A 57,671-nucleotide genomic window follows, 5' to 3' on the forward strand; every position below is an offset into this window, starting at 1 on the left:
AACGTGCAAGACACCATGCAAGATAACATGCAAGATAACATGCAAGACACCATGCAAAATAACGTGAAAGACAACGTGCAAGATAGCATTCATGATACCATGCAAGATAACGTGCAAGACACCATGCAGGATAACGTGCAAGATAACGTGCAAGACACCATGCAAGACACCATGCAAGACACCATGCAAGATAATATGCAAGATAGCATTCATGATACCATGCAAGATAGCATTCATGATACCATGCAAGATAGTCCACAAGTTATAGAGCTTTTAAAAGCTTTTATTGATATACACAGTAGAGAAGAATTACAAGAGAAATTAGGGCTACTAAATAGAGATAATTTTAGAAGAAATTACTTGCAAGCAGCACTTGAAAGAGAATATATTGCTTTGACAATACCTGATAAACCTACGAGCCGTAACCAGAAGTACTATTTAACTGAAAAAGGGAAAGCAACAGCAAAGAGTTTACTTAAAAAGAAACCGTAGTAGAATGCTATGAGTTGATTTTCTTCTTTAGTAGTGATTATAGGATATTTGATTTTCTTTAGAAACATGTATTAGTATTGTGGTGTATTTAGCAAGAATGATTACTTCTTTAGGGTTTCAGTATTATTATTTTGGATTAAAACAATGCCGTCGACAACTTCTTAGATGTCTATTGTTGTACAAGGATAGTAGGGGTGTGTTTTACAGGGAAGTTTACTGAGTTAGCAATGAAGCAATATTCATTGGCTTTATGATGTAGTTCTTTTGCTTTTTCGACCATATCTTTATTAGTTACAACTATCGTAGGATGGAGTGTTACTTCAATAAATCTACCTTTGCCATCTACTTCTTCTATCATTACACCAGTCACATGATCTGTATATGTTACTACAATAATATTATTTACAGAGCAGAAGTGTAAGTACCACAACATATGGCAAGAAGATAGAGAAGAAATAAGCATATCTTCAGGGTTGTGTTTGGTCTTATCTCCTCTAAAAGCAGGGTCAGATGAACCTAATATAGCAGGTTTATAATCAATTGTAATAGTATGATCTCTTTCATAGTTCTTGTAGTTATCAGTTCCAGTTCCTTTGTTACCTGTCCACTCTATGGTAGCTTGATAGTTATGTGTTTTCATTGTTGTGTGTTTTGTGTTCATAAAGATAAGGACAAGTTTAACGATTTATGTTCTCAATTGCCTATTTTATGGTAGTATAGTCAAGATTTGTGCTATTAGATGGAGTATATAGATTTTATCTTTGTGGCATAATTAAGAACAAGGTATTTAACGCTGTTATGAAAGCATTATCTCGAATTATCGTTTTGTGTTTTTTTCTCTTTCATTTTGGATTTGCAAGCCAACGTGTAGAGACAGGGAAGAATTATGCCGTATCAGGTAAGGTTTTGTTATCTGATCAAGTTAGCAAGAAAGATGCATCTAAAGTTTTTTGTCAAATAGAAGTGGAGTATTTAAACTCGTTAGATACTAATGACTTTTCTAGTGATAAAATAGATTTAGGTGATGTACTACACTTTCTGCATACATACGTTTTTAATGAGCGTTTTACTACATCCGTTTTAAGTGAGGACAATGTATCAGCTTATCTGCAACAGCATAGAGCAAAGTACTTATTATACCAGACACTTAAGATTCCTCATGGGATAGTTTAAAAAATAATGGCTACAGGGTAATTGTGGTCAAATCTTTGCTACTTAGTTAATCAATCAATATGTAGCCAATGTAGTTAAATCTATGTTGGAGTGTTATTCTATTTTTTCAATTTTAATTAAAAATATATATGCATTTATTACCGAGAGAAACGGAAAAGTTGCTTTTGCACTTGGCTGGTGAATTAGCCAAAAAACGCAAGGCTAGAGGGGTAAAACTAAATTATCCTGAATCTATAGCCTATATCAGTAGTGAGCTTCTAGAGGCGGCACGAGATGGAAAAACAGTAGCAGAGTTAATGCAGTATGGAGCTACACTATTAACACGTGAAGATGTAATGGACGGAATTGCCGAGATGATTCACGATGTACAGATAGAAGCTACTTTCCCTGATGGAACAAAGCTAGTGACAGTACACAACCCTATTAGATAATTTAATACGTCAACAAATGGTTCCAGGAGAATATTTTATTAAAGAGGAAGATATTATCTGTAATGAAGGTAGAGAGATTACTACCATTACAGTGGTTAATAAAGGAGATAGACCTATCCAAGTGGGGTCTCACTATCATTTTTTTGAAGTAAATAAAATGATGGAGTTCGACCGTGCTGCGGCATTTGGTAAACGATTAAATATTATTGCCAGTACAGCTGTTCGTTTTGAGCCAGGAGAAGAAAAAGAGGTAGACTTAGTACCTTATGCAGGTGCACGAAAGATATATGGACATAACGATTTAGCCAATGGAGAAACAATCTCTGAAGAAGCTAAAGCTATAGCGATGAAAAAAGTAGAGAAACAGTACTTTAAAAACAAATCATTATGAGTTTAAAAGTTGGTAGAGCAAACTACAGTGCGATCTTTGGTCCTACAGTAGGAGATAGAGTGCGTCTAGGAGATACAGAAATCATCATTGAGGTAGAGAAAGACTTTGCAAGTTATGGTGATGAGAGCAAGTTCGGTGGAGGTAAAACTGTACGCGATGGAATGATGCAATCATCTAATCACCTTAGTCATGAAGGGGTGCTAGATATGGTAATTACAGGAGCAATTATTATTGATCACTGGGGTATCGTAAAGGGAGATATTGGTATTAAAGATGGTAAGATAGTAGGTGTAGGTAGAGCAGGTAATCCTGATACGATGGATGATGTAAGCCTTAATATGATTATCGGCGCTTCTACAGAAGTACATGGAGGAGCAGGGTATATCGTTACAGCAGGAGGAATAGATACTCATATTCACTACATCAGCCCTACACAGATAGAGACAGCCCTATACAGTGGAGTGACAACCATGATAGGTGGAGGTACTGGACCTGCAGATGGGACAAATGCGACAACTGTGACTCCTGGTAAATGGTATATGAAGCGCATGATGCAAGCTGTGGATCACTTACCAATGAACTTCGGGTTCTTCGGAAAGGGAAATGTAGGGACAGAACAGCCTATTATTGAACAGATCGAAGCAGGTGCTTTAGGAGTAAAGATACACGAGGATTGGGGAGCTACTCCAGCTACTATCGATAGAGCGTTATCTGTAGCAGATCAATATGATGTGCAGGTAGCGATACATACAGATACGTTAAATGAAGGAGGATTCTTAGAAGACACAATGCAAGCAATTAATGGACGTGTAATCCATACATTTCACACAGAAGGAGCTGGAGGAGGACACGCACCTGATATTATTAAATCGGCTATGTATCCTAATGTATTGCCAGCGTCAACTAACCCAACGAGACCATTTACAAAGAATACAATCGATGAGCACTTAGATATGCTGATGGTGTGTCACCACTTGAGTAAAGATATTCCAGAAGATGTGGCTTTTGCAGATTCGCGTATTCGTCCTGAGACTATTGCGGCTGAAGATATCTTGCAAGATCAAGGAGTATTTAGTATTATGAGTTCTGATTCTCAAGCTATGGGACGTGTAGGTGAAGTAGTCACTAGAACATGGCAGACAGCAGATAAGATGAAGAAACAAATCGGTAGCCTAGCAGAGGATGAGGGAACAGGTAATGATAACTTCCGTGCAAAAAGATATGTAGCGAAGTATACAATCAACCCTGCTATTGCTCATGGGGTATCTAACTATATCGGTTCTATAGAGCCAGGTAAGATAGCTGATTTAGTAATATGGAAACCAGCTTTATTTGGGGCAAAACCAGAGATGATTATTAAAGGAGGAATGATAGCTGCGTCTAAGATGGGGGATGCGAATGCGTCTATTCCAACGCCTCAACCTATTATCTTGAGAACGATGTATGGGGGACTAGGAAAAGCAGTAACTAACACTTGTTTTAACTTCGTCTCTAAGATATCTCTAGAAAAAGGTATTCAAGAAGAATATGGGGTAGCTAGAACGTTACTTCCAGTGACTAACTGTCGTAATATCTCTAAAGCAGATATGATTCACAATCATGCTACACCAGAGATTATTGTGAATCCAGAGAACTATGAGGTAAGTATAGATGGTAAGAAAATCACTTGTAAACCAATAGATGAGGTAGCACTAGGACAGCGATATTTCTTGTTTTAAAACTATAGAAACAACAAACAAATAAACCAACAACAAGAGAATACAAGGGCTTTTTAGCCCTGTATTCTCATTTTTAAGTAAACGTAAGAATGCTAGTAACTCAAGCGATAAGAAATTGTAAGTCAGAAGAGATAGAGAAGCATATCGATTATTTATACATCGAATGGTATCAAGTAGACAAGCGTATCCAGCGTCTAGTGACAGCTGATGGACTATCTATTGCTATTCGTTTTTTAGGTAAAGGGCAGAGTTTAAAAGATGGAGATATCCTATATGAAGATCAGCAAAAAGTAATCATGGTATCTATTTTGCCTTGTGAGGCTATTGCTTTTACTTCATCTGATATGATAACATTAGGTTTAGTGGCTTATGAAATAGGAAATAAACATATCCCACTCTTTGCTGAAGATAATAGTTTATACATGCCTTATGAGCGTTCTATGCAAGAGTGGTTTGATAAAAATGGATATACAACAGAGGTTATAGAAAAGAAGTTGAGATGTCCACTAAATGCAAATGTTGATTTTGAACAACATAAGAAGTTTACGTTTACACTGCCTAAAGGTAGTTTATCATTAAAATTATAGAATATGCAAGAGTCATTTTTAGGAAGGTTATTGCATTTAGCAGATCCAGCATTACCCATAGGGGGATATACGCATTCTAATGGGTTAGAGACCTATGTACAAAATGGGATGGTATGTGATAAGATATCAGCAGATCAGTATATAAGACATAATCTATGGTATAATATTAAGTATAATGATGCAGCACTGATGAAGCTGGCCTATGATGCTACTGTGTTAGGAGATGTCAAAGAATTAATCGCATTGGATCAAGAATGTAATGCACTAAAGGGGCCAATGGAAATAAGACAAGGTAGTCAGAAGTTAGGATTGCGTTTATATAAGATATTTAATAGATACAGTGGAGAGCATACTGTAGTACAACAATGGGAACAATTGATTAAGGCAAAAGAAACCTATAATCACTATTGTATTATGTATGGAGTCTTTGCAGCAGTAATGCAAATCCCTTTAGTAGAAGCTATGCATGCATATTACTACAATGCAGCTATAGGTATGGTCACTAATGCGGTAAAGCTAGTACCACTAGGACAACTAGATGGACAAGATATCCTGTATTACTTACACGATGATTTATTGAAACTAAGTGAAGAGTCGTTAGTAATGGATAGAAACCTTATCGGTCTGTGTAATATTGGTTTTGATATCAGATGTATGCAACACGAACGCCTTTATTCAAGACTTTATTTATCATAAGCAAATAACAATATGGAAAATAGAAAATATATTAAAATAGGAGTAGGAGGGCCTGTAGGATCAGGTAAAACAGCTCTACTGGAACGATTGAGTCGTCGATTATTAAATGAATATGATCTAGCTGTAATTACAAATGATATTTACACTCGTGTAGATGCAGAGTTTATGGCTAAGAATAGTCTATTGCCAAAAGATAGAATTATAGGTGTAGAGACAGGAGGATGTCCTCATACTGCAATACGCGAAGATGCGAGTATGAATCTGGAAGCTGTAGATGAGTTAGCTAGTCGTTTTCCTGATTTAGAGTTGATCTTTATTGAGAGTGGAGGAGATAACCTATCATCTACCTTTAGCCCTGACTTAGCCGACATTACTATTTTCGTATTAGATGTAGCAGAGGGAGAAAAGATGCCAAGTAAAGGAGGACCAGCCATTACACGTTCTGACCTGTTGTTAATCAATAAGAAAGACTTAGCCCCTTACGTAGGAGCCGATCTTAATGTGATGGAGACAGATGCAAGACGAGTGAGAAAAGGAGCTCCATTTTTATTTTCTAATTTAAAAACAGGAGATGGACTAGAAGAAATAGTAGGTTGGATTAAAAAATATGCCTTGTTAGAGGATATTGAAGAACCAAATTTATTGAGATAATATGATTTCATCATTAGATATAAAAGTTGAGCAACGTGAGGGAGCTTCTTATTTAAAAGACGCTTACGTTACTCAACCTTTTCGAATTGTACCAGTAGGGCAATATAAGAGAGATAAGGCAGCTTATCTGATGATTATGAGTTCTTCTCCAGGACTCTTAGATAACGATGATCATCGCATCTCTATTCACCTTGCTAAGTACACTAAACTTCAATTACAGACACAAGCGTATCAACGTCTTTTTCACATGAAGAATAAGTCGATGCAAACCACTGTAATAGATATGAAAAAGGGAAGTGCCTTTGCCTATATTCCTCATCCGGTAGTACCCCAGAGTTCATCAACTTTTATCAGTCGTAATAAAGTAGAAATGAAGGAAGATTGTCATTTTTTACTTTCTGATATTATTACTTGTGGAAGGAAATTATCAGGAGAAGAGTTTGAGTATAATCATTTTCAGAATTTGACTGAGATTTATGTAGAAGGTAAGCTTAAAGTAAAGGATAATGTACTGTTACAACCTGACTTAATGCCTATTAAAGAGATAGGTATTCTAGAGGGGTATACTCATCAGGGAACTCTGATTTACTATAATACCGCCAATGTGTCTGTACTAGAATACATAGAGTACTTCTATGGACAGTATAGAGAGAAAGAGGGAATAGAATTTGGTATCAGTTTATTAGAGGGAGATGGATTTATGATTCGAGTTTTAGGACAAGGAGCAGAAAAGCTATTCAATATATTTCAAACAATTCAACAGAAGCTATGGGATGAGTTGTTTTTATAACAGCCTAAGTAGATTTTAATTAAAAACTCAAAAATAAAACCATGAAAGAACTTATAGTTCATTGTTTTAAGGCCTTTTTTAGAGGTTTTGGACAGATTATGTTACAAGCCAATGCAATAACAGGAATACTGTTCTTAGCAGCGATATATTACGACTCTACAGATATGGCTTTAGCGGCATCTCTGAGTAATATTGTCGCTATTATAACAGCGAAGTTGTTGAGATTTGATAGGCAGGACATAGAGAATGGACTATATGGGTTTAATGCATGTCTAATAGGGGTAGCTTTAATATTCTATTTTGAACCTAGTATTTGGGTATATGCGATGATGATTATTTCATCTGTTTTATCAACCATTATAATGGGATGGGCAATAAAAAAGGAATTACCAGCTTATACATTTCCTTTTATTCTTTTTACTTGGATTTCACTGTTTATTCTAAGTATCCCTGATTTAGCTATTCGTTCTGTACCTGAGCACTTTGTAGATATAGAAGAGTTAGATGACTTTTTAATTCAAGGCCATGCTTTTGGACAAGTATTATTTCAAGGGAGCTTTGTAGCAGGAGTTGTATTCTTTTTGGGAGTGTTTATCAGCCGACCTATACAGGCATTATATGGTTTTGTAGCAGTGATTGTCAGTGTGTATATTTCGCATAGTAGTCATGCCTCTAATGCTTTAATTAGTGAAGGAGTATTTAGTTTTAATGCGGTATTATGCGGTATTGCTATGGGAGAGGATAAAGTACGTGCAGGAATGTATGTGTTAATCAGTGTAATTATCTCTACCTATTTCGATATTTTTATGATTAAGTATGGATGGACTACTTTGACATTCCCTTTTGTATTTGCGATGTGGGTGATGTATCCTATCAAGCAGTTAGACAAATGGATAGTGAAGAAATTAGAAGAACTAGGAATTACTAATCTTATTGATAGAATATCTAAGTAATATTGGCAAAATATTAGCTATAGACTATTGATAATGATTTATTTATTTTATAAAATTTGCCTTAATTATTTGGTTGAAATATGTCGAAGCCGTCTATTGAAATATTGAACAACTATCAGTATAAGAAGTTGTTTTTGCCTCATTTGGATAATAGTTACTTAGAGAATGATAGCAAGATTCAAGTTTATCGTTTAGAAGACTATTTAAGGGGCATTTTAATGCCTGTTATCCCTTATCGTACCACATTTAATTTTATGATTATGTTGACTATGGGGGAGATGACACAGTATTTAGATAGTGGAGCTTATACTTTGTCTAAACATGAGATTATCAATGTCAAGAATGGAAATATAACTGCTACTCTTTCTATATCAGAGGATATCAAGGGGTATTTTGTTGTATATGAGAATGATGTAGTTACAGATATATCATTAGGAGCAACTGATTTAAAGTTTTTTGCCATGAATCCTCATGTGAAACTTAATGAGATGAATGCGAGATGGGTAAGTAGAATACTGAATTTGCTAGAAGAAGAATCTTTAAGTGAAAATAGAGATGTAGAGATTTGTGTTACCTTATTAGAGGCTATATTAATGAAGGTAATTCGTGCAGATATGGAAAAGAAGACTCCGATGAGTAGACAACTAGATATTGCTTTTCGCTTTAGAGAGTTGGTACAGAAATTTCATATTGATCATAAGAATGTTCTGTTTTATGCTAACCTTCTTCACATCTCAGAGAATTATCTGAATAAATGTGTCAAAGAAGCTACTAATAAACCGCCTAAACAATGGATTAATGAAATCAGTATCTTACATAGTCAAATACTCTTACAAGATAAAACAAGAGATATCGCAGGTATTGCTTTTGAATTAAAGTATAATTCACCTTCTTATTTTACAAGGTTATTTAAAAAGGTGACAGGATATTCACCTAGTGATTATCGCAAACATAAGTTTATATTATAACTTGTCTAGTATTGACAATGTTTAAAACAAGAAAGAGAATAGATATAAGTTATACTATTCTCTTTCTTGTTTTTTACTTTTCGTAAGCCTTGTCTATAATAGAGTTCATTGCTTCTTTTATCTTTTGTCTTCCTTCATCACTGTGGAGGTCTATACCACAGAAATACCTTCCATTGTGTTCAGCGTATAAGTTGAGGTAATAAGCCCCAGATACAAGAATAGCCATTAAAGCGCGATAATTATCTGCTTTATCACCAAAGTGATGATCAGATACATTCTTGAATAGAACTTCTCCTATATCTTCTTGTTTAGTTATAATTCTTTTTAAAGAATCTCTGTCTTCGGATAATTGCCAAAGCATTAGTTTTTGAAACTCCTTGTTTTGTTGAACAAAGTCGTATTGTTCAGCTAATAATGCTTTACCCATTTCTTTTCCGCCATCTTTAGTGGCTTCGTCTAACAATAAATCAGGATCTATATTGTTCCAAAAATATTGGGAGTTGATATACTCATCAAGTAATTGATCTACACCTCCAAAGTAATTATAGATAAGTTTTTTGTCTAAGCCTGCCGTTGCAGCGATATCATTTACTTTAAGAGCAGAATAGCCTTTTTCCTTTAAGATTATTCCTACTGCTTGAAGTAATGTTTCTTTACTTTTTTCTTTATTTCTCTCTCTTGGTTTTTCCTTTTTCTCTGACATAATGAAGTAAAAAAAATATTTTATCAAAAGTACTAATTATTAAGTCACCATTAAGTGATTTGTTATATATTTGCTCTTCATAAGAGACTCTCTAGGTATTGAAATCTTAGTATTAATGAAGGATACTTAATGTTTTCTGTTAAGAATATTTCTTTTAATAAGAAGTATTGATTTGGTTAGAGGCTTTGTTGAAAATAGAATTAGAGTCAATATTCTTGTTTATAGACTGTAAAGAAGTAATTGTAAAAAATAGGTATAACGCCATAAATAGAAGTATTATGATAAAATGGATATTAAGTGCTGTTGTCGTGATTTATTCTCTTGTAAGAGAGTTTATAACACATTTCTTGTAATACTGCGCTTTATAGTTATACGATAAAATATAGTTCTGGCCGAATTATAGATACGTTGTTTGTAGTAGGTTTCTAGTTAGTGTATTATCTAACTAGAACCTATGTTTTTTAATCAGTCATCTATTAAATTTTTTAGCATCCTGTATAATTGCTAGATAATGTATAATATTAATGAAAAAGAAAAGTAATAATGAGAGTCAAGTATCTTAGGGTATTTGGCTCTTATTTTTTTTAAATATAGTTTTAATGATTGCATAGACAGGGAGAGGAGCTGAATAAATGGTAAAAGCACTAAAAAATAAAATATTCACAATTAGCGATTGTTTGTTGTGAAATAAGAATGTAATTTAACAATTAATCACTAGAGGTATAAAAGAGGAGTCTATATACTATAGGGAGTCACCTATGGTGACTAGTGGCGTTTTATAAATTAGGTTTTATAATTGTTATTTTATGAGTTTTAATCGTGTATTTGTATAATATTTTTATTTATTGTGTATAAATGTTTGTGTAGTATTAAATATTGTTGGTTAAGTTCTATTTTTGTATTGCTAGTAATTATGATAAAATAATAAATAGTGTGTTCGTTTTATAGGTGTTTGAGACTAGTGAAATTGCTGAAAAGATCTAATAGAAGAATGATTAGGTACAAAATTTTATACAAAATAGATTAATTGGTGCGATTTTTGGTTTTATTGTAAAACGACCTCGTAGGGATAAGGTTAAAAAAACCAGAGATTGAAAGCTAATATTGCTTTTAAAGCTGGGGATAAAATGAATAAAAAGAGTAGTTATGAAAAAGAAGAATATCAGTTTAATAATTCTTGGGCTAGTGCCATGTATTGTTTCTGCACAAACTGTAAATGAAGGAATATTATCCGTTATGCCAGGTACAGAAATGGGTACTGTAGCGGAGTTTATTAACGAAAAGAAAGGTGACTTTACTAATGATGGTACTGTTTATTTCTTTAATGATTTTACCAATGAAGGTATCTATAGCATTAGTAAAAATGCGAAGACAGGTAAAGTCGTGTTTAGTAGATATGAGAACGAAACAGGTGTACAAACTATTTCGGGTAACTCATTTACTGAATTTTATGATGTAGTTCTAAACAATCCCCAGACAGCTGGAGCTTTTGATCTGAAAACAAATATAGATGTCTATGGAACAATGGACTTTCAAGACGGAATTGTAAAGGTAGACTCGACTTTGAATGCAACAACAGGATTATCAAAAGGGATGATCAGTTTTCAGAAAGGAGCAAAAGCAATTAATGTGAGTGATAAAAGCTTTGCTGATGGTGAGATAGAGAAAATAGGAAACGATGAGTTTATGTTCCCTCAAGGAAATAAAGGTAACTTTAGATATGCTAAAATCTCTGCTCCTAAAAGTGATAAATCTGTTTATGTTAGTAGATATATTTATGATGATAAACAGTTCTTCGAATCTCATAGTAATAAATCTGGAGTAATTAATTTATTGAATACAAAAGAGTTTTGGTTAGTAGATAAAGGAAATAACACAGAAGGAGATGTCTTGCTAACCTTGAGTTGGAGCGAGAATACTACATTGAAAGAGATGTTACTAAATCCAGAAAAAGATTTACATATTATCCGTTGGGATTCACATAATCTTATTTGGGTAGATGAAGGAGGAGTAGTAGATATCGCAAATAAAGAAGTAACTACAGCTACTGCTGTAAATGGTTATGGATTCTTCACTTTAGGGACAGTAAATACTGATGTAATGTTAGATGGTGATGTAGTCGTATATAACGCTGTTTCTCCTAATGGAGACGGTAAGAATGATTATTTTATTATTGATAATATTACTCGTTACCCTAATAACAAAGTACAGATCTTTAATAGATGGGGAGCTAAGGTGTACGAAACAACCAATTATGATAGTAATGGTAATGTATTTAAAGGATATTCAGAAGGGCGTGGTACTATGAATAAAAATGCTAAACTACCAACAGGTACTTACTTCTACGTCTTAACATACGAATATTCTGATGCTAGAGGAGCTAGAATTATCAAGAAACAAGGATACTTACATTTAGAGAATGAATAAAGTTAAAAGAAAATGATTAATAGAGTTATTAAGGTATTATTGACATAGATGCTCTTAATACAAAATGAAAGAAAACCACTAACTATTGTTAGTGGTTTTTTTATTAACTAGTGGTTTTTAGATAAAAAAGGAAAAATACACTTTAGAAGATAAAGTAATACTTCTACATTTGTGTACTTATAAAACACAAATGGAATTAGATATCTTTTTGTATTTAGGAATAGTTGCTTTCTGTGCTGGGTTTATAGATGCCATCGCAGGAGGAGGAGGACTAATACAAACACCACTAGGCCTAGCCTTATTACCCCAACTCCCTGTATCGACTGTGATAGGTACACTTAAGATTCCCGCTTTTTCAGGAACGGCTATAGCTGTCAGACAATATTTAAAGCAGACTAAGATAAACTGGATGTACTTTGCCCTATTAGCCTTGATCTCTTTTGGAAGTGCTTTTGCAGGCTCTTATGTTTTGACGATAGTGAATAATGACTTTATGAAGCCTTTGTTATTTATCATCTTAATAGCCCTATGGATATTCACTTATGTCAAAAAGGACTTCTCTAGAAAAGCGATTACTAATATTACAGATAGACAGAAATATATCTGGGGAGTTATCATTTCCGTAGTAGTAGGTTTTTACGATGGTTTTATTGGTCCAGCTACAGGTACGTTCTTTATTATGGGGTTTGTCTTTTTAATAGGTTTTGACTTTTTTAAAGCCTCTGCTTATGCAAAGCTGATTAATCTAGTAACCAACTTCGGTAGTATCTGCTTATTTTTATTAAAAGGTGCTATTATATGGAAGGTTGCTATCCCAATGGCTGTTTGTAACGGTTTAGGAGGATATTTTGGAGCGAAGATGGCTATTCTAAAAGGGCAAGTATGGGTGAGATATATCTTTTTATTCATCATGTTCATCGCTATTTGTCGATTTGGATATGAAGTGTGGTTTAAATAAGAAACTATGGAAAGAGATAAACCATTTTACTTATCACTGACTAAAGAGAATAGTCATAAAGTAAAGATAACAGCAGGACAAGGTCGTTTTGCGATAGGCACTAAGGGAATTACAATGTCTAAATGTGATGCTTTAGTAGAGAGAGAAGATACTATTAATTGGAGCGTATTTAATGAGTTTCAAGTTCCAGCAGGAGGTAATTGGCCTCGTGTGATGGAGTACCACGGAGATGATACGTCATTTATCCAGTGGAGTGCTATTCGGGAGATGGAACAGCTAGATTGGGTACCACTAGATTGTAAAGAAGCTGATTTTAGTCAGGCAGCTATCAGAAGATTAGTAGTGACTATTGATCATCCTATTCGCTTAATATTAGGCAAGGGAGTGAAAGACATCTCTATTAGAGGGAAGGTCAGTAATCTAACTTTAGAGAACTATGAGCACCTAGAAGCTTTGTCTTTTTCGTTTGCTAATGATACTGTATCTCCCTTGAGATTACAAGTACTTAAAACGACAGCACATATCAAGGAGATCAATATTCATACTAAAGTGAATGGGCAACCTTTTGATTGTAGTAGTCTAGTACAGTTTTCTAATCTAACAGCAATATCACTATCTGGGCACTTATGTAATCTTGATGTCTTAAGTCAATTGAAGGGATTAGAGAGACTAGAGTTGAGATACGCGCCTACCTTAGAAGGTATCCCAGCACTAAATAGTTGGGCTAATCTAAATTACTTTATTGGTTGGAACATAGAAGAGACCGTAGGAAAACAACTCAAGAAACAATTAACTGTATTAGAGAAGGAAAGAACCTTTCAATACGCTTCTGTTTCTAATTTAAAGAAGCCTGAGTGGTTTATTACAGAGTTTAGTATCCCATTTGGTTCTTGGGTAGGGAAGAATAATAAAGTGACTGTAAAAGCGTATAAAGAGGCTCTAAAGGTAATTAAGAAAGCTAAAACGAAAGAGGAGGTCAAGGAAGCAATCAGAGTTCTAGTAGAGATCGTGAATGATCTACCGAATATCGAAACTACAGAGAGAGAGGATACTTGGGATGCAGTCATGCAATTAGTTTCTTTTAGTACGTTAGCTATAACGGAAGAAGAAGCTAATCAATGGTTTGATAAATATAGAGACTTTTAAAAAGAATAGCTATGACTATAACAGAATTAGAACAGAAATATAATATCGTTTATCCTGAGCTTTATAAGCAGTTAGAACAGGATAATATGTTAGAAGTAGGAGAGTACAGTCCGATGTGGTATGCAACGACATTTCCGAAGTTAAAAGATAATCCACCTTTATTGTTATTTAGTGATGACTTCGAATTGACTCCTTTAAAGGATGTTGATGAAGATATAGCCTGGCTAAGAGATCCTGATAATTATATGGAGATAAAGGAAGAGTATAACTTTATTTCGTTTGCTAAGAATGGGGCAGGGGATATGTATTGCTTCATGATGAATGAAGAAGTAGACGGTGATTATCCTATCGTATATGTATGGCACGATGATATAGAAGCTACTTATGAAGCGAAGAATTTAAGAGACTTTATCTTTAAACGCATTGTCATGGATATGAGTCAGCTAGATACCTATAACAATCAGTCTGATCAAGAGTTTATAGAAAACCTTAGGGCTACCCTAAAGACACATATACAGTATCTATCAGAAGATAAAGTGGCTCTTCTACAGGAGTTAATAGAGCGTCCTATCATCGATTATAGATTAGAAGATACCAATGATAAGTATAGAGGATTATTGACCTATACAGAGTATAAAGAAGTATTAGCGAAGTACATTCCTTATGAGAAGATGAATGTTTCGTTTCCATACTCCGAATAAGATAGTTGAAGCACCAATATTGTTTATTGGTGCTTTTTTTGACTTTAGTTTAAAGTGTCTTAAAGAGTGAAGAGTATCTTTGTAACGAATAGAACCTAATATATTGTAGAATAATGAAAGTAGCTTTTGAGAAATACAATCCCCTGTGGAGAGAAGAGTTTGAGCTGATAAAAAGAGAATTAACTCCTGTGCTAAGTCATCTAGAGGTACAGATAGAGCATATCGGGAGTACTTCTGTAGAAGGATTATCTGCTAAGCCTATTATCGATATTATGATAGGGTTAAAATCAGAGGAAGATTTAGATAAATTGCCTAGCCTTATGACTGCAAAAGGGTATATCTATTATGAACTATACAATGAAGAAATGCCTTACAGAAGATTTTTCGTTAAGTTAGATCAAGAGCCTAGTGTATATGGATTTCCTACTCAGATAGGAATAGGAGAACAAGTGCCTGAAGCATTACATAATCACGATATCAGAGTAGCGAATATACATGCTATCCCAGTGGATAATATGAACTGGACACGTCATATTGCTTTTAGAAATTACCTAAGAGCACATCCTGCTGTGAAACAGGCATACCAAGAATTAAAAGAAAAATTGAGCACAATGGAGTGGAGAGATGGTAATCATTATAATGAAGGTAAGGATAGTTTTGTAAAAACAGAAGAAGTTAAGGCTATAGAATGGTTTTTAAATAAAAAGTAATAATAATGTTTCTTTAAATGTTAAAATTATTTACTATATTAGTAAATGTTAAAAAACAAAAGAAAGTTATTATTAATTCGCATAAAAGCCGTAGCCTTATTTTAAGACTACGGCTTTTTACTTTATATATATCTTAATCTAAATACAATACGATGAATAATAAAATAAGAGCATATCAACAAATAGTAAAAGGAAGGGAAGTACCCTACAGTATATAAACACTGTCTCGTCCTACTATGACTGTACAGTTTCTTTGATCTCCACTAACTGTATTGTGTTTTTTTAAGAAGAAAGTACCTCCTTGAGAATTAGTTAGACTGGTGTGCTAGTGTGATAATACTTCTCTAAAATAGCTGTTTTCATTAAGGTGAAAGCAGATTTAAAAATGTATTTTCGTGTTTTATTTTAGAAAAAAGAAAGTCAATGGAAATCGTGTTATACCCTAAATTTGAAGAGGTCTTTATAGATGATACAGTAAGGGGAATCTTCTATCCACTGTGTACAGTAGAACTAGCTTCTGGTAAGAATGTACACTTTGTCTCTCATAATGGAATGTGGACAAATGATGAAAGTAATTCTGATCAGAACTCATTTGATCATTTTTGTTTCTCACTAAAGGAAGGTAAATATGTATTTAGTGGAGATATCACTCTATATAAAGGACATAAAGTGGCTCAGGCCGTATCTTCTGCATTACAAGAAGAGTTCTGGACAAATGCAGACTATTATTTTAAAGCGAAGATGTCTTTAGGAGACTATACTGAGAGGGTAATGCCTTTAGTGACTGACTTAGCTGATGATGAGCTAGATCTAGCGACCTATCTAGAGTTCTTCTATGCCTATTCTTTAAACAAATTAGTTTTTCAGAAAACAGGACAATTTGCTAAATATAGACAATTAATAGATGGCTTTGGCAAGGCAGATCCTAGCCCTTATGTGTATAAAGTGGGAGACGAGGATTTTGATACTACCTTGCGTTATAACGAACTAAGTGAGATAGCTCCAGCTTCTTTTATATCAGAAAATTATACGCCTATTGGGATGACGATAGGATGTGAGTTCTTTACAGATGGTAACGATTGTGTACTTTATTATAATGAGAAAGAGAACACCGTCATTTGCCTTAATACTTATTCTTAAGATTATGAAAACAATAGAACAACTAAAACAAGAGATAGGACGCACTATCACAGCCTTTGAAATAGGAGGCTTTCGTCCACTAGATACCATTGAAGAATCATGGATTGCTCGTGTTACAGCATATAAAGAAGAAGAGGGAATACCGCTAGATGATCAAGGGAGAGAAATGATTCCTTTGTTACAATTGTATTTACCTACTCTGCCTTTTGTACCCAAGGCTTTAGAGGGGATTGTATTACTGACTGTATTTATGTCTTATGAATTTCCTGAACAATTAGAACCGATGGGAAATAAATGGGTGATTAGAACCTATGATTCCTTAGAAGGTGTTGTTCAGAAGGAATTGACTAATAAAGATTCTATTCTACATCCATTTCCTTTAAAACCGCGATTAGAACAGGTAGATTATCCTATCTGGGACGGAGGAGGATTAACCTTAGAACAAGAGGATCGAATCTGTGAGATGGAGGATGAGGGGGTGATGGAGAGCTACTACGATGTGTTTGACGCACATTGTTATGACACTAAGTTAGGAGGGTATCCTTCTTACTGTCAGTCGGGTATCGGAGTAGATGAAGAGTATGGAGAGGGATACGAATTTGTATTCCAAATCTCGACTAATGAAAAAGTGAATCTGAATGTAGTAGATAATGGAAGTTTTATGTTTGCTTATAATAAACAATCAAAGGGTTGGAGCATCTATTATGATTTCTATTAATGTATTGCTTATTGTGTAGTTGTGCTGTGAATTAATAAACATATTGATAGATTACTTGTGTAATGTATAGAGAACGGATATAAACTGACTCTTTTAATCCATTTTTGTAACTTAGTGAGTATACTTAAAACCATAATTATGAAAATGAAAGCAGTACGTTTTTTAGGACTACACGATGTGAAAATCGTTGATGATATGCCTATTCCTGTACCTACAGGAGAGCAAGTATTAATTAAAGTAGCAGGTGCTGGAGTCTGTCATTCAGATTTGCATGTGATAGATGACGGTATCGTACCTGGACCTTTTACCTTAGGTCATGAGAATGCTGGTTATGTAGAGGCAATGGGTGAAAGTGTAACAGGATTTAAAAAAGGAGATGCTGTAGTAGTCTATGGCCCTTGGGGATGTGGGCATTGTAAGCCATGCAAACAATCTTCTGAGAACTACTGTGATAACCATGCGAGTCAGGCTGCAGGAGGAGGGTTAGGATTAGACGGAGGGATGGCAGAGTATATGCTAGTACCTTCTTCTCGTTTATTAGTGCCGATAGGAGACTTAGATCCTGCTATAGCAGCGCCTATTACAGATGCGGCTTTGACACCATATTCTGCGATTAAGAGATCGTTGCATAAACTGTCTCCTGACTCTTATGTAGTGGTTATCGGTATTGGAGGATTAGGGCATACTGCCTTACAGATATTAAAGGCCGTTAGTAGCGCTACTATTATTGCATGCGATATCACTCAAGACAAATTAGATTTCGCTAAGAAAATGGGAGCTACCTATACTGTTAATTCGACAGATAAGGATGCTGCAGAGCAAATCGTGAAGATAACAGGTGCGAAGAAAGCTATAGCTGTACTTGACTTTGTAGGAGCGACCTCTACTATCGAATTAGGAGCGAAAGTAGTGGGATTAAATGGAGACCTTACCATCATAGGACTGTCAGGAGGTAACTATCCTTTTGGCTTCGGAAAAGTCCCATTGGGAGTAAATGTATCTATACCGTATTGGGGGTCTGAGGTAGAACTAATGGAAGTTATAGAACTAGCTAGACAAGGGCATATCCATATCGAAGTAGAGAAGTTTCCTTTAGATCAGGCTCTAGAGGTATATGATAAAATGAGAAGAGGAGAACTGAAAGGTAGAGCCGTATTAATACCTTAAGATATAGTATATTAAACCCAGAATAAGCGTTAGCCAAATACTACAAAGCAATTCTACTTCATATCTCTTTCATTAGCTCTAAAACCATACTATAGTATGCTTGTATCACTAATTCAGAGCTATTTTGTATAATTACTTTTCGTTTATCTGTCTATCACTGATTCTGGGTTAAAAAGACAGCTCATAGGCTGTCTTTTTGTTTAATTATTGTTTTAGTAAGTAGTATCCCGCTTCTGAAGGGTGATCTTGTACCCATGTATCCTTATCTTCTTTATGGATGAGGTAAATAATCATAAAGTCTCCCATAGCTGATACAGTAAAAAATATGCCGAATAATAGCATTCCTAAGCTACCTGTCCATATAGCGAGTATAGAAGGGATAAAGCCAAGTATAATAGCTGGCATGATCGCGCCTATACTATAGGGTCTGACTTTAAGTGGCTCTTTACAATGACAGTAAGGAGTGAGATATTCTTTTAGAAAGCCAAGCTTTATAGACTTAAATCCTTTCTTTGCAAATATAGCCCATGTAGCTCCATGTATAAGCTCATGTACTACGATTCCGAGAGTCATAACGACTATGTATAAGAAGCAATAGCCCATGACTAGTAATGGATGTAGTCCTTTTAGATTAGAAATACTAATTATTTCTCCCCAAACGAGATAGTATCCAGCAAAATTAACTATCGCAATAGGGATTAAGCTCAGTAGTGCATACCCATTTGCTTTTCCTAGATCAATGGTCTTCTTCTCTATGGTATAGTCTTCGAATCCTTCAGGCTTAGGTAGCTGAATAGGAGTAGTGGTATTTTCTTCCAATGTCTGTTAGTTAGGTTATTAGGTATGTAATTTAAGAGAAAAAAACAATATAATGTGCTTTGTACTGTTTAACCTCCCATTCGTATCTGACTTCCTGATAGAATCATCCTTAATTTTGCTTTAGTCAAACGAATTAAAAAAAGAAGAAATGAAGTTAGCTGAGATTTTAAAAGAAACAGATAAACCGGTATTGTTACAGTTTTTTGCAGAATGGTGTGGACCCTGTAAGATGTTGACTAGGATAATAGATGAATCTGTAGGAGAGATTACAGAGCATGCCTATTTGCAACGTATAGATGTAGATCAGCATCAGGAGATATCTGCTCAGTTTCACATACGAGCGATTCCTACTATGGTACTTGTAAATCAAGCAGGAGAGGTATTGTGGAAACACACTGGAGTGATGGAGGTAAGAGATATCGTAAAAGAGATAACGAAGTAATTGATTATAAAGAGTTAGCCTAGTGTATATACTTTGGTATATCAGAGTATATAAAGGTTATAATTGCATTTTATATTATAGGAGCAAGTAGGCTGATGGTCTACTTGCTTTTTTGATGTTATAAACAAAGGAGCTCATGGAGCTCCTTGTACTATTTTATACTCAAGTGAAATGCGTAAATACTTTCCTTTAATATCTTTTAGATGATCGAATTGTTTGGTAAAAGATAATAAATCGATTGCTTGATAGTCGTGTATTTCTTCTTTTTGTGTCATTAATGAAACCTTGTCTAATCCATCTATTTGATAGAAAGAAGAGTATAGTATAATGCTTTTATTATCCTCTGCAAGTGTAGCAGCTGGTAGAAGAACGCCATCACCTCTGATAAAGTGAATAGTATGATCTATCAGTTTGATTACATAGTTTGTATCCTTACCGTTGCTTAGTATTACACGTAGACGCTCTCCATCTAATGTCATGGATACAGGTCGGACAGCTTCTATTTTCTTTTCCCAATCTTGGTCCAAGGTTGTTGTCCCTTGATTGGTAATTGCTTTATCTATGAAGGTACTTTGCTGTTCTATAAATACAGAGCTAAAACTATAGGTATGAGGCTCCGTTAGATCAATAATTTCCTCTTCTACAGGTGGAGTGATTTTGATATCATCATCACTACTACAGCTAATAGTAAGAAGACCTAGTGATAATAACGGAATAAATAATCTACTGAATTTAATTATTTCTAAATAACATTAATCATAAAGTAAAGATAGACAATACCTAGATATATTTATTCTTTTATTTCATTGCTAAGATGTGTATTTTGATCTGCAAATGATTTACCACAATTATGGCAAACGCCTTTGCTAGGATCTACATCTTCTTCTTGAGTTTCCCATATATAAGTAGTACCACACGAGCATTCTATAACATAGAAGGGCTCTTGATCAGGTGTTGTTATAAATTTATGGAATACCCCAAAGTCAAGGTTCAACTTACTTATCTTTTTGAGTTCTTTTTTCTTGATTACTCCTATATAATAAGCTTCATCTCCTCTCTCTAAATTGCAGACCGTATAATTCTTAGGTAGTTTCTTACGGATTTGATTAATCATATAAGCAAGAGCTTCTCCTTTGTCAATCTTTTCTTTTTTTACAGCTTTAGAGACTTTTTTGTCTAATTTCTTTTCATTGATTACGAAATCTTCACCTAGTGTATTCATTCTTTGGCTGATAAAAGAAATGGCATCACTATCTAGATGCGGAGCATTAGCATTGACTTCATATAAGATTTTGTTCTTAAGCAAGAAGTTAAATAAGGCATCTTCAGGTATGGTATCTTTAGTACTTTGTAGAATACGCGTGTACTCCTCAGGAGATAATAATGCATTTAGCACTTGTTGATTCGCTTGTTTCATAACGGTTTTGTTTTTTTGGTTACATTATCGTTAGTTGAGTGGGTAAGAAATCTTCCTCCAAGATACAAATTAATTTAAGTAAGAAATGTTAATAATGCGAATAATATTTCTTTGTGCATTGATGAAAACGTTGTTTATCGTGTGTTTTAAAATGTTTTTTATAAAAAAAGCTTGTATATGTAATGGATTACTGTACATTTAGCCTGCGATAGTATAGATGATTATTATCGATTAATTAAATAACAAACAATGGACAACCTTTTTTTATTATATATCCATGGATATGGATCAAACAGAGAATCACGTAAATTTTATAACATAAAGGAGTCTTTACCAGACTTTCCGGCTGCGGTCTTTGAATGGGATGAGAACACAGATTTTAAGTTGTTATTACAAACAGCTGTAAGACAGACAGCAGAGATTGAACAGATCATTTTAGTAGGAGACTCTACAGGAGCTAATTTAGCGTACCAAGTAAGAGAAGCTCGAAAAGCGCTAGGGTTAAAGACAATATTAGTACTAACTAGTCCATTGCTAGATTATGATAAACGCCTTAATGCGGATCTACAGTTTACAGAGAATCTTCAAGAGAGTTTAATAAAAATAAACAATGTAGAGGATGCTTTAGTGATTATGGCTAAAGAAGATGAGGTAATTGACTTTAGTAATTTTAATGTAAAGAATAATGCTTCTAATAGTACTGTGATTTATGTAGAGGATAATCACAGGTTAGAAGGATTTATCAATTATGTGGGGTATATAATAGGTTATATAGTCAATAAGAGTGTAAGACCAGAAGTAGAAGTAAACTAAAATAGCAAAGCAACCTGAGGGTTGCTTTTTTTAGATATTTTGCACGCTCGTTGGATGTAATTAAAAGGTTTGATTTTTAATAGTATTTATTGGACTATCAAAGATGAATTTATTTTAACCTTTAGAAGATTTAGATGTGTATGTAAGTTATGTGTATAGAAAAAGAATCAGAGGAATAAGTACTTGCTATATTAGGGTGCTATGGTTTAAGGTAATTACTTCAGAGCAAACTAATTAAATACAAATAATTAAAACCAAGAATTACAAAGAAGTCAGTGTTTATGTAAATTATAAGTTCACTTTAAATCATCGCAATTTTAAGGTTTTGGGAGGATTTTAGGAAGAGAGTTTTAAGAGGGAAAGTAACTTTGGCTAGTATTCAGAATTTAATATTAGATGATCTGAACAGTATAGTATTGGGACTTGTAATATAGAAATGACAGGAAGTACTTATGACTGGGCATTAAGAGGGTGTTTTTAAGAGGATGAGGTATAAATAAAAAATCACCAAGAAATAGTCTTGGCGATTTTTGTTGTTGAAAGGTTTTGATTAATCTAAATGAATTAGGTATTGATTTCTTTCATCTCTTTTATGAGCTAAATGAGCTGTTTTTGGGGAGATACCAAATAGAGGAGAGAAGGTCTTAACCTTAATAGTTCTATTGTCGTCATAGAATTCTAATATTCTTATAAAGCCGTCTCCTCCGTTACCTTGATGGCCGCCACCTTCTGATTGCATATCAAAGAGCATCTGGTGTACTTCTTGTCCAAAGTTGTTTTTATCTACTCTATATCCTTCTCCCGAAATATGTCCAGATAGGACTAATTGCATATTCTTTGTTTCTTTTACTATTTTATTCCAAATCTGTTCTCCATTATTAGATTCAGGGAGTAATATTCTGTCTGATTTTCTTTCTTTTTTATCCTTAAAGTAAGGTTCAAAGATTATCCATTTGTTATCTCCTTCTAATCTTGTATCATTGCGATTGAGATAGGCGTGTGTTAACAAGACGATTTGATGATTTTCATATTGTTTAAATTTTAGAATTTCATTTGCCCAGTTTAGGGTTGTGTTTCGTGGAGCGTATTCTAGGTTGACAATCAGGTAATCTTTATTGTTAATTCCTTTAAACTCATACATGGCATTCGTTAGCGTAGGTAAGTTATGCTCATTAAGTCCATGTTGTACAAGATGTTTTTGATTTAAGTAATTCTTAGTTATAGGGAAGTACTTGTCATATTGGGTAGTTCTCGTTCCTTTAGAGTCTATGGTGTAATCGTGATTTCCTGTTGCTAGAATATAAGGAATCTTATGATCTAAGATAGTAAAGGATTTATCTATAAACTCCCATTGTTGCTTAGAAGAGAGATTTCCATTTAATCCAGGAAGGATTACATCATCTTGTTCTACTAAGTCACCAGTGCACAGTACCATTTTAATATTTAGTTGATCTATATTAGCCTCTATCCATCTATTAATAAGGTCTAGTATAGGTTGATTTTGGCTATATTTAGAATAGTTTTGAATATCAGGAATTAAAATCATAGACCAAGAGTTTGGCTGGTCTAATTCTACTTTTGTCGCATATTGTTGAGCAAAAGAAATAGGGGATGCTAATAAAAAAAGCACCCCTATTTGGAAATATAAACTATACAAACACTTCATTTTAATAACCAGGGTTTTGGGTAAGGTTAGAATTGATAATAATTTCTTTTGACGGAATAGGCCATAAGTATTGCTTATTCTTATCAAAAGCCCTGGTGGCTAATACTTTTATTTTTCCTTTACTAAGTAATCCGTCAAATACAGGTAATCCATTTTCATCTATGGTTGGTGTTTCTGACCAGAACCACAGTCCTTTATCAACTACTTCTTTTTTTAGTTTGTCAGGGTCTAACATACCATAATTTGGTCTAGTTAGGGCGATTTCGGCATGTTTCCAACGCATAATATCTTCAATTCTTCTATTTTCCCAAGCAAATTCTACTCTTCTTTCTATTCTAAGGTATTTTCTCATTTCAGTTTGTGATGAGATAGTAAGTAATGGAGCAGTAATACCAGAGTCATTATAAGCGCGTGCTCTTACTTGGTTAAACGCTTTAAGCATTTCGCTATCTAATTGGTTTAGTTCTATTTTTGCCTCTGCATACATTAGTAGTACATCAGCATATCTCATAATAACAATGTCAGCATCAGAATAAGAATCATCAGACCAGTCTGTATCAACTCCTTTTTTTAGTGTTAATCCATTATAAGAAGCATAGGTATCTACAGATCTTGTGTCTTTATTTTTTACTTGCTTACCTGTTGTAGTGTTAAGGACATTAGTAGAGTAAGGGTTAGGATCATAAATATATCCAAGGTGATCAGTACCAAATTCTACTATAGTTTCTTTTAATCTCGGATCTCTGTTTTTAAAAGGGTTTTGAGGATCAAAAAGAGGAGATTGATCTATTGTTTTCCCATCCGTGCATAGATAAGTAGCAAATAATTCCCAAGAAGGTTGTGCTACAGAGCTTCCACCAGCATTTCTAGTATAGAAATTCTTAACTGAGAATATAGAATTATGTTGAGCAGAACGTGGAATAGCAAACACAGTTTCAGAAGAATTCTTAGTTTTAGAAAGGAAATATTCTCCATAATTACTGTGTAGCTTATAATTATTTAGTTTTATACACTCTTCAGCAGCCTTACGTGCTATTTCATAATCGTGAAGATTTAATGCTGTTTTTGCCTTAAACGCTAATGCTGCACCTTTTGTCAATCTTGAATTCTGTGTTCCATTGTACTTAATAGGTAGGTTATTGATTGCAAAGTTAAAATCATTGTACACTTCTTGTAAAATAATTTTTTTATCAGTTCTTCCCATTTTGAAAGCCTCCTCTATCGTAAGCGTTTGAGTATAAAAAGGAACATCGCCAAAGAAAAACAGTAATCTACCGTAGAATATAGCTCTAAAGGCACGTGCTTCAGCTTCAAACTGTTTTCTATCTACTTCTGATAGATTACCTCTGTTTTGCGTTAAGTTTTCTAATATAGTATTTGCTCTAGCAATTCCTTTATAAGTATTCTTCCACAATGCAGCACTTGTACCCCATTCACTATTAATGGTACCAGCAGCATATTCATTCATTACTTGTCTTTGAGACCAGTTATCTGTTAATCGTTCACCAGCCCAGCCTGTTTCAAGATTCCAAAGGTATTCTCTGTAAAAATCATTAATAGAAAGTTCGTATTCATTTTTATCAGAATACCAATTTTCTGAAGAAGCACTAGAAGGAGGGTTTAAATCTAAATCAGCACAACTGCATGTAAAGATAAGTAAGCTAAGTATATAAAGTATTTTTTTCATTTTAGATAATATTAGAAGTTAACAGATACCCCGAAGTTGAATGATTTAGCGATGTATGCATTATATGCTGATTCTGGATCATATCCCTTTGGAAAATTACTGAATGTAAAATAGTCGTTTAGAGAAATAAATACTTTAAGCTTGTCTAAATGCACTGAGTTTACTAAATCTTTAGGGAAATTATAAGCTAAAGTGATATTCTTAATACGGAAATAAGCTCCATTAATTAACCAGAAATCAGACATTTTATAATTGTTGTTTTCTGCGCTTATATGCGATAATCTAGGGTATTTAGCATTTAGATTTTGTTCCACAGTATTGTATGGGCTCCAGTATTGACCATCTATCTCTTGCATTGGACTTGTCCATGAAGATTGGAAAGGTCTGATTTGGTTTTCTGTCAATAGACTTTTTTGTTTTCCAACTCCTTGGAAAGCTATTCCTAATTCCACTCCTTTGTAATCAAGGTTAATATGTCCACCAAATATGTAACGAGGTAGTGAAGAACCTAAAGGCACACGATCATAATCTGGTGATATGATTCCATCAGGAACACCATCAGGTCCACTTATATCTAGATATTTAATATCTCCTGGTTTTACAGCATTAGATAGTTTAGGGCTATTATCTATTTGTTCTTTATTTTGAAATAGACCATCAGAAATATATCCGTACCATTCGTTAAATGAAGTTCCTTGTCTTATGATTTTTCCATTAGACATAACGATACGTCCTCCCAAATCCCCCATAGTGGTTCTAGAGTCTGATAGATTAGCTCCTATAGAGTATTTTAGGTCACCAATCTGATCTCGCCAATTAATATCTAAGTCCCAACCTTCAGTGTGCATATTACCAGCGTTCTGTTGAGGGTTTTCAAATCCCATAAAAGCAGGAATCTCTAACTCTAATAGCATATCTCGTGTCTTCTTTTTATAATAATCAGCTGTGATACTAAGGCGATTTCTTAAGAAATTAATATCCAAACCAAAATCAATTGATTCTGTTGTTTCCCAAGTGATGTTCTGGATAGCATATTGCGTTTGAGCAGCAGTTAGAGCAGAGATAATCTGGTTGTCTTTATAGAATAAGGTATTAGAAAAATTGATTGAAGATTGATATGGATAGTTTCCGATTCGTTCATTTCCTAGAGTACCCCAAGAACCTCTAAGTTTTAAGTAGCTTATTACATTTTGGTTTTTCATGAAGTTTTCTTCTGATACTGTCCATCCTGCAGAAAAAGAAGGGAATATCCCCCATCTGTGATCTTTGTGAAAGCGTGAAGAACCATCTCTACGAATATTAGCTTGCAAATGATATTTGTTGTCAAATGAATAGATTAATCTAGAGAAAAGAGATTGATAAGCTGTCTCTGTTTTATCACCAGAGTTAGTCATAAATTCTACAGGAGCAAGGTCTAAATATGGAAAATTAGGCAATTCCATATTCATTGCTTTAGCGCCTAAATTATCTATAGAAGAATAATTATCTTCATACCCTAATAATAGATTAATACTATGTTTTTTTAGATCTTTAGTGTAAGTAGCAAGCACTTGTTTTGTCAGTATTTTGCTTTCGTTTCTATTCTCAATTAAAGTATTGTTTGTATGACCATTTATATAGCCTGAGAAGCGCTCAGGGTTCTCAGCATCATAATATTCTATTTTTTTTGTAAAGTTCTTTCTTCTATCAAAAGCTAGTTGTGGGGCTAAAACTAATGAAACTTTTAAATCTTGAATTGGCGTAAAGTTCAAGGCTACTCTTCCGTATATTTTATCAGAGTGATGTCTTTTAGTTCCTCCATGATACAAACTAGCATAGGCATTAGAACCTGATTTTCCTTCAGCTATTCTTCCATCTTGCCAAGTAGCAGCATATACAGGAGCATAACGCATAGCTTCCCATACAGGGTCATTAACAGGGGAAGTTTGTTGGGTTGTATTATATGATAAATCAATATCTCCAGAGATAAAATCATTAACCTTGATGTTGTTATTTACACGAGTCATAATTCTTTTGTAATTCTCAATATCATAAATTGCTTTGATATTCTCATAATCTACACTTGCACGCGTCTTAATTCGCTCACCACCACCAGAAAGAGAGAAGGAGTGTCTTTCTTTTGCAGCAGAATCTTTTAGCAATAGATCTTGCCAGTCTGTAATAGGGTATTTATTAGGGTTCTCTAAGTTCTTCTGATACCAATTGTCTATGTCTTGTTTGCTATAGATACCATATTCTCCTCCAGGAGCTGTACCTGCATCATTCCAAGACATTTCATTGATCATCTCCATGTAGCGTTTATAACCAACAGACTTAGGCATCATCGTAGGTTTTTCAAAGGCGTAATCAGATTTATAAGAGAAGTGAAATTCGTTATCTTTAGCGCGTTTAGTTGTAATTAAAATAACTCCTGCTGCTGCTCTAGCTCCATAAATAGAAGCTGCTGCTGCATCTTTTAAGACAGATATTTCTTCGATATCATTAGTGTTTACTTGATCCATATCATCTTGTGCCACTCCATCTACAACAATTAATGGATCTGTATTACCTATAGTAGTCACACCACGAACTTTGATATTAGCTTTAGCACCAGTTTTACTTGAGTTACGCGTTACCATTACTCCTGATAGTTGTCCTTGAAGAGCCTGCGAAAGCTGTGTTGTATTTCGCTGTTCTATTGCATCTCCACTAACTTGTCCTACTGAACCTGTAATATCTTTCTTCTTAGCTGTCCCATAACCAATTACTACAATCTCATCTAGATTAGACGCTTCTTCTCTCATTTTGATATTCATCATAGAAGAAGCCTTTACCATTTGATCTTGAAAACCAATAAAAGAGACTTTTATTAAGTCATTTGGATTTGCTTTGATATCAAAGTTTCCATCTAAGTCAGTAATGGTAGACTGTATATTACTTAAGTTTTCTATGGTTGCTCCAGGTAATGTAAGTCCATTGTTGTCCAATACTCTTCCTTTAAGCATACTTAAAGCAATAGAAGAGTTTCCTTTTTTGATAGAAAGTAGATTGTCCTCTAATTTATAAGATAGATTAACTTTGGCTTGTAATGAACTTAATATTTGTTGAAGAGTAAGTGTTTTACTACTAAAGTTTACCTTAGTACTCTGAGGTAATTCATCAGTATAGTAAATCTTAATAGAAGTTTGTTTCTCTATTGTTTTTATTAATTCATTGATTGTTAATTCACTTTTAGGTAGTGCTAAATTAATTTGAGAAGGTGATTGTCCTAGAGTAATATTTGACCACATTAGACAAGCTAGTGCTATTACAGGAAACTTAATTTTTTTGTATTTGTTTTTCATGGTTTAAGTGCATAATAGGTTTTTTAAATGTTTAGTTATTTTTTGAAAATTGAAATTTCTTTATCTTGTTTTTTATAGGTAAGGTCTTCCAAGAAGCAGATACTTCTCAGAATAGCATACAACTCATGTTTTGGATATTGTCCATGTAAGATGGCTTGGGTGTTAACACGATGATCAATGTGGATAGGGATACGGTAGTATTTTTCCAACTGATTGATTGCTTTATCTAAAGGGATATTATTAAAGTCAAAGAATGAAGTCTGAGTGAGTAAAGTATTATGAGCTAGTTTATCATTATGCCATACCAAACTATCGTTAGCATGTAATATTCTTAACGAAGAATCTTTAGGGTTTTCTACTGATACTATTCCTTCTATTACGTGAACTTTATGGTTATTAGAAGTCTTATCACTCACTGTAAATGTTGTTCCTAGAACTGTAGTGTTAAGGTTATCAGACTTGACTAGGAAAGGAAGATCTCTGTTTTTGGCTACTTTAAATAAGGCAGTACCTTTTAGTTTTACTGAACGATTAGAGGTATTGTATTCATCGTTAATTTCTAATGTAGTACCAGGTTCTAGTATAATAATAGTGTTGTCATCTAAAGTAATACTCGTGGTCTTTTCTGCATAATATAGATTAGTAGAAGAACTATATTGATTCCATAAAAAGACACCACTTAATAAAGGTATTGTAAGACAAGCAGCCCAGGTAGCAGTGCGTCTAAAGCGCATGCGTCGAGTATGTGCTTTCTGACTAGCTACTATTTTATTGCGTAATCTGTTTTCAACAGTTTCTTTGTCTGCGATGGTAGAAGTACCTGTTTGTTGTAATCTTTCTAACCAAGAAGTTAAAAATTGATTTTCTTGATCAGATGAGTTTTTCTTTAAATATTGATCTATAATATTTCTAATCTTGTTTTCCATGAATAGTGCTTATATCTATAAAGTGCGCTATTCTATAAATGGTACTATGCGAAAAACTGGATTTAATGATTACTTAATATAGGTAACAATTACTTAACGAATAAAAGAAAGAAGAAAAAGGCTTCTACAGAATAAGAAAGATTAGCTCTTAATAAGGATAATGCTTTGTTTAATTGGTTTTTAACTGTGTTTTCTGACAAGTTTAGGAGTTGAGCAATTTCAGAATAAGACTTCAGACTGTAATATCTCAACTGAAAAATTTCTAAACATTTTTCTGGTAATATTTCTGCAGCTTTTAATTTGACTTGTTCTAGTAGGTAAAGTTTAAATTGTTCTTGTTCCTCTACAGTAAGTAATTCAAATTCTGATAATGCCTCATAAGCAGTCTCTAGTTCTACAGAAGTAAATTTTCTATTGCGCAAATATTCTAGACATTTATATTTAACAGCTGTATAAAGATAGGCTTTAAAATTCTCAATATGTAAGGTATCAAATCTCTTCCAAAGATCAATAAATACTTCTTGAATGATATCTTCTGTCTGTGCAGTATTTTGAGTTAGGTTATTAGCATAGATATACAGAGACTCCCAATAAGACGTATACAAGTTGTTTACGAATCTATCTTTATTAGTCATTATTATATTATTTTGAGACCAAAATTATCTTATAATAAGAGTAATGTTCTTTCTCTAACTTTACTAAAGCATTAAGCTTTTTTTATGTAATAAGGACATTATTTCTAAAAAGTAGTGTTTTTGTAAGGATATATTGTGTGTGTTTTACAAGGTATAGTATTGATATACTGATAAAAGAGAGAAAGTTTAAGTGAGAATATAAGTTAGTGTATGGTTAAGGAAGTGTAAAGAAATAACTATAAGATAGGAGTTGTTACGTTTTATGCGACGTCTTCTTATAGAGATTATTATATGTTGGTCTACTAGGAGATTACTTGCTGTATTCTTGCACATTTCCTCCTGAAATGGGCATTTTGGGCAATAAAAGTGCTAGAATTCCTTTGAAAGAACGAATTATTGGTTATATAGCCTTCGTTCTTTATTCAATAGGTTCGACACAATACTTTCTAGTTGGATGGCGTGGAACTTCATTGCTTTAGGACTGAAAAAGTTTTATAAAACTAAAAAGTCAAGATGACTTCATTTCAAGAAAGTAAGAGTCTGGATAAATAATTAAAAATATTAATAAGTAAATGTGATAATTATGTTATAATAATAAGAAATAGGAATTGTTTGTTAATTAAACTTAGCGAGTAAAAATGAAATAAATAGTAGGTGGTAATCTTAACGATTTAATAAAATTGAAGACAGGCTATAATATTACATTTGATCCTACACGAAAACCTACTAAAAGTAACAACATATAATGATAAGTAAAGAGAAAATGTTTGATGCTTTATATGAAAAGCATTGGTCTGAGTTATATGCTTTTGCTTTTAACGTAACAAGGGATAAAGTTATAGCAGAAGATATTGTACAAGAGGTTTTTATTGATTATTGGAGCCGCATGAATACCATTAATGTAGAACTACCAAGGGCTTATTTTTTTCAAGCTGTTCGAAATCAGTGTGCAAAAGCATTGAGTAATAGAAACTTCAATCAAGTACAAATAGAGAATATAGCTTCTTTAGTTCCAGATCTTGACGAGATACAGTTTGAAGAAGTAAAACAACAATTATTGAACGAAATTAATCAAACTGCAATCTCACTTCTACCAGATAAATGCTTAACTATTTTTAAAATGCGTTTTTATGAGCAATTGTCTTATAAAGAGATTGCCTCTCGTCTAAATATCTCTGAAAGTACAGTAGAGAATCAAGTGAACAAGGCTTTAAAACTGTTGCGAGGAAATACAAGATATATTACAGATATGCATTTTTCTGTATTGTTAAGTATTATGTGTTAAGTAAAGTTTAGCTGTATTATCTAATCGTTAAGTATGGTTTGATACATAGGTGTTTTTTAAAATAGAAGAACATCATAGTATAAAGCATACTAAGAATGATAAAACAGTTTAAAAGAATATTGTCAAAATACGCAGAAGGAAATAGTAATAAAGAAGAAGAATCTTTAGTTAATCAGTATTTTGATCGCATGCAAATGGAAGGTGTGCTTCCAAAAGATGTAAGTACAGCTGTTGGCGAAAGGATGAAAAGAAGAATAAACCTTCAAATTAAACCAGTCCCAAAAACGTCTTTTGCAATGTACTATAAGATAGCAGCAGCAGTAGCAATTGTTTTATCATTATCTTATTATTTTCTTTTCCCTTCAACAAAAGAAATAGAATATGTGGAGCAATTTGCAGTTAAAGGACAACAGCTTCAGTTTTATTTAAGTGACTCTACCTATGTACACTTAAATTCAAATAGTAAATTAATCTACCCTAAAACATTTAACGGAAATTCTCGTGAAGTACAATTAGTAGGAGAAGCTTTTTTTGAAGTAAAACACACTTCAAGAGATACTCCGTTTTTGGTTGTTAGCCCTAAATTAAGAACACAAGTATTAGGAACAAAGTTTAATGTAAACGATAGTCCTAACGAAACAGTACAAGTAAGTGTTTATGAAGGAAAAGTAAAAGTAGAAGACAAACAAACTAAGCAACAGGTTATTTTGGCAAAAGATGAACAAGTGACTTGGACAGATGCAGTAAGTTCATTACAGAAAGCGACTATACAAGAACAGCAGTTTAATCAATGGTATAAAGGAGAAGTCAAATTTAACCAAATGGGGATCCAAGAAGTAATTACAGTATTGAATAGGCGTTTCAATACGCATTTGCAGTTAGCATCAACTAATTTACCAACTTCAACAATTAGTGGCGATTTTACAAGCGATAAAATTGAAGACATCCTTCAAAGTTTGCAATTTATATACGGTCTTCAATATAAGAAGCAAAGTGATGGGAAGATTATAGTACACCTCAAATAGTTTATGTCTAACCACAATATTATGAAATGAAATAACACAACTACAATTAACTACAAAGAAAAAACCTGTACAAAGTGGCAGCGATGAACAGGTTTAGAAGTGATAATTAATTATCCAGCAGAACAATTAACTAAAAAACAAAGATAACAATTATGTATCTCAAATTATTCAAAGGAGGTAAGAAATTATATACTCCATTAGCTACTGCTTTGCTTTTTTTACACTTATTAAGTGCAGAAAACACTTATGCACAACAAAAAGCAGCGACACCGATTTCAATTCAGTTGAATCAAGCTTCTATTACAGATGTTTTTAACGCCATTAAAAAACAATCAAATTACACTTTAATTTATAGTGATAAAGTAACTGCTTTGACCAAAAAAGTGGATATGCATATTGACGCTAAAGACATAAAAGGTATTTTAGATTATATGTCTAAACAATATGGAATTACTTATCAAATTACAGGTTCAACTATCTCTGTAAAATTAGGAGAAGTAAAAACACAAAAGATAAAAGGAATTGTAATGGACGAACAAGGATTGGGGGTCCCAGGAGCTACAGTTATATTAAAGGGAACGGACAAAGGTGTAAGTACAGATTTGGACGGAAATTTTGCTTTGGATGCTGTAGTGGGAAAAGATAGAGTACAAATTTCTTTTATTGGATATAAAACAGTTGAAGTAATAGCAGCTACTAATTTAAAAGTAGCTTTAGTAGAAGACCAAACTAATTTAGATGAAGTAGTAGTGGTGGGATATGGAAAGCAAAAACGAGTAAATGTTACAGGAGCTGTAGATCAAGTAGGAGCAGAGGTGTTTAAAGATCGCCCTGTTTCTAATGTAGCTAAAGCATTACAAGGAGAAATAGGAAACCTAAACCTTATCATAGGAGATGGAAAACCTACCAGAAGTGCAACATTTAATGTGCGTGGTACAACTTCAATTGGAGGAGGAGGGAATGCTTTGGTATTAATAGATGGAGTACCTGGTGATCCTTCTTTATTAAATCCCAATGATATAGAAAGTGTATCTGTTCTTAAAGATGCTGCTTCTGCAGCTATTTATGGAGCAAGAGGAAGTTTTGGAGTAGTTCTAATTACCACTAAAGCATCTGAAAATGAAAAGTCAAAGATTAACTTTTCTACCTCTTTTTCGGTTTTAGATCATACAGTTAAACCTGATTTAGTGACTAATGGATACCAATGGGCGAAACAATTTGACGACGCTTATTATTCTTGGAATGATTACAAAATGCATCCGTCTAAAGCAAATAGCGTATTTCCTTTTTCTATGGAATATTTGCAACAACTAAAGGAACACGACGAAAACCCAAGTTTGAGTAAAGTAGATATTGATCCTGTAACTGGAAAATATGTGTACTATGGAAATACAGACTGGATGAAAGAGTTGTATGCAGATATGATTACAGCACAAGAGTATAATTTAAGTGCTAGTGGTGGAGGGGAAAAAGCAAGCTATTACTTATCAGGTAGAATAAATTCTCAAGACGGTATTTTTAGATATAACCCCGATAAATTTAATATGTATAATTTAAGAGGAAAAGGGTCTTTACAAGCAACAAGTTGGTTGAAGTTAGAAAATAACTTTGAATATGCTGAAATGGATTATTTCTTTCCAATCTTAAATCACCCTTCAGATACACCAGTTTGGCGTAGAATATCAGACGAGGCCTTCCCTGTAGCGATGATGTTTAATCCTGATGGAACCTTAACACACAATGCGGCAATTGTATTTGGTAGTTTTGTTTCAGGAGGAAATTATTCAGATACAAACAGACAACAATTGAGAAATACAACAAGTTTTGTTGCTGACGTAATTAAAGATGATTTGAAGTTATATGGAGATTTTACTTTTAGGAATTTAAATGAAGTAGAAACGAAACAATATACTCCAGTGCCATATAGTACCAAACCAGGAGAGTTACTTGAAAGAGGAGAGAATAAGTTAGAAGAGTTGCAAGAGAAAACGACTTATAAGGGGATGAATCTTTATGCAGAATATAAAAAGCAATTCGGTAGTCACTATTTGAAAGGATTAGTAGGATATAATTACGAAAAATTGCGTTTAGACAAGCGCACTTTAGAACGCAATGAGTTAACGAATTCTTTATTACCTGATTTTGGTTTAGCAACTGGAGAGAATATTGTTTTAAAAGGAGGAGGATATCAATGGGCGACTTTAGGGGCTTTCTTTCGATTGAACTATAATTTCAGAGAAAAGTATTTTATAGAAGTAAACGGGAGATATGATGGTTCTTCAAAATTCCCACAGAATCAACAGTGGGGGTTCTTTCCATCAACTTCTGTAGGGTATCGTTTATCACAAGAGAACTTTTGGCAAAACAGTCGTTTAGCAGATATTTTACCTGAGTTGAAATTCAGAGCTTCTTATGGTTCATTAGGAAATGGAAATATCTCTCCTTATCAGTATTTAGAAACGATGTCTGTTAATCAATTAAATGTTTTATTAAACGGAAAAAATCCATTGTATACCAATAAACCAAATGTAATTCCTAATGGATTAACATGGGAGAAGGCTACTACATTCAATATTGGTTTTGATACAGAATGGTTTAACCGACGATTAACAACCTCTTTTGATTGGTACAAACGAGTTACAACAGATATGTATACACAAGGTACGCCTCTGCCACAAGTATTTGGAGCAACAGAACCTAAAGGAAACTATGCTGATTTAGAAACAAAAGGATGGGAGTTGTCGATTGCTTGGAGAGATAAAATCAACTTTAATAAACCTTTGACTTATAAGTTCCGATTTATTCTTTCAGACAATCAGTCTAAGATTACAAAATTTAATAATCCAACAAATTCATTAGATACATATTACAAAGGAATGAAGATAGGAGAAATATGGGGATTTGAAAATGCGGGTTATTTTATTGATCAGAATGATATTAATAATCATGCAGATCAAAGCTATATCCGTGTTTCTGCAGCAAATATATTAATGCCTGGAGATATCAAATTTGCAGATTTAAATGGAGATGGAGTAATTAATATAGGCGATAATACAGTAGATAACCCTGGAGATAGAAAAATTATTGGAAATTCAGCACCTCGTTTTAACTTCGGTTTTAATACTGATTTAGAGTGGAATAATTTCTTCGTATCTGCTTTTTTTCAAGGTGTAGGTAAACGCGATTTTTGGCCTGGAGCAGACAACTCTTTATTTTGGGGTGCATACAATAGACCATACAGTTGGCATCCAACAAAAATGAATGATATGATGTGGTCTGAAGAGAATCCAGATGCTTATTTTCCAAGGATGAGAGGGTATGTTGCTCTTAACAATAGAGGAGAGCTACAAGTACAACAAAGCAAGTATATCCAAAATGCAGCTTATATCCGCTTAAAGAACTTAACAATAGGATATAACTTTCCCAAACAGATGTTAGAAAAGAATAAAATAGAGAGTCTAAGAATTTTCTTTTCAGGACAAAACTTATGGACCTATTCACCCATGTTTAGAGTCTTAAAAACAATGGATCCTGAAGTAATTGATGGAGCAGATCCAGAATTGTCACCAAACGCTGGTAATGGAATGCGTTATCCGATGTTAAAAACATTCTCTTTAGGAATCGATATTACTTTTTAAAACAAGCAAACAATGAAAAAAATAATATTAATAACTGCTTTAGCAGGTTTGTTTATCACAACTTCTTGTTCAAACGACTTGGATCAATTACCCTTTGATAAACTTTCACCAGATGTAGCTTTTACAACAGAAAAAGATTTAGAATTATATAGCAATTCTTTTTATAAAATATTACCTAACGGAAATGATGTCGTTCGTGGAGATAATATGTCTGATTATGTTATTGGTCGAACAATCAATAACTATTTAACAGGTACTTATACAGCCTATGATAGTGGGGGTTGGAGTTGGAGTGATTTGAGAAATATCAATTATTTTTTAGAAAAATCAAAAGGAGCTAAGATCATAGATAAACGGAAAGCACATTACGAAGGATTGGCTCGCTTTTTCAGAGCGTGGTTTTACTTTGATAAAGTAAAGCGTTTTGGCGATGTGCCTTGGTATGACAAAACACTAACAGTAGATGATCCCGATTTGTATAAACCAAGAGATACAAGAGAATTGGTGATGCAAAAGGTTTTAGAAGATTTAGATTTTGCAATTAGTGCTATTGAAGGAGGAAAAGATAATAGTGCTTCAAGAATTACCAAACATGTTGCATTAGCTTTTAAATCTCGAGTATGTCTTTTTGAAGGAACCTATCGAAAATATCATACAGATTTAGGGTTGGTAGGTAGTTCGTCAGAGTGGTTAAAACAAGCTGCTAATGCCGCAGATGAATTAATGAAAACGTCTTCTTATCGCTTAAATACAGCGCAAGGGAATCAAAGCTATCGAAACTTGTTTAATAAAGAAGCAGTAGAAGCTTCAGAAGTGATATTAGCGGCTAATGCAAGTGCAGCTTATAGAATCTTTAACGATGCAAATTGGTATTATACAAGTGCAACGTATGGGAATCGCTCTAATTTGACTAAATCGTTTATCAATACCTATTTAAATATAGATGGCACTCGCTTTACAGATAAAGCTGGGCATGCAACTATACCTTTTTGGGAAGAAGTAAAAGGCAGAGATCAACGTTTAGAACAAACCATTCGAATGGGAGATTACAAAAGAGATGGACAAGCTGCTGCTCCTGATTTCACCTATACTTATACAGGTTATCAGCCCAAAAAATTAACCTTAGATTCTTCTGCTACAGATGGAGTAGCAGAAAATAATAATACACTGCCTTTAATTAGGTATGCTGAGGTTCTGTTGAATTATGCTGAAGCAAAAGCCGAATTAGAAGAATTTACAGGTGCTGATTGGGACAAAACAATCAAGTTGCTAAGAGAAAGAGCAGGTATTACCAATAGTAGCATACCAACAGTCGCAGATGCCTATTTAAAACAAGAGTTTTTTCCAAACATATCAGATGCGAATTTATTAGAAATTCGAAGAGAAAGAGGAATAGAGCTGGTGTTAGAAGGCTTTAGATATGATGATTTAAGACGTTGGAAGTTAGGAGGGCTTTTAACCAAAAGCTATGAGGGCATGTATGTACCAGCCATGAATACACCATTAGATATGAATGGGGATGGTAAGTCAGATGTTTCTTTTGTTACAAAAGTACCTGCAAATCCACAAAAAGGAGTGTACTACTATATTATTGATAACAATCAGTACAAGTTGTCTAATGGTGATTCTGGGACACTTATAATTATGGACAATCTAAAACGTATCTATGAAAACCATCAGTATGTATACCCAATTCCATATAGCGCAATTGTATTAAATAGTAAATTAAGTCAGAATCAAGGTTGGTAATTTAATTGTAATAGAAATGAAAAGTCAAATAATAAGAATAATTCAAGTAGTGGTTTTATTACTTTGTTGTATCTCTTGTAATTATGAAGATGATTATACAAATAAAAACCCAAAGAAGGATCCTACAAAGTTGTTTACTCTAACAGCCTTGGTGGTAAATAAGATAGAGTCTCCTTTAGCTAAGGCAGAAGTAACTATATATGACGAAAAGCAGAAGGAGATAAAAAAACAGGAATCTTCAACAACAGGAGCAGCTGTGTTTAGCGATTTGCTTGCTGGAAGCTATAAGTTAAAGAGTAGTTACGAAAATCAAGTTAACGAAGTAGTGGTAGAAATAAAGAATGAAGACAAAGAAGTCAAGATCAAATTAGATATTGCTCCAAAAGATGTTGTTCTTCAAAATTCTCCTATTGTAATTACTGGAATACAGGCCGATCCGCGAGGAACAGATGCAGCAGCTAATGGCACATCCTCTACTTATGATGGAGGTAAAGTAGTTGTAAATCATATTGGAGGGTACGAGTATGTACAGTTAATGGCTTTAGAGGATATTGATTTTGAGCGTACACCTTATAGTGTAGTTATGGCAAACAATGGTATTGTTGGAGATAGAGGATGGGCACAAGGAGGAAATGTAACCTATAAGTTTGATTTAGTATCAGGAAAGGCAAAAAAGGGAACCTTCTTTTATGTAGGAGGAAAGTCAAAGGTACTTTCAGGTTATGGCAGTTGTGGAAAAAGTACAGATATCAGTACGTCTAATTGGATTGCTACAAAAGACTATAAATTAGAAGCAGGAGACGGTTTTGGAGATCCTAATGGAGGAATCTTAGGGAATTTAGGGAAAGATGGTCAGAATGTAGCAGATGGTGTTGCAGTGTTCAAAGGAACAACAGTTACAGGAGAATCAATTCCTTTAGACGCTGTTTTTTATGGTACCTCATTAGACGGAGTATATGATTCGGTTAACAATTGGGGATATCGTGTGCCAGAACAAAATGACCGTTATGCAACAAAAGATAAAGAAGGTAAAGCACAACCGTTTTTTGGACAAGGTTTCAATGTACATTTGTTTAGTCAACCAGGTTCGGATGTAGGAGATTTTATCAAGTTAGGTGGTTCTACAGATAGAAAGGAATGGAAGGTACTGAGAAATTCTACTATTGTACAGCTAAGTTATTGTGCAGGAGAATCTTCTTTAACAGACATCGAGAGAGCCAATGGAGTAACAGTATTTGCAGAAGGAAATACAACACCAGAAGTACCTGAGCCTTCAAAAGGAAATGTAAGTGTCATGTCTTTTAATATTCGTCATCACGATGCTACAGATCCCTATTCATTAGAGAGTAGAAAGGAGTATATCTTACAAGTGATTATAGACGAAATGCCAGACATTGTTGGGTTGCAAGAGTTTTCTGATAATTGGTTTGAAACGTGGATGCAACAACAGATGGCAGCCAAGGGTTATGGGTATTATATGGACGAAGCCAATTCATACGGATCACCTAAAGTGATCTTCTATAAAAAAGATCGTTTTGATTTGAGAGGGAGTGCTACTTATCAAATGAAATATACTGAGAATAGAAGTGGTGCATGGGTGGTGTTATTTGACAAGCAAAAGCAAAAAGAATATTTTGTAACGAATAGTCATTGGACAACTGTTTCTTCAGAAGATAGAACAAAAATGGCTAAAGATGTCGTTAATATTATCGAGCAAAATTACCAGAATCGCCCTGTAATTTGTATAGGAGATTTTAATGGACAACCTCATACTACAGAAATTAATGTTTTAAAAACAACAACGCAACCAAAATTGTTGAATGCTGTAGACGAATCATTAAAAACATTTCACAAATGGGGGCCAACAGGTTCAACTACTTTAGATTATATCTTTTATTCTTCTCCTTTCAAATTAATAGAAGGAAAAGTAATACGAACAAGTTTTGGCGCAATATGGCCTTCAGATCATTGGCCTGTTATGGCAACTTTTACGATAGATTAATATGAAAAAAATACTAATTGCGATAGGGCTTTTTTGCGGTTTAAGTACAACCACTATAGCTCAAGAAAAAACACCTCATATTGTATTAATTACAATCGATGGTTTTAGACCAGATTTCTATTTAGAAGAGCAATGGGGAATGCATACAGTACGAGAGTTAATGAAAAATGGAGTAGCTGCTAAGGCAGTTACTCCTATCTTCCCTTCTGTTACTTATCCAGATCACACAACCATTATTACAGGAGAATTTCCTGCTCAACATGGAATAGTATATAACAATATTTTTGACCCTGCTACAGGCTCTCAAAAGTGGTATTGGGATTATAGTGCAATTAAAATACCAACACTATATGATGTGGTGAAGCAAAAAAAGCTGACTTCTGCTAATGTAATTTGGCCTGTAACAGTCAATGCGCCTATCGATTATAATGTTCCTGATATATGGGATCTTACTAACGGATACGATAGAAGAAGTATTACAGCTTTATATACTACACCTTATAGTTTGTGGCGCGAGATACAAAATGAAGCAACAGGAACATTAAGAGCTAAAGATTGGGCAATGACAGAAGAAGAGCTGATTATGGATGAGAATATTGCACGTATGGGAAGTTATATGATTCAGCAGTATCAACCGAATCTATTAACCCTTCACTTTCCATGTACAGATCACTATGAGCACCAAGATGGTTTGGATAGTCCTTTGGTACGTGCCAGTGTTGCTGGAGCTGATCGTGCAATCAAAACAATTATTGAGGCATTAGATCGTTCAAAACTGAAAGATAACTATGTAATAATTATTACAGGAGATCATGGGTTTGATAAAATCACACACCGTTTACAACCTAATATTTGGTTAAAGGATGCAGGACTGTTAGACGACGCAAAAACAATGGACTGGAAAGCAATGTTTCATACCCAAGGAGGTTCTGCTTTCTTGAGAGTGCAAGGAAAGAATAAAGTAAAAACAATCGAAAAGGTTAAAACTTTATTAGAAAAACAACCACAAGAAATTAGAAACCGCTATCGCATGATATCAAAAGAAGAGCTACAAAAGCTTGGTGCAGATCCAGAGGCAGAGTTAGCCTTAACAGGTTTAGATCACACAACATTTGGTGGAGGCCTTAAAGGAGAAGTATTGAGTAAGTTAAATAAAGAAGGTGGAGCACACGGATTTTTGAATAGCGATAAAAGTATGCAAACTGGATTTGTTGCTTTTGGAAAAGGAATAAAACAAGGAGTGGTGATCGAACAAATGGCTTTGATAGATATTTGCCCCTTTATTAGTGAATTATTGGAACTGGATTTTAAATTTCTTTCAAAAGAGTTAAAACAACAACTACTAAGTATCTAAAGATAGAATTAATGTTATAAAGAAGGCTACTCTTTAAAATAATAGTAGTCAAATTCGGAAGATTGTAATTTTTAAATTAATTAAGTTACATAAGCTTAACAATAGCATAAGATTAGTGTAGGAAGACATCACTAATTTTGGGCATTGAAAAAAAGTGACATTCTGAACAGTAAGGGGATATTATCAAATCATTAAATATTCTTTTTCGTAACGAAATACTTTAATACGCTCTATTTGTAACAACATAAACCATATATAATGAAAAAAAGATTCTTTACTGTTGCCTTCTTATTTACGGCAGCATTAGCCATTGGGCAGACTAGTGTTCGTGGCTATGTATTCGAGGATGCTAATAAGAACGGAAAAAAAGACAGAAGTGAAAAGGTATTAGCTGGGGTAGCGGTATCTAATGGAGTGGAGGTCGTACAGACTGATGATAAAGGACTGTATGAACTGCCTTTAACAGGGGATAATCAAATCTTTGTGATTAAACCAAGTCAATACGCTACTGTGTTAGACCAATATAATCTACCTGCCTCTTATGTAACGCATAAACCTAAAGGATCGCCAATAGGAACCAAGTATGAAGGTGTAGCTCCTACAGGGAAATTGCCAAAAGAAGTAAACTTTGGATTGATTGCACAAGAGGAGTCAGCAGATTTTAAGGCTTTTATCTTTGGAGACCCTCAGCCATATAGTCTGGAGGAACTAGATTACTTTAAAAAAGCAGTAGTAGATGAGGTAAAGAATAAGACAGAAGGAATCTCTTTTGGTATCAGTCTAGGTGATTTAGTAGGAGATAAATTAGACTTGCATACGCCTTATAAAGAGGTGATGAAAGAAGTGGGGCTACCATGGTATAATGTGATGGGAAATCACGATATGAACTATGAGGCAACTGAGGATATCTACTCTGATGAGACCTTTGAGAAGAACTTCGGACCTGCTAATTATGCATTTAATTATGGGGATGCTCACTTTATCGTATTAGATGATATTCTATATCCTCACCCAATTAAAAAGAAAGGGTACCTAGGTGGTTTTAGACAAGATCAATTAGACTTTGTGAAGAACAATCTGAAGTTCGTTCCTAAAGATAAGTTAGTGGTAATTTCTTTTCATATTCCATTATTTGTTGGAAACGAAAAACACTTCGATCAAGAGTCAAGACAGCAGTTATTGGATTTGCTTAAAGAGCATGAGAATATCTTACTATTGTCTGCACATACTCACTATCAGATGCATCAGTTCTATACGAAAGAACAAGGATGGTCAGGTATAAAACCATTACATGAGTATAATGTTGGGACAACTTCAGGCGACTGGTACTCAGGCGAGTTTAACGAGTTAGGTGTGCCTGCTTCTACTATGAGAGATGGAACCCCGAGAGGATATGCTACTTTAATAGTTAAGGGGAATCAGTATGAGTTAGACTATAAAGTGTCTGGGGAATCAGATGATTATAAAATGGAATTGTTTATGCCTAAGGTTATTGCGGATAAGAAATCGAATAACTATCAGGTATATACGAATGTCTTTATGGGAACAGAGAAAGACCTAGTACAGTATAGAATAGATGGAGGAGAGTGGAAAGAGATGAAGAAAGAAGAGAGTTTTGATCCAAGCTTCTATGCAGCAGTTCAAAAGTATGATTTGACAGAAAAATTATTAACTGGAAAGAAACCTTCTCACCCGATTAAATCATCTCATTTATGGAGTGCTAAGTTACCTTTTAATATTGGGGTAGGAGAGCATAAAGTAGAAGTGAAGGTGACAGATATGTTTGGTAGAGAGCATATCGCACAAAAGACATACAAAATCGAGAAAAGTAAATAGTATAGTTTTTTATAAGGTTTAGATTCTTCATCATTATAGCGAGCTCGCTTATAATTGAATCAGGATTTAAATTAAGTGTGTTGAAAGGGCTCAGTATCGTTAGATATTGGGCTTTTTCTGTTTGTGTAGGGGAGTTATAAGAAGGTCTTCTGCTATATCTATTCTTAGAAGAATCATAAAATGTTTTCAGAGCGTTTTCTTCCTATTATCTTTACTAGACATATAAAATGAAAAATGAATATGACTAATTTAGAACTAACGAAAGCTTAGTATTATGCATTATTCTATAAAAGTAAACACGCAGCAGTTAGAAGGAGCGTTATCTCCTATAAATAAGCCTTATTATTTTGCTATTCTTATAGATGGTGAAGCTACTTTTTCTTTAGATTTTAATAGATACTCTTGCTCTGGACAGTATATTTTATTTTTATCTCCTTATCAGTTGTTGACATGGGAAAAAGTAGAAATTAAGTCAATGAAGACTATACAGTTTCATGGAGACTTCTATTGTATAGAATATCACAAAGAGGAGGTAGCATGTAATGGGGTCTTGTTTAACGCATTATTTGACGCTCCTTATGTTCCTATTCAGTCATCTTTATTTCTAGAATTGACTCAGCTTTTTGATAAAATAGAGCAATTAGAACACCAACAGTCTGCTTATGATATTCCGATTCTCAAGACGTATTTACAATTGGTATTAGCCCTGAGTAGTAAGGAGAAACAGTTGATCAATAAGAAACAAAAGACTTCAGGACTGTTCTTAGAAGATATAGTTAGCTTTCAAGAGATGCTAGAAGAGCATTTTATGGAGTCTAGAGCAGTAGCATTTTATGCAGAGCAGTATCATTTATCTGTTGATGTGTTTAGTAAAAAGGTTAGAAAGCATTATGGAAAAACACCTTCTAAATTAATCCAGGAACGCCTTATTTTGGAAGCAAAAAAACAACTTCATCTGACTTATAAGAGTGTAAAAGAGATAGCTAAGATATTAGGATTTGAGGATGAGTTTTATTTTAGTCGTTATTTTAAGAAAGAAGTAGGTGTATCTCCTAAGATATTCAGAGAACAAGTAGGAATATCAGTAGTGGCAAAAAAGTCTATGGAATAGAAGGAATAGTCCATGTTATCTCTCTGCTAAACCTTCTAGTTTTGTTGAAAAATAAAATAAAACCAATGAAAAAAATTTTAGTATTATTTAGTAGCTTACAAGAGAAATCGATTCATTTTCTTCGTTTATCTATCTGTATTGTCATGGTTTGGATAGGAGGGCTAAAAGCTTTTCAATATGAAGCGGATGGTATTGTACCTTTTGTAACGAATAGTCCTTTTATGAGCTTTTTTTATCAGAATTCAACAAAAACAGTATTAGATGAATCTGGCAAAGAAGTATATGAATATACTCAACATAAAAATCCCGAGGGCAAAGTAGTGCAGAAGAACATTGATTGGCATAAACAGAATGGTACTTATGTGTTTTCGTATATTCTAGGTACAGTGATTGTAAGTATAGGGATACTCGTATTATTAGGGATATGGTATCCTAGACTCGGTTTTTTAGGAGGGGTATTAACATTAGGAATGTCTTTGGTCACACTATCATTTCTAATTACTACCCCAGAAGTATATGTGCCTAATTTAGGAGGTGATTTTCCTACACCTAACTATGGATTTCCTTATTTATCAGGTGCTGGAAGGCTAGTCTTAAAGGACATTATCATGATGGCAGGAGGATTAGTGATCGCTGGTGATTCAGCACGTAATTTGCTTTATAAGTGATTAATAGAATTAGAATATAAAATAAAGTGAGAATAAAAGCTTAGTACTTATCTAGTATTAAGCTTTTATTCTTAGAGGAGATAATAATTTTTGAAAGTATACTATTATTTTTAATAACCGAAATGTGTGTACTAGTTAAAAAGAATTAATTAATATGAGTTAAAACATTTTATATTATTGCTATTTAATGTTTTTATTATTTGTAATTATTGCAATTTAAATGTGCTTTATGGTTGTTTTTTTGCATATTTATTATTTTTTATTTATAAAAAGTAATACTTTTATAAATGGTTAAAAAAAGTAATAATCAAAAAACATTTTAATATGAAATTGCAACACACGTATTTTTATCATCCCTCTAATATTGAATGTAATGAGGAAGTAATTAAACAATTCGAAAGCCAAGGTGTCTCTATGAAAAAGATACAAGAAGCACTTGGTAGACATAATCGATTTGTAGTCGCTAAAGAGTCAAATGAAACTACGGTTTCTATGGGAATTTAGGCGGCAAAAGGAGTTTTAAAACAAAGTGGTATCTCAATAGAAGAAATAGATATTATTGTCTTTGTGACTTGTACTCCAGAGCATCAGATACCTTGTGACTCTATTTTTATACACCAAGCTTTGCAAGGAAAGAATAATACAATGTGTTATGATATTAACGCTAATTGTATTGGGGCTTTTGTAGCATTAGATCAAGTGACGCATTATCTCAATAGCAGTAGTAGAGCTAAAAATGCTTTAGTAGTTTGTTCTGATCAGTTATCTCGTATTTTAGATAGCCAAAACCCTGTAACAGCTTTTTGTTTTTCAGATTCTGCTTTTGCATTTATAGTAGAGAAAGAGACTACTACATCTGGATTAGTAGACGTTATGTATCATACAGATAGTAGTTTTTGTGATACTGTTCTGTATCCGCCTCAAGGACATTCTTGTTCTTTATCTGATGAATTGACAATGTGGGATACATCATTTGATGGAAGCGGAAGTGTGGAGTTTGCTTTAGATAAAATAGAGGTCTTTTTAGCAAAGAACGATCTGAAAATAGAAGATATCAGTTTATTCTTATTCTCTCAGTTATCACTGAAAAATATTAAGATGATTAAATCACATTATCAATTACCAGAAGAAAAAGTACCTTTTTATTCGAAAGAGTTTGGTTATTCAGGAGCTTCTAGTCCTTTTTTAGCTTTACATCAGTATCAGAAAGAAGGAACACCTCTAAAAGAAGGAGATTATTTTTTAATGTGGACATTAGGGGCAGGGTATCAGGCTGGTTTAATGTTGTGGAAATACTAAGTATTTAGATGTTAGTTATCTAACTTTACATAAGGATAAACTCAGTATATTCAATACTTACAGTGATTTTTTTGTTTTGAAATTACCAGATTACAAGTATATTTACTTTCAAAAAAAGTTATGAAATTTCTTACGATATTAATTTGTTTAGTCTCATTGACGACCTTTGCTCAACCTAAAGCTATTTTGGATAAAACGACTTATCAATTTTGGTTAAACGAACCTAAAGTCGTAGAAGAAAAGAATCCTCTCATTATCTTCTTACACGGGAGAAGTCTTTCGGGAACCAATATAGATAGGGTAAAGAGATATGGTGCGCTAAAAGGAATAGAGAAAGGATTAGATATCCCAGCTTATTTAGTAGCTCCTCAATTGCCTTCTGGGCCATGGAATGCGGATAAGGTTGACGAAATTGTAAGTTATATGATTGCAAATTATAATATCGATGAGAGTCGCATTTATGTAACAGGAATGAGCTTAGGAGGATATGGTACGATGAAATATGCTGGTAAGTATCCTAATCGTATAGCTGCTGCTATCGCTATCTGTGGAGGAGGTGAAGAAAGAGATGCCTGTGCAGTGACTAATATCCCTATTAAGCTTATTCATGGTGATAAAGACTTTATCGTACCACTAAAAGAGTCTAAGAAGATAATGACTGCAATCCAAAAGTGTGATAAAAAAGCTCCTGTAGAACTACAAGTAGTCAAAGGAGGTACGCATGGTAGTGTAGAGGATCTATATAGACACATGGAGGTATATAATTGGTTATTACAACATGTGAAGAGTAATGCCTCAATTAGTTCAGAAAACAAAGAAGAAATCTAAGTATAACATAAACAAAACACCCAAAGTCAAAAGACTTTGGGGGTTTTGTTTATATATTATTGGCTAATGTCTTCGCTGTTTTTAAGATATACTCTATAAAATCTTCTTCTACTCTGGAGATGTCATCTAGTTGGCCATTGTCTAAACTTAGTTCCTTGAATGCTCTTTACTCTATAACCTACAGATATGATTACATCTAGATTGTAAAACTTGACAGGTTTGTCTTAATTTGCAATGTGCAAATTTTGCACATTGGTTTGTTCTACTAGTTCACCTTCTTCAAATACATTCTTTATGTGTTTGGTAATGACAGTTCTATCTTTTTGAAATAATTCTGCCATTTGGGCTTGAGTTAGCCATACTGTTTCGTTCTCTAAACAGGTCTCTATCTTAGCGAGGCCATCTTCTGTCTGATAAATAAGGATACTTCCATGCTCTGCCATAACATTTTTTTAAGTTTATAAGTACTTTATATACCACCAAAACCATACTGTAAATTAACAACTTTATATTTATTTAGAGAGCAGTTTTATGTTTTATCCTTATAGCTATAGCCTAGCGTATTGTGTTTTGAAAATGAGAGTTTTGTTTTGTCATTTTGAGATATTGATATGAAAAACACTTTTTAAGTTATAAATATGTAAGGGGGAATATTCTTAATTCCTAAGAGGTTTTCTATTGTGATTTACTCAGAAGTCCTTATCTTTAAGTACTCAAATACCCTTAATAGATATGAAATATAAAATAGACCTATATACTCGCGTAAAGATAGATACCTCTAGTGACGCTAAGGCGTATGCTAATATGTTGTGTATAGATGATCAATGCAAAACATTTGCAGAAGGGTTTATAGAAAACTCTCAATCTCGTATTTCGCTTATGGCTATTGTGAAGGGGTTAGAGCAGATTAAAGAAGGAGCAGAGGTGACTATTTATGCAACTTCTAAGTATGTGATGAATACCTTTGAGAAAGGGTGGGTGTTAAATTGGAAATACAATGATTGGTTAAAAGCAGATGGAGAGCCTCCATTGAATGTTGATCTATGGATGCGCTTTGCAGTTCAGATGGAGAGACATAAACTAACCTTTCACTATGTGTCTAATTATAAAAAGTATCCTCAACTAGTAGAGTGTAGAGATGTAGGCGCTGCTATACTATTACAACCCAACTTACTGATAGATGAGGTGTATAGAGCTTATCTAGAGGAGTTACAGTACAAGTTACACGATTTGATAAATGAACACCGCGTAGCAGAGATAGAGGTGGTATTAGATACGATAGAGGAACCCGAAGAAGAGATTGTTTATGAGCCTGTATATGAGTCTTTAGATGAGATAGAGGATGAGCACGAAGACGAGGAGGAAGAAACAGAAGAGAGTCAAAGCCATACTCGTCCAACAGTATTTACTAGAATGCCTAGTGATATTAAACTACTAGTGACTATCCGAGATCAATTGAATCAATACTTTGCAGATCAACCGACTAAAGTAGAGTTGCGTTCTACCGACTTATACGATGAAATACGTAAAAATAAGACTTTAAAAGAACGCTTTCCTCATCCAGTACTCTTTAACCGCTTCTTGCGTAAACAGCATCAAGAAGGAGTGCTAAAACAAATTATTCCAAACTGTAAGATTGATACTTTTAATACTGATTTCTATCAGTGGTATTTTCATAGATAATTTGGGATGATTTTGTTTTGTGAAAACTTGTTTTAAATGTTTTCAGATTGTTGTCATGGCTTAGTCTTGTTTCCGAAATGCTTTCAAGACCTCGCTAAAACCGTACTTTTTGGGAACAACTCGGAAAGAAAAGAGCAAATTTATAGGACATAAACTTTGTGAGTCATTATACCCACTGCGTTTAGATATAAATATCGAACTCCGTTTTATTTCTATTTACTCGGTTTTACTCCCTTTTTTGACTTCGTGATTAATCGGATTATTGTTGTTAATTATTAAGCGCTTAGTAATTAATCATAATATTCTCCTAACGATTTGTTCATCTTGAATATCTTTAGTTGGTATTGTTTTAGATCTATAATTACTTTTCGTTTATATGTCTATCTCTAATCCAGGTTAAAAAAGAAACCAGAAAAGGCCTTAGAGGCTTGGGAGAAGGCAATGGCCTTAGTTACTTACCTGTATAAGGAGTCTGTAGTAGATCAGAGTTCTAATCATGCAGATTAATTGCTTATATTCGAGAGCGGGTGTTAAAGATTCCATTGAGTATAGAATTATCCACCTTTGAAAACTGTATACTAAGTGATCAGCTTAAGAGCACAAGATGAGAATGTGCTCTATTGCATACCTGTTTAATGTTGACTAAGGACCTAGGTGTATTAGAAGCAGAGGTTATAGACACATTAATTGAAAGAATCGAGACTGTCAACGAGCTTGTTAGTAGTCTTATCGAAGAGGAAGAAAATGAGTGGGATAAATTGCTTTTAAGAATATTATAAATAAATAAGCCCATCGTATGATGGGCTTGATTTTATAATTTAGATTAGACTAGTTACAAGACTGTACATAGTCATCTACTAATTTTTTAAGACCTTCGAATGTATTGGTATCATAGTTAGAGAACTGAAGAGCACTACAGTTTACATATTTATCAAATAATTTTTTAGTAGTATCCTCTTTTCTGGTTCCGAAAGTAGATTTGTTTCCTAAATAGATTGCTTTTTTCTGTCCTTTTAATAGAAGGTAGAAGCTATCAGGTGTTTTTAGGTGGTGTAGCACCATATTTCCACCATTGTCATAATCGACTATTAAGAATTTACTAGAACCTCCAAATACATCCAGTTCTCCATTAGAGTTACCTAGTCCTCCATCATCAGAGGTAGGAGTACCGATATAACGCTCATTACCTACACCAAACTCTACACCCTCTTTTGCTTTAAAGTTTAATCTTTTTTTGTCAGTTTTAATAGCAACTGAGTTACCATAGCTACTAACATCAGCTATCCCAACGCTACCACTTATTCTATAGTCTCCATCGCGAGGTACAGATTCAAATTCAATAGTTACTAATCCAGTGTGTTTAGTTCCTTTTTTATCGATCACATACCCCTCTTGATCATAGATATTACGTGATTTTCCTCTAGCTTCTACTACATGCTTATTATATTCTTCTTGTTTTTCAGTAGTCTTAGCATCGCGATAATCTTTTATTTGTTGAGTCATATCACCAAATTTATAGCCGTTAGCATATAATTTAGCAATAAACACAGGATTCGCTTTAATAGGATCTGTAGCATCCATAAAGTAGTTAAGGTCTGTTAGATCAAACTGTTTGTCATCATACGTAGTTAGTGTAACTCCTCTTTTTGCGTTCATTGTTTTTGTTTCGTCATAACTCACCTTAGCGATAACATTTCCTTTGATATCAGCTATTGTAGCTTCATGTGAAGAGTACGCTTGTTTAGTTGTTTTAGTATTGATAAAACCTATTTTGTCAGCTCCTTGCATGATGCTTGCATCATCTGTTACATTAATATTCGCTTTCTTTAAAAGAGCGGTTTCTTCTGCTTTTTCTACTTTTCTATCACCATCTATTTTATTCCATTTGTCAGAAAGTTCTTTATTAGAAGATTGAAACAATTCGGTTGCTCTTTCAGAGTTAATACCTTCTTCTGTGATTAGGCCATCTGCAGAAAAGTATACTGCCATAATAGCTTGTTTCTCCTTACTTAATGTGAATGGAACATTTTTCATTTCCATATCCTGTACGTTTCCATTTTCTCCTTTAAGTTGTAACCAGAAGTTGTTATTAGCACTGCTTTTCACTTCTGCCCAAAAGGTAGTCTTGTCATCTAGACTAGTGAATTTATAAACAACTCCTTTTCGATCAATCTTAGCGATTTCTTTTTTATTAATTGTTATAATTCCTTTTTTGACATTGAAGTCTTGTGCTTGTGCTCCTATAACTGCCATAATGGCTAAGGATGTAGTAATGTAATTTATCATATTGTGATATATTTTGATAAATTTAGGTTGTTTTTGTGAATATAAGATTGTTGAATGTCTTGGTAATTGTTTTTTTATGTAAAAATGATAAATGATTGGCTTTGTTTGTAGAGAATTATGTAATAAAGTAATGCTGGTGCTAGTTGTTATTATAAGTGATAAATTAGCTTTTCTGATATCCTAAATAAGTTTTAATTTTAAACAGTAGAATTATCAATAGTCATGTTCGAAAAAGTAGATAAAGATTCTTTACTTAGTCAAGAGTTTATCAATAAGTATAAACCTTATTTTAGAGAGGAAGTGTATCCTGCTAAAACAGTATTGTTAGAAGAGGGAACAATAGCAAATAAAGTATTTTGGGTCAGTAAGGGGTGCTTGCGTGTGTGGATTAATAAAGATGGGCATGAGGTGACTTTTCAATTCTTTTTAGAGAACAGTATGGTCTCATCTATTGAGAGTTTTTGGAGGGGAATGCCTAGTAAATTTACTCTTGAGACGATAGAACCAACAGTGGTATGGGTGGCTGATAAAGAAGATATAAGACCTCTGTTAGAAGACTCTTTAGCTACGCCAGAGTATAGGGATCTATTTATAGATGTGATTTTTCAGCGAACATTCGATTATGTGAATCACAGCTTATCTTTTGTACAGTCAACCCCAGAGGAGCGTTATCTCAAGCTTTATGAGAGTAGACCAGAGCTTATACAACGTATTCCACAGCATTATATCGCTTCTTATATAGGAATATCTAAGGTTCACTTAAGTCGTATCAAAAGCAAGCTATTAAAGTCCTAATTTGATAACATTTGTTATCGATATACACGGTTGCTATCCAATACTTTTGTCTTTATAAAATAAAGAGATATGAAAGCAGTTATTGTAAAAGAAAAAGGACAGAATCCTGTATATACTACCAACTTTAAGCCTGTTGAAGTAAGTTCTTCAGAAGAAGTGTTGATGAAAATCAAGGCAGTTTCGATTAAGAATCTCGATAGAGCTATCGCCAGTGGTAAGCATTATTCGGTGAACACCAAACCTTTTGCTCCTTTTGTTATCGGAACAGATGGAGTAGGTGAGCTCCCAGATGGAACAATGGCTTATGGATTTGGACTACAAGGGATGTTAAGTGAGTATGCCATCGTAGATAAGAATCAATTAGTATCTTTACCTAAAGGAATAGATTTAGCAATGGCATCTGCTATGCCTAATGCCCTTATGGGTTCTGTTATCGCTATGGTAGTCAGAGCAAGGTTACAAAAGGGAGAAGTAGTGCTAATCAATGGAGCTACAGGTGTCACAGGGCAAGTAGCTATACAAATGGCTAAACATTATGGAGCGAGTAAAGTAATTGTGACAGGGCGCAATGAAGAAGTCTTATCCTCATTAAAGAAACTAGGAGCAGATAAGGTGATTAGTCTGCATCAGAATAAAGAAACTCTAGTAACAGCATTTAGTCAAGTACATCAAGAAACATCTATCGATGTGGTGATAGATTACTTATGGGGAGATAGCGCTTCGGCTATATTGACAGCTTTAAAAGGTAAAGGCAAGTATCAGCATAGAACTCGTTTTGTCAATGTAGGAGCGATGTCTGGTGATATGATGGAGTTGTCTTCTTCTATACTAAGGGGAACGGACATTATGTTATTAGGATCAGGAATAGGCAGTTGGACAGATGAAGAGATGGTTCGTTTCTTTAAAGTTTTGTTACCAGAAGCTTTTGACCTTGCAGTAACAGGGAAGTTACGCATTGATACCGTGAGTTATCCGTGGCAAGAGATAAGTGAGGTATGGGATATGCCTCTTAGCAGTGGAAAAAGATTGGTGATGATGACGGAGTAATTTTTTAGTAGAATATAAAGATACGCAAATATAGAAAAGCCCATCACATGATGGGCTTTTGCTATTATTTAGAGCAATGTATTTAAAGAGTAAGTGTGTAAAATAGAGTAGATTGCAAAGTGTTGATTAAGTACTACTTACAAATATATACTATGAAAGAAGAAAGCAACGTTTCGAATTTTCTGTTTTATCAGAATAAAGAAGGTAAAACAAGTGTTCAAGTTATAGTTGATAGTAATCAAGAGACTATTTGGGCGTCACAAAAGACAATGAGTGAGATATTCGGTGTTGATAGAAGTGTTATCACAAAGCATATTGCTAATGTATTAAAAGACGGTGAATTAGAAGAGGATTCAGTATGTGCAAATTTTGCACATACTGCCTCTGATGGTAAAAATTATAAGACTAACTTCTATAATTTAGATATGATACTATCTGTGGGGTATAGGGTTAATTCTGTACGGGCAACACAATTCAGAAAGTGGGCTAATGGAGTATTTGATAAAAGGATTTGCGTTAGATGATGAACATCAGTAGAATAAATGAAGAAAGACAAAAGTCTTTTTAGAATCGCTAGTCAACCTTTATATTTGACAAGGTTATAAAGAAATAGAATATGAGTAAAGATATACAGATTATAGCATTTGATGCTGATGATACACTTTGGAATAATGAAATATACTACCAAGAGACAGAACACGCTTTCTGCGAGCTTCTAAAAGATTATTTACCAGCAGAAGAAGTGTCTAAAGTCCTTTTTGAGACAGAAATGCGAAATCTAGATCGATATGGCTTTGGAGCGAAGAGTTTTTTATTGAGTTTATTAGAAACTGGAGCTCAGATTATAGGAGCTCAAATGACAGATGTATTAATGCACCGCATCTTGGGGTTAGGACATGAACTGATAGATAAACCGATCACTCTTTTAGATGGAGTAGAGGAAACACTAGATCAACTAAATGGCAACTATAAGTTAGTACTAGCGACTAAAGGTGATTTATTAGATCAAGAGCGAAAACTAAAGAATTCTTCCCTATCTAAGTATTTTGACCATGTAGAGGTGATGAGTGATAAGCAGATATTGGATTATGGAAATTTAGTAAGTAAGCTATCTTGTCAACCTCAGGAGTTTATGATGGTAGGAAATTCAGTTAAGTCTGATATTATCCCTGTGTTAGAACTTGGAGGATCGGCACTACACGTTCCTTTTCATGTGACCTGGGCACACGAAGTTGTAGAGGAAGAGCTAGCTTATGAGAATTATAAACAGCTAAAAAACATCAGAGAAGTAGTAGATTACTTGAAATCATAGCCTATATTAACTCGAAACATAACAATTTCTTCATATAGAAATGCTTTCTTTGGTATTGTAATGGTGGGAGTATAGTTAATCTATAAACTATTTGTTATGAGCTTTGTGAGTATATGTCAGCGAGATGCGATGTTGATTAAATCATTAGAACTAAAGTTAACAATCTATAAACTAACCTTAGAGAACTTTAAAGAGGATCACCTAGGAGCGATCGCTAAGATGAGAGAGATTAGTGGGATGATTTCTTTGTATATCGGTTTGGGGTTAAAGAGTCAGATACAAGAAGATTTTGTTTGTTACTTAGACGATATCTCTCACTGCTGTATGACTTTAGAAAAACAGATTATGCTCTGTGGGCAGTTAGGATTTTTAATCAATGAAGATATCGTATCCTTGTTAGATTTAAAGAATATCATTTTCGATTTTGTAGGAAAAACAGTTGTTCGAAAGTAGAACAGCGAACTACTATAGGCTGTTACACTATCGATTTACCTAAAAATAGAGCCCGTGATAAACATAGAATTTCACCTCTGTTTTTAAAAGAAAAAGCTTGTATTACTACTTTAGATATTTGTAGCTTTGGCCGTATCACAATTTTGTTAAGCAGCATATACATGAGTACAATTACATTTATCGACAGTGCCTATCCTAAACCCCATCTGTTAGAAGAGTTTGTTTGGGCAGGTCGTTTAGACGAATCAGGCAAACTATGGTTTGACCTACACCTAAAGTCAAAATACTACTATCTAAGCGAAGGAGAAGAGTATATAGAAGATGAGGAAGAGGACTTCGACGATGATGCCGAATATACCAGTATGAGCGAGTGGCAATCTAGAATCGTGTGGGATAACTATCACCAGTGTACTTTGTCTTCTACCTATTGGTCAGATGAAGGGGGACTTCTTCTTTCTGATGGGACCACTCCTTTTAGTTTTGATTTATTAGATAATAAAGAGTTTGTACTTAATCCGCTTCCTCTACCAGATGATATGTTAGAGTCTGAATTGGCTTTTGGTATCTATCTATTAGGCCATGACCTTTCGGCTAATCATACCATTAGCTTTACACCATTGGCGAATAAGCATTATGCTATACAGTGGTCAGGGGTGATAGCCCTAGCCTATGGTGGTTTTTATGATTATATCCACGAGTTTAAAGCAGATATTACAGAGAGCAAGTTTGACGGTTTTTATTTTCCTACCACTTGGACTTTAGAAGAAGCAAAAAAGCGATTTGAACAAGTATTGAGTAATATTGATCAGTATGAGTTTATAGATATTAACCCTATGAGTAATAAACGAGAATATAAGCTAATGCTTAAAGAGTAAATGAGAAGAGCTACTGATTATGAGGTAGCTTTTTTTGTTTAAATGCGAATGAGTCCGTAGTGAGACAGTATGGATTTATCATACGTCTTATCCTTATTCATTCCTTAGAAGGTATAAAAGAGTTACTTCTTTGTTGTTACTTTTGTTAAACTACTATCCTTAATTATAATTCATTAGCCCATCTATGTGATATTGTCTATTTTTGCAACCCTTAAAAATAGGTAAGCACGTATAGCATGAACATTATCACTTTCGAAGAAGTATTTAGAGGTAAAGTCTTTCGTATTCCTGATTATCAGCGAGGTTACTCGTGGACGAAGAAGGAGTTAGAAGAGTTGTGGGGCGATTTGAATAATACCCATCACAACCGAAATGCTTTTCACTTTACGGGTATTCTTACTGTGACTGACTTTAGTAAGTTTGATATAGAATGTATCAGACGAGAAGGGTTTGTGGTAAGAGTAGGAAAGTTAGTGATAGAAGGAAGTGACTATAAGGGGTATAATATTGTAGATGGGCAGCAACGTCTGACTACGGTATTAATATTGTTATCAGAATTGGTGATGAAACTAGAGGATAGCCCACTCAAACAACGACTTACAGAACATTACTTTAAAGTTAAAGAGACAGGTGGTTATCGCTATATTTTTGGGTACCACGTAGATGTGCCTTCTCATAATTATTTAATCAGAGAGATATTTAATGATACTGGTTATGAGGCAGAAGAGACAGAAACTTTATACACGCATAATTTATCTTTCGCAAAAGCATTCTTTAGTGAGCGAATTAAAGACTTTACACAAGTTGAATTAGTCTTTTGGATAGAGAAGCTCACTAAGCACCTATTGTTTTCTATATTAAACTTAAATGAGTCAAAGGAGTGCCCATTAGATGTGTCCATGGTATTTGAGACGCTAAACTTTAGAGGGAAACAATTATCAAGTCTAGAGCGACTGAAAAATAGAGTGCTTTATATCGTCTCTAAGCAATTGACAGTAGCTAGTACGATAGATCGCAGTCGTAAGAAAGTTAATCAGAGTTGGTTAGAAGTGTATAAATGGCTGGGGCGAAACCCTACACAAGCTATGGATGACGATGCTTTTTTGAAAGCGTTTTGGTTGTTGTACTTCTCTCATTCTAAGATGGTATCTACAGATTTTAAGTCTTATCAGAAGCATTTGTTTACCATCGACTTTCAGCTAGATCAACAAGAGATGGGAAGTATAAATTACGCTGATTATAGTGAACTTACCCAATGGCTAGAAAGTATGCGCAAGGCAGTAGCGCTGTGGTATTTTATTAATAATCCTTATGCTGTAGATACAGATGAAGACTTTGTGTATATGACTACTTCTGCGATACAGAAGTCATTACTAAGACTGTCTAATTTCCCTAGAGGATACGGTAAGTATATGCTTAACCTTGTATTGGCTGTATTGATGAGAGATTTGCCTGTGAAGGAAGATCATGGGCTATCAGACTTTGAACTACAAGAACGCTTGGCTAGTATAGAGCGTTTGTTCTTTGCGATGGAACGCCATAATATCATGTGCTTCTTGCTTCAAGGAAACAACTCTACGCTAAATGTAGAGGATACTTTCAGAGATATTAATTTTTACTATCTACGTGGACGTGCCCATAATAATGAGTACTTATTCAATGTGTTGATGGAGAGTAGAGTAGAGCACTTCCGATGGAAAGAGGTGATTCGTCATATTCATAAGGGAGGACGATTTAAGACTTGGGTAGGATTAGACTATTTCTTAAAAGGAATAGAGGAGAGTATGGGAGGTTTATTAGAACAGACCGAGCCTAAAGTGTACTTAGTCTATCCAGAAGAAGATGATTATGAGGTAAGAAGTACGTATAAGGATATTAATACTATGCAAAAGGTCAATCGTGACCGTTATAGCCATTCGATAGGTAATATGTTTTTAGCATATAACCGCTATGAAGCGAACCCTTTTGACAAGATACAACACAAGGTACAGAATGCTGTAAAACATGAGTATCGAGTAAGTAAGTTAGAGTTAGACCTTTTAGAATACCCTACATGGACTAAGGAAAATATTGAAGCTAGAGGACGTAAGATGATGGAGGCTTTCATTGAACATTGGGAACTACCAATGATTCAAGAGACAGAGATGAAGAGATTGTTGTTAGATGAAGTGTGATTT

The 57,671-nt window shown here is 34.0% G+C and carries 52 protein-coding genes and 2 pseudogenes; 41 read left to right on the top strand and 13 right to left on the bottom strand.

Annotation, left to right across the window (positions count from 1 at the left end):
• On the top strand, positions 1–492 hold a 492-nt coding region (locus RT228_RS05655), incomplete at its 5' end, for a Fic family protein (RefSeq protein ID WP_409519867.1).
• Between the two features lie 169 nt (positions 493–661).
• On the opposite strand, the gene RT228_RS05660 is transcribed toward RT228_RS05655, so the two are convergent.
• Positions 662–1,132 (bottom strand): OsmC family protein, encoded by a 471-nt coding sequence (locus tag RT228_RS05660; protein ID WP_286397440.1) that lies wholly within the window; start codon positions 1,130–1,132, stop codon positions 662–664.
• A 158-nt stretch (positions 1,133–1,290) separates the two neighbouring features.
• Between RT228_RS05660 and RT228_RS05665 the strand changes: the two genes are divergently transcribed.
• The 10 genes from RT228_RS05665 to RT228_RS05710 all read left to right on the top strand — a co-directional run bounded on the left by RT228_RS05665 (position 1,291) and on the right by RT228_RS05710 (position 8,850).
• Positions 1,291–1,665, top strand: coding sequence for a hypothetical protein (locus RT228_RS05665; protein ID WP_313138496.1), 375 nt, complete (start codon positions 1,291–1,293; stop codon positions 1,663–1,665).
• Positions 1,666–1,793: 128 nt separating this feature from the next.
• Entirely contained in the window at positions 1,794–2,096 is a 303-nt protein-coding gene (gene ureA / locus RT228_RS05670) for an urease subunit gamma (protein WP_006258220.1), read from the top strand.
• Between the two features lie 16 nt (positions 2,097–2,112).
• A complete protein-coding gene (ureB, locus tag RT228_RS05675) occupies positions 2,113–2,487 on the top strand; it encodes an urease subunit beta (RefSeq protein WP_006261509.1) in 375 nt (124 codons plus the stop codon).
• On the top strand, positions 2,484–4,205 hold the full coding sequence (ureC, locus tag RT228_RS05680; protein ID WP_313138497.1) for an urease subunit alpha: 1,722 nt from the start codon (positions 2,484–2,486) through the stop codon (positions 4,203–4,205). The genes ureB and ureC overlap by 4 nt, the downstream gene beginning before the upstream one ends.
• An 89-nt stretch (positions 4,206–4,294) precedes the next feature.
• The gene (locus tag RT228_RS05685) at positions 4,295–4,792 is read left to right on the top strand and encodes an urease accessory protein UreE (protein ID WP_071307571.1); all 498 of its coding nucleotides are present in this window, start codon (positions 4,295–4,297) and stop codon (positions 4,790–4,792) included.
• A 3-nt stretch (positions 4,793–4,795) separates the two neighbouring features.
• Positions 4,796–5,488: an urease accessory protein UreF gene (locus RT228_RS05690; protein WP_016649138.1), complete on the top strand. Its 693-nt coding sequence runs from the start codon at positions 4,796–4,798 to the stop codon at positions 5,486–5,488.
• 12 nt (positions 5,489–5,500) lie between these two features.
• Complete coding sequence (ureG, locus tag RT228_RS05695) at positions 5,501–6,139, top strand: urease accessory protein UreG (protein WP_016649139.1); 639 nt, start codon at positions 5,501–5,503, stop codon at positions 6,137–6,139.
• A gap of 1 nt (position 6,140) precedes the next feature.
• Positions 6,141–6,929, top strand: coding sequence for an urease accessory protein UreD (locus RT228_RS05700; protein ID WP_016649140.1), 789 nt, complete (start codon positions 6,141–6,143; stop codon positions 6,927–6,929).
• 41 nt (positions 6,930–6,970) lie between these two features.
• Positions 6,971–7,882 (top strand): urea transporter, encoded by a 912-nt coding sequence (locus RT228_RS05705; protein WP_016649141.1) that lies wholly within the window; start codon positions 6,971–6,973, stop codon positions 7,880–7,882.
• A gap of 80 nt (positions 7,883–7,962) precedes the next feature.
• Positions 7,963–8,850: a helix-turn-helix domain-containing protein gene (locus RT228_RS05710; protein WP_016649142.1), complete on the top strand. Its 888-nt coding sequence runs from the start codon at positions 7,963–7,965 to the stop codon at positions 8,848–8,850.
• A gap of 73 nt (positions 8,851–8,923) precedes the next feature.
• On the opposite strand, the gene RT228_RS05715 is transcribed toward RT228_RS05710, so the two are convergent.
• On the bottom strand, positions 8,924–9,553 hold the full coding sequence (locus RT228_RS05715; protein WP_006258211.1) for a TetR/AcrR family transcriptional regulator: 630 nt from the start codon (positions 9,551–9,553) through the stop codon (positions 8,924–8,926).
• 1,146 nt (positions 9,554–10,699) lie between these two features.
• On the opposite strand from RT228_RS05715, the gene RT228_RS05720 reads away from it, so the two are divergent.
• The 8 genes from RT228_RS05720 to RT228_RS05755 all read left to right on the top strand — a co-directional run bounded on the left by RT228_RS05720 (position 10,700) and on the right by RT228_RS05755 (position 18,520).
• A complete protein-coding gene (locus tag RT228_RS05720; RefSeq protein WP_131540980.1) occupies positions 10,700–11,980 on the top strand; it encodes a gliding motility-associated C-terminal domain-containing protein in 1,281 nt (426 codons plus the stop codon).
• A 190-nt stretch (positions 11,981–12,170) separates the two neighbouring features.
• Positions 12,171–12,938, top strand: coding sequence for a sulfite exporter TauE/SafE family protein (locus RT228_RS05725; RefSeq protein WP_225600660.1), 768 nt, complete (start codon positions 12,171–12,173; stop codon positions 12,936–12,938).
• Between the two features lie 6 nt (positions 12,939–12,944).
• Positions 12,945–14,084, top strand: a complete 1,140-nt coding sequence (locus RT228_RS05730) for a hypothetical protein (protein WP_225581953.1) — start codon at positions 12,945–12,947, stop codon at positions 14,082–14,084.
• An 11-nt stretch (positions 14,085–14,095) separates the two neighbouring features.
• Positions 14,096–14,785, top strand: coding sequence for an SMI1/KNR4 family protein (locus RT228_RS05735; protein WP_225581952.1), 690 nt, complete (start codon positions 14,096–14,098; stop codon positions 14,783–14,785).
• 113 nt (positions 14,786–14,898) lie between these two features.
• Entirely contained in the window at positions 14,899–15,495 is a 597-nt protein-coding gene (locus RT228_RS05740; protein WP_225581951.1) for a GrpB family protein, read from the top strand.
• Positions 15,496–15,918: 423 nt separating this feature from the next.
• Positions 15,919–16,635 (top strand): hypothetical protein, encoded by a 717-nt coding sequence (locus RT228_RS05745; protein ID WP_225581950.1) that lies wholly within the window; start codon positions 15,919–15,921, stop codon positions 16,633–16,635.
• A gap of 4 nt (positions 16,636–16,639) precedes the next feature.
• Positions 16,640–17,353 carry a DUF1963 domain-containing protein gene (locus tag RT228_RS05750; RefSeq protein WP_006258203.1) on the top strand — a complete coding sequence of 238 codons (714 nt, stop codon included), beginning with the start codon at positions 16,640–16,642 and terminating at the stop codon, positions 17,351–17,353.
• A 138-nt stretch (positions 17,354–17,491) separates the two neighbouring features.
• Positions 17,492–18,520, top strand: coding sequence for an NAD(P)-dependent alcohol dehydrogenase (locus tag RT228_RS05755; RefSeq protein WP_006258202.1), 1,029 nt, complete (start codon positions 17,492–17,494; stop codon positions 18,518–18,520).
• 204 nt (positions 18,521–18,724) lie between these two features.
• Here the strand turns inward: RT228_RS05755 and RT228_RS05760 are convergent, their stop codons facing one another.
• Positions 18,725–19,339: a DUF3267 domain-containing protein gene (locus RT228_RS05760; RefSeq protein ID WP_006258201.1), complete on the bottom strand. Its 615-nt coding sequence runs from the start codon at positions 19,337–19,339 to the stop codon at positions 18,725–18,727.
• Positions 19,340–19,487: 148 nt separating this feature from the next.
• Between RT228_RS05760 and RT228_RS05765 the strand changes: the two genes are divergently transcribed.
• Complete coding sequence (locus RT228_RS05765; protein WP_006258200.1) at positions 19,488–19,781, top strand: thioredoxin family protein; 294 nt, start codon at positions 19,488–19,490, stop codon at positions 19,779–19,781.
• A 134-nt stretch (positions 19,782–19,915) separates the two neighbouring features.
• Here RT228_RS05765 and RT228_RS05770 read toward each other — a convergent pair whose 3' ends face one another.
• Complete coding sequence (locus RT228_RS05770; protein WP_225600663.1) at positions 19,916–20,308, bottom strand: hypothetical protein; 393 nt, start codon at positions 20,306–20,308, stop codon at positions 19,916–19,918.
• A gap of 263 nt (positions 20,309–20,571) precedes the next feature.
• The gene (locus RT228_RS05775; protein WP_006258198.1) at positions 20,572–21,198 is read right to left on the bottom strand and encodes a hypothetical protein; all 627 of its coding nucleotides are present in this window, start codon (positions 21,196–21,198) and stop codon (positions 20,572–20,574) included.
• Positions 21,199–21,447: 249 nt separating this feature from the next.
• Here RT228_RS05775 and RT228_RS05780 point away from each other — a divergent pair, with 249 nt between their 5' ends.
• Positions 21,448–22,011 (top strand): YqiA/YcfP family alpha/beta fold hydrolase, encoded by a 564-nt coding sequence (locus tag RT228_RS05780; protein WP_006263999.1) that lies wholly within the window; start codon positions 21,448–21,450, stop codon positions 22,009–22,011.
• Between the two features lie 550 nt (positions 22,012–22,561).
• On the opposite strand, the gene RT228_RS05785 is transcribed toward RT228_RS05780, so the two are convergent.
• From RT228_RS05785 to RT228_RS05805, 5 genes are all read right to left on the bottom strand, one after another.
• On the bottom strand, positions 22,562–23,677 hold the full coding sequence (locus RT228_RS05785) for a metallophosphoesterase (RefSeq protein WP_006258196.1): 1,116 nt from the start codon (positions 23,675–23,677) through the stop codon (positions 22,562–22,564).
• Between the two features lies 1 nt (position 23,678).
• A complete protein-coding gene (locus RT228_RS05790; protein WP_006258195.1) occupies positions 23,679–25,364 on the bottom strand; it encodes a RagB/SusD family nutrient uptake outer membrane protein in 1,686 nt (561 codons plus the stop codon).
• Between the two features lie 11 nt (positions 25,365–25,375).
• The gene (locus RT228_RS05795) at positions 25,376–28,687 is read right to left on the bottom strand and encodes a SusC/RagA family TonB-linked outer membrane protein (RefSeq protein ID WP_058699815.1); all 3,312 of its coding nucleotides are present in this window, start codon (positions 28,685–28,687) and stop codon (positions 25,376–25,378) included.
• Between the two features lie 35 nt (positions 28,688–28,722).
• Positions 28,723–29,613 (bottom strand): FecR family protein, encoded by an 891-nt coding sequence (locus RT228_RS05800; protein ID WP_225600665.1) that lies wholly within the window; start codon positions 29,611–29,613, stop codon positions 28,723–28,725.
• Between the two features lie 89 nt (positions 29,614–29,702).
• Complete coding sequence (locus RT228_RS05805; protein ID WP_006258192.1) at positions 29,703–30,248, bottom strand: sigma-70 family RNA polymerase sigma factor; 546 nt, start codon at positions 30,246–30,248, stop codon at positions 29,703–29,705.
• Positions 30,249–30,993: 745 nt separating this feature from the next.
• Here RT228_RS05805 and RT228_RS05810 point away from each other — a divergent pair.
• The 11 genes and pseudogenes from RT228_RS05810 to RT228_RS05860 all read left to right on the top strand — a co-directional run bounded on the left by RT228_RS05810 (position 30,994) and on the right by RT228_RS05860 (position 47,043).
• Complete coding sequence (locus RT228_RS05810; RefSeq protein ID WP_313138500.1) at positions 30,994–31,533, top strand: RNA polymerase sigma-70 factor; 540 nt, start codon at positions 30,994–30,996, stop codon at positions 31,531–31,533.
• A 95-nt stretch (positions 31,534–31,628) separates the two neighbouring features.
• A complete protein-coding gene (locus RT228_RS05815; RefSeq protein WP_006258190.1) occupies positions 31,629–32,558 on the top strand; it encodes a FecR family protein in 930 nt (309 codons plus the stop codon).
• Between the two features lie 152 nt (positions 32,559–32,710).
• Positions 32,711–36,196 carry a TonB-dependent receptor gene (locus RT228_RS05820; RefSeq protein ID WP_006258189.1) on the top strand — a complete coding sequence of 1,162 codons (3,486 nt, stop codon included), beginning with the start codon at positions 32,711–32,713 and terminating at the stop codon, positions 36,194–36,196.
• Between the two features lie 12 nt (positions 36,197–36,208).
• The gene (locus RT228_RS05825) at positions 36,209–37,945 is read left to right on the top strand and encodes a RagB/SusD family nutrient uptake outer membrane protein (RefSeq protein WP_006258188.1); all 1,737 of its coding nucleotides are present in this window, start codon (positions 36,209–36,211) and stop codon (positions 37,943–37,945) included.
• 16 nt (positions 37,946–37,961) lie between these two features.
• Entirely contained in the window at positions 37,962–39,947 is a 1,986-nt protein-coding gene (locus tag RT228_RS05830) for an endonuclease/exonuclease/phosphatase family protein (RefSeq protein WP_313138502.1), read from the top strand.
• Position 39,948: 1 nt separating this feature from the next.
• The gene (locus RT228_RS05835; protein ID WP_313138503.1) at positions 39,949–41,301 is read left to right on the top strand and encodes an ectonucleotide pyrophosphatase/phosphodiesterase; all 1,353 of its coding nucleotides are present in this window, start codon (positions 39,949–39,951) and stop codon (positions 41,299–41,301) included.
• Positions 41,302–41,559: 258 nt separating this feature from the next.
• On the top strand, positions 41,560–43,137 hold the full coding sequence (locus tag RT228_RS05840; RefSeq protein WP_039329969.1) for a calcineurin-like phosphoesterase C-terminal domain-containing protein: 1,578 nt from the start codon (positions 41,560–41,562) through the stop codon (positions 43,135–43,137).
• Positions 43,138–43,411: 274 nt separating this feature from the next.
• A complete protein-coding gene (locus RT228_RS05845) occupies positions 43,412–44,248 on the top strand; it encodes a helix-turn-helix domain-containing protein (protein ID WP_006261486.1) in 837 nt (278 codons plus the stop codon).
• Positions 44,249–44,313: 65 nt separating this feature from the next.
• Positions 44,314–44,916: a reactive chlorine resistance membrane protein RclC gene (gene rclC, locus RT228_RS05850; RefSeq protein ID WP_039329967.1), complete on the top strand. Its 603-nt coding sequence runs from the start codon at positions 44,314–44,316 to the stop codon at positions 44,914–44,916.
• Between the two features lie 324 nt (positions 44,917–45,240).
• Positions 45,241–46,215: pseudogene (locus RT228_RS05855) on the top strand (3-oxoacyl-[acyl-carrier-protein] synthase III C-terminal domain-containing protein).
• Positions 46,216–46,335: 120 nt separating this feature from the next.
• Entirely contained in the window at positions 46,336–47,043 is a 708-nt protein-coding gene (locus tag RT228_RS05860) for a prolyl oligopeptidase family serine peptidase (protein WP_313138504.1), read from the top strand.
• Positions 47,044–47,165: 122 nt separating this feature from the next.
• Here the strand turns inward: RT228_RS05860 and rhuM are convergent.
• Both rhuM and RT228_RS05870 read right to left on the bottom strand, forming a co-directional pair.
• Positions 47,166–47,252 (bottom strand): annotated as a pseudogene (gene rhuM / locus RT228_RS05865) (RhuM family protein); the annotation flags it as partial.
• A gap of 15 nt (positions 47,253–47,267) precedes the next feature.
• A complete protein-coding gene (locus tag RT228_RS05870; RefSeq protein WP_016649158.1) occupies positions 47,268–47,486 on the bottom strand; it encodes a hypothetical protein in 219 nt (72 codons plus the stop codon).
• A 289-nt stretch (positions 47,487–47,775) separates the two neighbouring features.
• Between RT228_RS05870 and RT228_RS05875 the strand changes: the two genes are divergently transcribed.
• A complete protein-coding gene (locus tag RT228_RS05875; RefSeq protein WP_313138505.1) occupies positions 47,776–48,726 on the top strand; it encodes an RNase H family protein in 951 nt (316 codons plus the stop codon).
• A 635-nt stretch (positions 48,727–49,361) separates the two neighbouring features.
• Positions 49,362–49,505, top strand: coding sequence for a hypothetical protein (locus tag RT228_RS05880; RefSeq protein ID WP_232234302.1), 144 nt, complete (start codon positions 49,362–49,364; stop codon positions 49,503–49,505).
• Positions 49,506–49,554: 49 nt separating this feature from the next.
• Here RT228_RS05880 and RT228_RS05885 read toward each other — a convergent pair whose 3' ends face one another.
• A complete protein-coding gene (locus RT228_RS05885) occupies positions 49,555–51,012 on the bottom strand; it encodes a hypothetical protein (protein ID WP_313138506.1) in 1,458 nt (485 codons plus the stop codon).
• Between the two features lie 222 nt (positions 51,013–51,234).
• Here RT228_RS05885 and RT228_RS05890 point away from each other — a divergent pair, with 222 nt between their 5' ends.
• The 7 genes from RT228_RS05890 to RT228_RS05920 all read left to right on the top strand — a co-directional run bounded on the left by RT228_RS05890 (position 51,235) and on the right by RT228_RS05920 (position 57,668).
• Positions 51,235–51,807, top strand: a complete 573-nt coding sequence (locus tag RT228_RS05890) for a Crp/Fnr family transcriptional regulator (protein WP_071307551.1) — start codon at positions 51,235–51,237, stop codon at positions 51,805–51,807.
• 69 nt (positions 51,808–51,876) lie between these two features.
• Entirely contained in the window at positions 51,877–52,854 is a 978-nt protein-coding gene (locus RT228_RS05895; RefSeq protein ID WP_313138507.1) for a zinc-binding alcohol dehydrogenase family protein, read from the top strand.
• Between the two features lie 152 nt (positions 52,855–53,006).
• Positions 53,007–53,378 carry a virulence RhuM family protein gene (locus tag RT228_RS05900; RefSeq protein ID WP_006265639.1) on the top strand — a complete coding sequence of 124 codons (372 nt, stop codon included), beginning with the start codon at positions 53,007–53,009 and terminating at the stop codon, positions 53,376–53,378.
• Between the two features lie 92 nt (positions 53,379–53,470).
• Positions 53,471–54,166, top strand: a complete 696-nt coding sequence (locus RT228_RS05905) for an HAD family hydrolase (protein WP_313138508.1) — start codon at positions 53,471–53,473, stop codon at positions 54,164–54,166.
• A gap of 96 nt (positions 54,167–54,262) precedes the next feature.
• Positions 54,263–54,619 carry a four helix bundle protein gene (locus RT228_RS05910; RefSeq protein ID WP_006261468.1) on the top strand — a complete coding sequence of 119 codons (357 nt, stop codon included), beginning with the start codon at positions 54,263–54,265 and terminating at the stop codon, positions 54,617–54,619.
• Positions 54,620–54,780: 161 nt separating this feature from the next.
• A complete protein-coding gene (locus tag RT228_RS05915) occupies positions 54,781–55,494 on the top strand; it encodes a hypothetical protein (RefSeq protein ID WP_039329955.1) in 714 nt (237 codons plus the stop codon).
• Between the two features lie 236 nt (positions 55,495–55,730).
• Positions 55,731–57,668, top strand: a complete 1,938-nt coding sequence (locus RT228_RS05920; RefSeq protein ID WP_225582023.1) for a DUF262 domain-containing protein — start codon at positions 55,731–55,733, stop codon at positions 57,666–57,668.
• The last annotated feature ends 3 nt before the right edge of the window (positions 57,669–57,671 follow it).

It is taken from the genome of Myroides sp., assembly GCF_032073645.1.
Lineage (GTDB): Bacteria > Bacteroidota > Bacteroidia > Flavobacteriales > Flavobacteriaceae > Flavobacterium > Flavobacterium odoratimimum.

Coding starts and splice junctions, on each gene's coding strand:
- RT228_RS05660 (WP_286397440.1), bottom strand. CDS start 1,132: ATGAAAACACATAACTATCAAGCTACCATAGAGTGGACAGGTAACAAA.
- RT228_RS05665 (WP_313138496.1), top strand. CDS start 1,291: ATGAAAGCATTATCTCGAATTATCGTTTTGTGTTTTTTTCTCTTTCAT.
- ureA (WP_006258220.1), top strand. CDS start 1,794: ATGCATTTATTACCGAGAGAAACGGAAAAGTTGCTTTTGCACTTGGCT.
- ureB (WP_006261509.1), top strand. CDS start 2,113: ATGGTTCCAGGAGAATATTTTATTAAAGAGGAAGATATTATCTGTAAT.
- ureC (WP_313138497.1), top strand. CDS start 2,484: ATGAGTTTAAAAGTTGGTAGAGCAAACTACAGTGCGATCTTTGGTCCT.
- RT228_RS05685 (WP_071307571.1), top strand. CDS start 4,295: ATGCTAGTAACTCAAGCGATAAGAAATTGTAAGTCAGAAGAGATAGAG.
- RT228_RS05690 (WP_016649138.1), top strand. CDS start 4,796: ATGCAAGAGTCATTTTTAGGAAGGTTATTGCATTTAGCAGATCCAGCA.
- ureG (WP_016649139.1), top strand. CDS start 5,501: ATGGAAAATAGAAAATATATTAAAATAGGAGTAGGAGGGCCTGTAGGA.
- RT228_RS05700 (WP_016649140.1), top strand. CDS start 6,141: ATGATTTCATCATTAGATATAAAAGTTGAGCAACGTGAGGGAGCTTCT.
- RT228_RS05705 (WP_016649141.1), top strand. CDS start 6,971: ATGAAAGAACTTATAGTTCATTGTTTTAAGGCCTTTTTTAGAGGTTTT.
- RT228_RS05710 (WP_016649142.1), top strand. CDS start 7,963: ATGTCGAAGCCGTCTATTGAAATATTGAACAACTATCAGTATAAGAAG.
- RT228_RS05715 (WP_006258211.1), bottom strand. CDS start 9,553: ATGTCAGAGAAAAAGGAAAAACCAAGAGAGAGAAATAAAGAAAAAAGT.
- RT228_RS05720 (WP_131540980.1), top strand. CDS start 10,700: ATGAAAAAGAAGAATATCAGTTTAATAATTCTTGGGCTAGTGCCATGT.
- RT228_RS05725 (WP_225600660.1), top strand. CDS start 12,171: ATGGAATTAGATATCTTTTTGTATTTAGGAATAGTTGCTTTCTGTGCT.
- RT228_RS05730 (WP_225581953.1), top strand. CDS start 12,945: ATGGAAAGAGATAAACCATTTTACTTATCACTGACTAAAGAGAATAGT.
- RT228_RS05735 (WP_225581952.1), top strand. CDS start 14,096: ATGACTATAACAGAATTAGAACAGAAATATAATATCGTTTATCCTGAG.
- RT228_RS05740 (WP_225581951.1), top strand. CDS start 14,899: ATGAAAGTAGCTTTTGAGAAATACAATCCCCTGTGGAGAGAAGAGTTT.
- RT228_RS05745 (WP_225581950.1), top strand. CDS start 15,919: ATGGAAATCGTGTTATACCCTAAATTTGAAGAGGTCTTTATAGATGAT.
- RT228_RS05750 (WP_006258203.1), top strand. CDS start 16,640: ATGAAAACAATAGAACAACTAAAACAAGAGATAGGACGCACTATCACA.
- RT228_RS05755 (WP_006258202.1), top strand. CDS start 17,492: ATGAAAATGAAAGCAGTACGTTTTTTAGGACTACACGATGTGAAAATC.
- RT228_RS05765 (WP_006258200.1), top strand. CDS start 19,488: ATGAAGTTAGCTGAGATTTTAAAAGAAACAGATAAACCGGTATTGTTA.
- RT228_RS05775 (WP_006258198.1), bottom strand. CDS start 21,198: ATGAAACAAGCGAATCAACAAGTGCTAAATGCATTATTATCTCCTGAG.
- RT228_RS05780 (WP_006263999.1), top strand. CDS start 21,448: ATGGACAACCTTTTTTTATTATATATCCATGGATATGGATCAAACAGA.
- RT228_RS05785 (WP_006258196.1), bottom strand. CDS start 23,677: ATGAAGTGTTTGTATAGTTTATATTTCCAAATAGGGGTGCTTTTTTTA.
- RT228_RS05790 (WP_006258195.1), bottom strand. CDS start 25,364: ATGAAAAAAATACTTTATATACTTAGCTTACTTATCTTTACATGCAGT.
- RT228_RS05795 (WP_058699815.1), bottom strand. CDS start 28,687: ATGAAAAACAAATACAAAAAAATTAAGTTTCCTGTAATAGCACTAGCT.
- RT228_RS05800 (WP_225600665.1), bottom strand. CDS start 29,613: ATGGAAAACAAGATTAGAAATATTATAGATCAATATTTAAAGAAAAAC.
- RT228_RS05805 (WP_006258192.1), bottom strand. CDS start 30,248: ATGACTAATAAAGATAGATTCGTAAACAACTTGTATACGTCTTATTGG.
- RT228_RS05810 (WP_313138500.1), top strand. CDS start 30,994: ATGATAAGTAAAGAGAAAATGTTTGATGCTTTATATGAAAAGCATTGG.
- RT228_RS05815 (WP_006258190.1), top strand. CDS start 31,629: ATGATAAAACAGTTTAAAAGAATATTGTCAAAATACGCAGAAGGAAAT.
- RT228_RS05820 (WP_006258189.1), top strand. CDS start 32,711: ATGTATCTCAAATTATTCAAAGGAGGTAAGAAATTATATACTCCATTA.
- RT228_RS05825 (WP_006258188.1), top strand. CDS start 36,209: ATGAAAAAAATAATATTAATAACTGCTTTAGCAGGTTTGTTTATCACA.
- RT228_RS05830 (WP_313138502.1), top strand. CDS start 37,962: ATGAAAAGTCAAATAATAAGAATAATTCAAGTAGTGGTTTTATTACTT.
- RT228_RS05835 (WP_313138503.1), top strand. CDS start 39,949: ATGAAAAAAATACTAATTGCGATAGGGCTTTTTTGCGGTTTAAGTACA.
- RT228_RS05840 (WP_039329969.1), top strand. CDS start 41,560: ATGAAAAAAAGATTCTTTACTGTTGCCTTCTTATTTACGGCAGCATTA.
- RT228_RS05845 (WP_006261486.1), top strand. CDS start 43,412: ATGCATTATTCTATAAAAGTAAACACGCAGCAGTTAGAAGGAGCGTTA.
- rclC (WP_039329967.1), top strand. CDS start 44,314: ATGAAAAAAATTTTAGTATTATTTAGTAGCTTACAAGAGAAATCGATT.
- RT228_RS05860 (WP_313138504.1), top strand. CDS start 46,336: ATGAAATTTCTTACGATATTAATTTGTTTAGTCTCATTGACGACCTTT.
- RT228_RS05870 (WP_016649158.1), bottom strand. CDS start 47,486: ATGGCAGAGCATGGAAGTATCCTTATTTATCAGACAGAAGATGGCCTC.
- RT228_RS05875 (WP_313138505.1), top strand. CDS start 47,776: ATGAAATATAAAATAGACCTATATACTCGCGTAAAGATAGATACCTCT.
- RT228_RS05880 (WP_232234302.1), top strand. CDS start 49,362: ATGTTGACTAAGGACCTAGGTGTATTAGAAGCAGAGGTTATAGACACA.
- RT228_RS05885 (WP_313138506.1), bottom strand. CDS start 51,012: ATGATAAATTACATTACTACATCCTTAGCCATTATGGCAGTTATAGGA.
- RT228_RS05890 (WP_071307551.1), top strand. CDS start 51,235: ATGTTCGAAAAAGTAGATAAAGATTCTTTACTTAGTCAAGAGTTTATC.
- RT228_RS05895 (WP_313138507.1), top strand. CDS start 51,877: ATGAAAGCAGTTATTGTAAAAGAAAAAGGACAGAATCCTGTATATACT.
- RT228_RS05900 (WP_006265639.1), top strand. CDS start 53,007: ATGAAAGAAGAAAGCAACGTTTCGAATTTTCTGTTTTATCAGAATAAA.
- RT228_RS05905 (WP_313138508.1), top strand. CDS start 53,471: ATGAGTAAAGATATACAGATTATAGCATTTGATGCTGATGATACACTT.
- RT228_RS05910 (WP_006261468.1), top strand. CDS start 54,263: ATGAGCTTTGTGAGTATATGTCAGCGAGATGCGATGTTGATTAAATCA.
- RT228_RS05915 (WP_039329955.1), top strand. CDS start 54,781: ATGAGTACAATTACATTTATCGACAGTGCCTATCCTAAACCCCATCTG.
- RT228_RS05920 (WP_225582023.1), top strand. CDS start 55,731: ATGAACATTATCACTTTCGAAGAAGTATTTAGAGGTAAAGTCTTTCGT.